The 47,338-nt window shown below is 64.6% G+C and carries 40 protein-coding genes, 2 tRNA genes and 1 pseudogene; 11 read left to right on the top strand and 32 right to left on the bottom strand.

Annotated elements, in window-relative coordinates:
* Window positions 1-184 precede the first annotated feature (184 nt).
* Window positions 185-1,360 carry a Fic family protein gene (locus tag J1C48_RS18035; RefSeq protein ID WP_231081888.1) on the bottom strand — a complete coding sequence of 392 codons (1,176 nt, stop codon included), beginning with the start codon at window positions 1,358-1,360 and terminating at the stop codon, window positions 185-187.
* A 214-nt stretch (window positions 1,361-1,574) separates the two neighbouring features.
* Window positions 1,575-1,651, bottom strand: a tRNA-Arg gene (locus J1C48_RS18030).
* A gap of 600 nt (window positions 1,652-2,251) precedes the next feature.
* On the opposite strand from J1C48_RS18030, the gene J1C48_RS18025 reads away from it, so the two are divergent.
* On the top strand, window positions 2,252-2,842 hold the full coding sequence (locus J1C48_RS18025) for a DUF1499 domain-containing protein (RefSeq protein WP_207259393.1): 591 nt from the start codon (window positions 2,252-2,254) through the stop codon (window positions 2,840-2,842).
* Between the two features lie 202 nt (window positions 2,843-3,044).
* On the opposite strand, the gene ureG is transcribed toward J1C48_RS18025, so the two are convergent.
* The 4 genes from ureG to ureC form a co-directional block, all read right to left on the bottom strand.
* Window positions 3,045-3,677 carry an urease accessory protein UreG gene (ureG, locus tag J1C48_RS18020; protein ID WP_207259392.1) on the bottom strand — a complete coding sequence of 211 codons (633 nt, stop codon included), beginning with the start codon at window positions 3,675-3,677 and terminating at the stop codon, window positions 3,045-3,047.
* Complete coding sequence (locus J1C48_RS18015; protein ID WP_207259391.1) at window positions 3,674-4,333, bottom strand: urease accessory protein UreF; 660 nt, start codon at window positions 4,331-4,333, stop codon at window positions 3,674-3,676. The genes ureG and J1C48_RS18015 overlap by 4 nt, the downstream gene beginning before the upstream one ends.
* A gap of 63 nt (window positions 4,334-4,396) precedes the next feature.
* Window positions 4,397-4,840: an urease accessory protein UreE gene (locus J1C48_RS18010; protein WP_207259390.1), complete on the bottom strand. Its 444-nt coding sequence runs from the start codon at window positions 4,838-4,840 to the stop codon at window positions 4,397-4,399.
* A 335-nt stretch (window positions 4,841-5,175) separates the two neighbouring features.
* A complete protein-coding gene (gene ureC / locus J1C48_RS18005; protein ID WP_207259389.1) occupies window positions 5,176-6,888 on the bottom strand; it encodes an urease subunit alpha in 1,713 nt (570 codons plus the stop codon).
* A gap of 189 nt (window positions 6,889-7,077) precedes the next feature.
* Between ureC and J1C48_RS18000 the strand changes: the two genes are divergently transcribed.
* Window positions 7,078-7,503 (top strand): hypothetical protein, encoded by a 426-nt coding sequence (locus tag J1C48_RS18000; protein ID WP_207259388.1) that lies wholly within the window; start codon window positions 7,078-7,080, stop codon window positions 7,501-7,503.
* Window positions 7,504-7,614: 111 nt separating this feature from the next.
* Complete coding sequence (locus J1C48_RS17995) at window positions 7,615-8,058, top strand: hypothetical protein (protein ID WP_207259387.1); 444 nt, start codon at window positions 7,615-7,617, stop codon at window positions 8,056-8,058.
* Between the two features lie 38 nt (window positions 8,059-8,096).
* On the opposite strand, the gene J1C48_RS17990 is transcribed toward J1C48_RS17995, so the two are convergent.
* Together J1C48_RS17990 and J1C48_RS17985 are read right to left on the bottom strand one after the other, a co-directional pair.
* Entirely contained in the window at window positions 8,097-8,402 is a 306-nt protein-coding gene (locus J1C48_RS17990; RefSeq protein ID WP_207259386.1) for an urease subunit beta, read from the bottom strand.
* Window positions 8,403-8,515: 113 nt separating this feature from the next.
* On the bottom strand, window positions 8,516-9,091 hold the full coding sequence (locus J1C48_RS17985; protein ID WP_207259385.1) for a HupE/UreJ family protein: 576 nt from the start codon (window positions 9,089-9,091) through the stop codon (window positions 8,516-8,518).
* Window positions 9,092-9,427: 336 nt separating this feature from the next.
* Between J1C48_RS17985 and J1C48_RS17980 the strand changes: the two genes are divergently transcribed.
* Window positions 9,428-9,844, top strand: coding sequence for a hypothetical protein (locus J1C48_RS17980; protein WP_207259384.1), 417 nt, complete (start codon window positions 9,428-9,430; stop codon window positions 9,842-9,844).
* Window positions 9,845-10,055: 211 nt separating this feature from the next.
* On the opposite strand, the gene J1C48_RS17975 is transcribed toward J1C48_RS17980, so the two are convergent.
* From J1C48_RS17975 to argH, 4 genes are all read right to left on the bottom strand, one after another.
* Window positions 10,056-12,749, bottom strand: a complete 2,694-nt coding sequence (locus tag J1C48_RS17975; RefSeq protein WP_207259383.1) for a TIGR02302 family protein — start codon at window positions 12,747-12,749, stop codon at window positions 10,056-10,058.
* A 145-nt stretch (window positions 12,750-12,894) separates the two neighbouring features.
* The gene (gene lysA, locus J1C48_RS17970) at window positions 12,895-14,175 is read right to left on the bottom strand and encodes a diaminopimelate decarboxylase (RefSeq protein WP_207259382.1); all 1,281 of its coding nucleotides are present in this window, start codon (window positions 14,173-14,175) and stop codon (window positions 12,895-12,897) included.
* A gap of 208 nt (window positions 14,176-14,383) precedes the next feature.
* Window positions 14,384-14,593 carry a hypothetical protein gene (locus tag J1C48_RS17965; RefSeq protein WP_207259381.1) on the bottom strand — a complete coding sequence of 70 codons (210 nt, stop codon included), beginning with the start codon at window positions 14,591-14,593 and terminating at the stop codon, window positions 14,384-14,386.
* 156 nt (window positions 14,594-14,749) lie between these two features.
* Window positions 14,750-16,153 carry an argininosuccinate lyase gene (argH, locus tag J1C48_RS17960; protein WP_207259380.1) on the bottom strand — a complete coding sequence of 468 codons (1,404 nt, stop codon included), beginning with the start codon at window positions 16,151-16,153 and terminating at the stop codon, window positions 14,750-14,752.
* Window positions 16,154-16,190: 37 nt separating this feature from the next.
* Here argH and tlpA point away from each other — a divergent pair.
* A pseudogene (gene tlpA, locus J1C48_RS17955) lies at window positions 16,191-16,832 on the top strand (thiol:disulfide interchange protein TlpA); the annotation flags it as partial.
* A 148-nt stretch (window positions 16,833-16,980) separates the two neighbouring features.
* Window positions 16,981-17,268 (top strand): AbrB/MazE/SpoVT family DNA-binding domain-containing protein, encoded by a 288-nt coding sequence (locus J1C48_RS17950; RefSeq protein WP_207259378.1) that lies wholly within the window; start codon window positions 16,981-16,983, stop codon window positions 17,266-17,268.
* Window positions 17,269-17,310: 42 nt separating this feature from the next.
* Here J1C48_RS17950 and J1C48_RS17945 read toward each other — a convergent pair whose 3' ends face one another.
* From J1C48_RS17945 to J1C48_RS17920, 6 genes are all read right to left on the bottom strand, one after another.
* A complete protein-coding gene (locus tag J1C48_RS17945; RefSeq protein WP_207259377.1) occupies window positions 17,311-18,192 on the bottom strand; it encodes a 3-hydroxybutyryl-CoA dehydrogenase in 882 nt (293 codons plus the stop codon).
* Between the two features lie 76 nt (window positions 18,193-18,268).
* The gene (locus tag J1C48_RS17940; protein ID WP_207259376.1) at window positions 18,269-19,198 is read right to left on the bottom strand and encodes an electron transfer flavoprotein subunit alpha/FixB family protein; all 930 of its coding nucleotides are present in this window, start codon (window positions 19,196-19,198) and stop codon (window positions 18,269-18,271) included.
* Window positions 19,199-19,319: 121 nt separating this feature from the next.
* Window positions 19,320-20,069 (bottom strand): electron transfer flavoprotein subunit beta/FixA family protein, encoded by a 750-nt coding sequence (locus J1C48_RS17935; RefSeq protein WP_207259375.1) that lies wholly within the window; start codon window positions 20,067-20,069, stop codon window positions 19,320-19,322.
* Between the two features lie 181 nt (window positions 20,070-20,250).
* Window positions 20,251-20,823: a cob(I)yrinic acid a,c-diamide adenosyltransferase gene (locus J1C48_RS17930; RefSeq protein WP_207259374.1), complete on the bottom strand. Its 573-nt coding sequence runs from the start codon at window positions 20,821-20,823 to the stop codon at window positions 20,251-20,253.
* A gap of 55 nt (window positions 20,824-20,878) precedes the next feature.
* Window positions 20,879-21,067 (bottom strand): twin transmembrane helix small protein, encoded by a 189-nt coding sequence (locus tag J1C48_RS17925; RefSeq protein WP_207259373.1) that lies wholly within the window; start codon window positions 21,065-21,067, stop codon window positions 20,879-20,881.
* Window positions 21,068-21,155: 88 nt separating this feature from the next.
* On the bottom strand, window positions 21,156-22,046 hold the full coding sequence (locus tag J1C48_RS17920) for a DMT family transporter (protein WP_231081887.1): 891 nt from the start codon (window positions 22,044-22,046) through the stop codon (window positions 21,156-21,158).
* 375 nt (window positions 22,047-22,421) lie between these two features.
* On the opposite strand from J1C48_RS17920, the gene J1C48_RS17915 reads away from it, so the two are divergent.
* Window positions 22,422-22,931, top strand: a complete 510-nt coding sequence (locus J1C48_RS17915) for a hypothetical protein (protein ID WP_207259372.1) — start codon at window positions 22,422-22,424, stop codon at window positions 22,929-22,931.
* Window positions 22,932-23,017: 86 nt separating this feature from the next.
* On the opposite strand, the gene mfd is transcribed toward J1C48_RS17915, so the two are convergent.
* Together mfd and J1C48_RS17905 are read right to left on the bottom strand one after the other, a co-directional pair.
* Window positions 23,018-26,530, bottom strand: coding sequence for a transcription-repair coupling factor (mfd, locus tag J1C48_RS17910; protein ID WP_207259371.1), 3,513 nt, complete (start codon window positions 26,528-26,530; stop codon window positions 23,018-23,020).
* Window positions 26,527-26,853 (bottom strand): FAD assembly factor SdhE, encoded by a 327-nt coding sequence (locus J1C48_RS17905; protein ID WP_207259370.1) that lies wholly within the window; start codon window positions 26,851-26,853, stop codon window positions 26,527-26,529. The genes mfd and J1C48_RS17905 overlap by 4 nt, the downstream gene beginning before the upstream one ends.
* A 142-nt stretch (window positions 26,854-26,995) precedes the next feature.
* On the opposite strand from J1C48_RS17905, the gene recG reads away from it, so the two are divergent.
* The 3 genes from recG to J1C48_RS17890 all read left to right on the top strand — a co-directional run bounded on the left by recG (window position 26,996) and on the right by J1C48_RS17890 (window position 31,242).
* Window positions 26,996-29,101 (top strand): ATP-dependent DNA helicase RecG, encoded by a 2,106-nt coding sequence (gene recG / locus J1C48_RS17900; protein WP_207259369.1) that lies wholly within the window; start codon window positions 26,996-26,998, stop codon window positions 29,099-29,101.
* Window positions 29,102-29,330: 229 nt separating this feature from the next.
* Window positions 29,331-30,047 (top strand): SDR family NAD(P)-dependent oxidoreductase, encoded by a 717-nt coding sequence (locus tag J1C48_RS17895; RefSeq protein WP_207259368.1) that lies wholly within the window; start codon window positions 29,331-29,333, stop codon window positions 30,045-30,047.
* 241 nt (window positions 30,048-30,288) lie between these two features.
* A complete protein-coding gene (locus tag J1C48_RS17890) occupies window positions 30,289-31,242 on the top strand; it encodes a glutaminase (protein WP_207259367.1) in 954 nt (317 codons plus the stop codon).
* Between the two features lie 7 nt (window positions 31,243-31,249).
* Here the strand turns inward: J1C48_RS17890 and J1C48_RS17885 are convergent, their stop codons facing one another.
* From J1C48_RS17885 to J1C48_RS17845, 9 genes are all read right to left on the bottom strand, one after another.
* Window positions 31,250-31,939, bottom strand: a complete 690-nt coding sequence (locus J1C48_RS17885; protein WP_207259366.1) for a DUF502 domain-containing protein — start codon at window positions 31,937-31,939, stop codon at window positions 31,250-31,252.
* A 134-nt stretch (window positions 31,940-32,073) separates the two neighbouring features.
* Complete coding sequence (gene glmS, locus J1C48_RS17880) at window positions 32,074-33,900, bottom strand: glutamine--fructose-6-phosphate transaminase (isomerizing) (RefSeq protein WP_207259365.1); 1,827 nt, start codon at window positions 33,898-33,900, stop codon at window positions 32,074-32,076.
* Window positions 33,901-34,074: 174 nt separating this feature from the next.
* Window positions 34,075-35,469 (bottom strand): bifunctional UDP-N-acetylglucosamine diphosphorylase/glucosamine-1-phosphate N-acetyltransferase GlmU, encoded by a 1,395-nt coding sequence (glmU, locus tag J1C48_RS17875; RefSeq protein WP_207259364.1) that lies wholly within the window; start codon window positions 35,467-35,469, stop codon window positions 34,075-34,077.
* Window positions 35,470-35,554: 85 nt separating this feature from the next.
* Window positions 35,555-36,310, bottom strand: a complete 756-nt coding sequence (locus J1C48_RS17870; RefSeq protein WP_207259396.1) for a cytochrome c biogenesis CcdA family protein — start codon at window positions 36,308-36,310, stop codon at window positions 35,555-35,557.
* A gap of 173 nt (window positions 36,311-36,483) precedes the next feature.
* The gene (locus J1C48_RS17865; protein ID WP_207259363.1) at window positions 36,484-39,354 is read right to left on the bottom strand and encodes a valine--tRNA ligase; all 2,871 of its coding nucleotides are present in this window, start codon (window positions 39,352-39,354) and stop codon (window positions 36,484-36,486) included.
* A gap of 134 nt (window positions 39,355-39,488) precedes the next feature.
* Window positions 39,489-40,367, bottom strand: a complete 879-nt coding sequence (locus tag J1C48_RS17860; RefSeq protein ID WP_207259362.1) for a PopZ family protein — start codon at window positions 40,365-40,367, stop codon at window positions 39,489-39,491.
* A gap of 258 nt (window positions 40,368-40,625) precedes the next feature.
* Entirely contained in the window at window positions 40,626-42,053 is a 1,428-nt protein-coding gene (locus J1C48_RS17855; protein WP_207259361.1) for a TolC family outer membrane protein, read from the bottom strand.
* Between the two features lie 185 nt (window positions 42,054-42,238).
* On the bottom strand, window positions 42,239-42,892 hold the full coding sequence (locus J1C48_RS17850; protein WP_207259395.1) for a protein-L-isoaspartate O-methyltransferase family protein: 654 nt from the start codon (window positions 42,890-42,892) through the stop codon (window positions 42,239-42,241).
* Window positions 42,893-43,110: 218 nt separating this feature from the next.
* Window positions 43,111-44,226 (bottom strand): anhydro-N-acetylmuramic acid kinase, encoded by a 1,116-nt coding sequence (locus tag J1C48_RS17845; protein WP_207259360.1) that lies wholly within the window; start codon window positions 44,224-44,226, stop codon window positions 43,111-43,113.
* 530 nt (window positions 44,227-44,756) lie between these two features.
* Here J1C48_RS17845 and J1C48_RS17840 point away from each other — a divergent pair.
* Window positions 44,757-44,833: transfer RNA gene (locus tag J1C48_RS17840), tRNA-Arg, on the top strand.
* A gap of 276 nt (window positions 44,834-45,109) precedes the next feature.
* On the opposite strand, the gene J1C48_RS17835 is transcribed toward J1C48_RS17840, so the two are convergent.
* The 3 genes from J1C48_RS17835 to J1C48_RS17825 form a co-directional block, all read right to left on the bottom strand.
* Entirely contained in the window at window positions 45,110-46,195 is a 1,086-nt protein-coding gene (locus J1C48_RS17835) for an IS5 family transposase (protein WP_207259359.1), read from the bottom strand.
* Window positions 46,196-46,391: 196 nt separating this feature from the next.
* Window positions 46,392-46,700: a hypothetical protein gene (locus J1C48_RS17830; RefSeq protein ID WP_207259358.1), complete on the bottom strand. Its 309-nt coding sequence runs from the start codon at window positions 46,698-46,700 to the stop codon at window positions 46,392-46,394.
* A gap of 541 nt (window positions 46,701-47,241) precedes the next feature.
* The coding region (locus J1C48_RS17825; protein WP_207258440.1) for an IS3 family transposase at window positions 47,242-47,338 on the bottom strand (97 nt) is incomplete at its 5' end.

The following is a 47,338-nucleotide window of genomic DNA, read 5'->3' as shown; positions in this document are numbered from 1 at the left end:
GATCAGGCTGTGCAACCCTGACCAGCTCCGCCTGATCGGGCGCTATCCGCCGTGCCCTTCATCATCCCCAAAACCGGGGTCCTTTTTAGATGAAAATAGAGGGTCCCGATTCAGTGGTCATTGACACCCTGTTCGCCTCCATCTCGATATACGTTGCGTTTGGTTTCGATTTCCCCCCGGCGCGTCATGCCGGCAACGGATCCGTGCCGCGATCGAGCAAGGCCAGATAGTCCGAATACGCGTAGATCCGGCCGCGTTGCCGTCCCGTGGTCTCGCGCACGACGTTGATCTTGGCGAGGTTTTCCAGCGCCGTGCTGGCGGTCGGGAAAGAGACGGCGAGTTTCTCGGAGACAGTCTGGATGGTGACGATCGGGCTGGCTTGCATCAATTCGTGGACACGGAGCGCGGATGGGGCCGCGCGGCCGAGGCCGGCGATCTGCTGTCGGTGAGCATCGAACATGGCGATCAGATCGCGCGCCGTCGCGGAGGCTTGTTCAGCGGTCTCCGCGACGCCGGTGAGGAAGAACTCCATCCAGGTCTCCCACGTCCCGGCCTGGCGGACCTCCTGCAAGAGCCGGTAATAGTCGTCGCGCCGCGACTTTAGAAACAGGCTGAGATAGAGGATCGGCTCGCGTAGCACCCCCGCCTCGCACAGGATCAGCGTGATGAGCAGCCGACCCAGGCGCCCGTTGCCGTCGAGAAAAGGGTGGATCGTCTCGAACTGAACGTGGGCGAGGCCCGCTCGGATGAGCGGGGGCAGCGCCGCATCCTCGCTGTGCAGGAAGCGCTCGAGCGCATCGAGGCATTCGTCCAGTCGATTGGGCGGCGGCGGCACGAACAGGGCGTTGCCGGGCCGGGTTCCGCCGATCCAGTTCTGCGAGCGGCGGAACTCGCCCGGTTGCTTCGCGGCGCCTCGTCCCGACTTGAGCAGGATCGCGTGCATTTCGCGGATCAGCCGGAGCGAGAGGGGAAATCCGCCGCGCATCCGGGAGACGCCGTGCTCGATCGCCGCGACGTAGTTCGAGACCTCGGTGACGTCGTCGAGTTCGACCGCCGGCGCCTCGTGATTTTCGAACAGAAGCAGATCGGAAAGCGAGGATTGCGTCCCCTCGATCTGTGAGGACAGCAGGGCTTCCTTGCGGACGTACATGTAGAGGAACAAAGGCGTCGAGGGCAGGATCGTCGTCACGCCGTCGAGGCGCCCGACCGCGGCGATGGCGCGTTCGTAGACCTGCATGAACCGTCCGAGTTCGAGCGGCGGCTTCGGCGGCAGCGGGGCAGGCACATAGGCGCGCACGCGCTCGCCTCCCGCGCTCGTTTCGACATAGGCGCCGAGCCTTTGGTTCTCTCCGTCCGCCACGCGCGATCCTTTAATTAGCCTCATCACTATTAAAGCATAATGCCATATATCTTAATAGCGAGCGCGGCTAATTCAAGGCTGCCGGCATGAGGATGCGTCCGCAGGCGCGGGCGGTTGGAAGCACGACAGGACGAGAAAGTGGGCTGGCTCGACATCTTCGAGCCCTCAGCCAACCTAATCCGACTGGCGCCACAAGGCGCACATCTAGGGAGGTTGGCGCACCCGACACGATTCGAACGTGTGGCCTCCACCTTCGGAGGGTGGCGCTCTATCCAGCTGAGCTACGGGTGCATCTCAATTTCGCCTAGCCCGACCGACCCATGAGGGTCAACGGATTCGGCCTTCACAAACCAGTCCTGCATCGCGGTCGCCGGGCAACTACGCCCCGCTACCCGCTGTTCCGCCCCCGTTCTCCGAAAACTGCTTACGCGGTGCTTACGCGAAAAATCTTCGGGGTTTGGCGGCGCTTGCAAGATCACTCAAGCTACTGTTTTCACGAACCTTTCTTCAGTTACTCACTCACAGAACACCCTTGACATCAGCCTTCGGAGGGCAGCGCTCTATCCAGCTGAGCTACGGGTGCCCGGGGCGGCGCAAGGGGGCCGCCTGATTGGCTGAGCATCCCCCTAACCCATCTGCGGCGGCACGGCAAGACGAAGCGTGTTGCAGCGGGGCGCAAGAGGATGGCATATCCGATCCCAGTTCGCCGTGCGTCCACGAGGCTGCACGGTGCGCTATCTGATTGACGCTAAGCAGCGGTCCGTCGGTCCGGTCTGCCTGCCCTGCCCGGCGTGCTGCGGTTTGTCCGGCGGTGGCACCGTCCTATTGGTCGAAGCCCGCGGGTCGAGGCGCCGGATCCGGGCTGTCATCTCATCGCGATGGGAATAGCCGATGCCGCCCCTTGAACCTGCGCCCCGCCATCGCCGCCTTCGGCAAGTCAGCTTGCTTTTGTGCGGCGGTGTCGTCGTCGCCACGGCCGGCTTCTTCGCCATCGGCCCGGCCAGGGTCTGGCGCTGGGCCGCCGGACCGGCCGATCAAGGCCCGATCGATTTCGCCAGCCTGCAGCGCCGCAGTGCTCCGAACGACGCGCTCGCCTGCTCACCCAACCTCTGCAGCCAGCCCGTCGATATCGTCCTGCCGCTCTTTGCCGTCTCCCCGGCAACGCTGATGGTTCGGCTCGACGCGCTGATCGTGACGATGGGATCGGCCAAAAGGGTCGACCGCCGCTTCGACGCCGCCTATCGCCGCTATGTCTTTCGCTCGGCGATCTTCCGGTTTCCCGATACGCTCGACGCCCGCGCCATGCCGACCCATGACGGCCGCACGGCGCTCGAACTCTATTCTCGCTCGCTGATCGGCCGCGGCGACTTCGGCGTCAACCGCGCCCGCCTGCAAACCATCGCCACCGGATTGAACCGCGCGATCGCCCAGCACCTTATCGACGCCCAAGCGGCCTTGCCGCCCGCCCGCCAGTCCGGCTGACGCACACGCTGCCCACCGCCGCTGAAGCGCCCATCCCTTTCGCCTCGATGCCATCGTCTCGTTCGACCGAATCGGCGCCAAGACCATGGCGTGCTCACGCCGTCGCCACGGCGGGATGGACGCGCTTTCGGCGGCGCGGTCCGCGCAGCGCGTCACCGGCAATGGCGGACCCGATCGCCTTGGCGCAGCGACCGCCGGACGCTCAAGCAGCGGCGTCGATCCGCGGCAAACCGCCCGTGTCGGCGATGAACCGGATGATGTCGCCAACGCCCTGTCCCCGCGAAAGATCGGTAAAGATCGTCGGCAACGCCCCGCGGCCGCGTTCGGCGTCGGCCCGCATGCGTTGCAGATCGGCGCCGACATACGGGGCGAGATCGGTCTTGTTGACGAGGAGGAGATCGGAGCGGGTGATCGCCGGGCCGCCTTTCCGCGGAATGTCATCGCCCTGGCAGACCGAGATCACATAGATCGAGAGATCCACGAGGTCGGGCGAAAAGGTCGCCGCGAGATTGTCGCCGCCGGATTCGACGAGGACCAGATCGAGATCCCCGTATCGCCGGTTGAGTTCACGGATGGCGGCGAGATTGAGCGAGGCGTCCTCGCGGATCGCCGTGTGCGGACAGCCGCCGGTCTCGACGCCGATGATCCGGTCCGCCGCCAGCGCCTGCATCCGGACCAAGGCGTCCGCGTCCTCACGCGTGTAGATGTCGTTGGTGACGACCCCGATCGACCAGCACTCGCGCGCCGCCTTGCACAGCTTCTCCGTCAGCGTGGTCTTGCCGGAGCCGACCGGCCCGCCGATTCCGACCCGCAAAGGGCCATGTCTGAGCGTCATGAGCGAAAGAGCCTCGTGCCGAGCGTTTCGTGCCGCATCGCAGCAATGTCCGAGACTAAAGCGGCCGAGCCCAGATCGTCCAGCGTCGCTTCGGCAGCCCGCGCGCCCGAGGCGGTGATCACCGGGCCGAGATCGCGCAGGATCGGCACCCAGGCGCTCTGGCCGAGCGGCACCAGCCGGACGGCGGCGAACACCAGTGCGCTGACGAAATTATGCGCATGGGCGGTCGCAGCGTCGGTGAGCGGCAAGCCGACAACCGCAGCGACACCACCAACCGCGATCGGCAGCGGCAGCCGATCGTCAAGCAGCAACGGCGCCTCGCTCCAGGGCCGCGCGGCAGCGTGATAGGCCTCGCCCAACCGCAGCGTTTCGTCACGCCGTTCGGCGCTGCCCGCCAAGGCCGTCGCCAGCGCCGCGAGTTCGCCGAGCGCCACGGCGTCGCCAAGCCGGGTTGCCCGATACGCCTGCGCGAAAAGGACAAAATCGTTCCAGCCGCTACCGCGCGAGACCAGTACCGAGATCCAATCGCGGACTGCATCTGCATCGCGCAGCCGCCCATCGGCGACCGCCGCCTCGATCCCGTGGGAATAAGCAAAGCTGCCGATCGGAAAGGCCGCCGAGAACAGGCTGAGCAGCGTGGTGAGACTGCCGTCCACCGCGCCCGCCGTAAGGCCGCCTGCGCTCAGCCTGGCCTGGTCGCCGCCTGTCAACGCGCCGCCTCAGCCGGCATGATGATGGCCGTGATAGGCGCCGCCCTCCGGATCGAAGGCGGCCTCGACCTCCACGATCGTCGCGTCCAACCCGATCAGCATCTCGTGGATCACCGGATCGCGACGAATGAGCAAACGGTCGGCAAAGATCTGAGCCGGCAGATGGCGATTGCCGATCTGCCACGCGAGTACGGCCAGATGCGCGCCTTCGCGGGCACGGATTTCGTAGAGCGGCTCGGGCTTGGCCTTGACGCAGATCAGCTGGCCGTTGTCGAGTTGAATGCCGTCGCCGTCACGCAAGAGCACCGCGTCCGGCAGGTCGAGCAGGAAGGCGATGCCACCGTCGGAGACCATTGCCATACGCCGGCGATGGCGCGCCTGTTCGTCGAGCGTGATGGTATCGGCCGCCTCTGTCCATTCGCCGCGCTGCACGACCGACGTCCCAACGATCATTGACAGTCCTTTCCGGTTCAAATCACCGCCGGCCGCCCGATCCGAACCGGTGGCCGCGCAGACTTCGCGCGCCGGGCGTCCGATAAGACGCACACAGGACGCGCGCTCGGATTGAGTCGACGGCATCGGCAAGGTAGTGCGCCGGTCGCGCCAACGAAAGACGGCCATCGGGTTTTGTTGCAAATGCCAAGGGCGCAGCCGACGGAGCGGCACGGACCGCTGCCGTGCCCGAACGGCCAACCACGCCGCCATTCCCGACAGGGCCGATGGCTCGATCAAGCCGTCATCATGGCCGTCACAGCCATCGATGCCGATCGGGTCGATCACATCGGCCTTCAGAACAAGAAATAGCGCTGGGCCATCGCCAGTTCCTTGGCCGGTTCGCAGGTGAGAAGCTCACCGTCGGCGCGCACCTCGTAGGTTTCGGGATGAACCGTGATGGTCGGCGTTGCGGCGTTGTGGATCATCGCCGCCTTGCCGATGCCGCCGCGGGTATTCTGGACCGCCAGAAAGGTCTTCTCACATCCGAGCGCATCCCGGAGGCCCTTGCCCATCGCCGCCTCGGAGACGAAGGTGACGCCGCTTGCGGCGACCGCCTTGCCGAAAGCGCCGAACATCGGCCGGTAATGCACCGGCTGCGGCGTCGGGATCGAGGCGTTGGGATCACCCATCGGCGCGGCGACGATCGAACCGCCAAGCAGAACCATCATCGGCTTAACGCCGAAAAACGCCGGATCCCACAGGACGAGATCGGCGCGTTTGCCGGGCTCGACCGAGCCGATCTGTGCCGACATGCCGTGGGCGATCGCCGGATTGATGGTGTATTTGGCGACATAGCGCCTGGCGCGGAAATTGTCGTTGTCGCCGGTCTCCTCCGTCAGCCGGCCGCGTTGGCGCTTCATCTTGTCGGCGGTCTGCCAGGTGCGGATGATCACCTCACCGACCCGGCCCATCGCCTGGCTGTCCGAGGCAATGATCGAAAACGCCCCCATGTCGTGGAGAATATCCTCGGCGGCGATCGTCTCCTTGCGGATGCGCGATTCGGCAAAGGCGATGTCCTCCGGGATCGACGCGTCGAGATGATGGCAGACCATCAGCATGTCGAGATGCTCTTCCAGCGTGTTCACCGTATAGGGCCGCGTCGGATTGGTGGAGGACGGCAAAACGTTCGGCAAGCCGCAGACCTTGATGATATCCGGTGCGTGGCCGCCGCCTGCGCCTTCAGTATGGAAGGCGTGGATCGTGCGGCCCTTGAAGGCGTCGACGGTGTTTTCGACGAAGCCGCTCTCGTTCAGCGTATCGGTGTGGATCATCACCTGCACGTCATGATCGTCAGCGACCGACAGGCAGTTGTCGATCGCCGCCGGCGTCGTGCCCCAATCCTCGTGGAGCTTGAGCGCGCAGGCGCCGCCTTCGACCATTTCGACCAGCGGCGCCGGCAGCGAGGCGTTGCCCTTGCCGGAAAAGGCAAGATTCATCGGAAAGGCGTCCGCCGCCTGGATCATTCGGCCAAGATGCCAAGCGCCGGGCGTACAGGTGGTGGCCAGCGTGCCGTGGGCCGGCCCTGTGCCGCCGCCGAGCATAGTGGTGACACCGGAATAGAGCGCCTCGTCGATCTGCTGCGGGCAGATGAAGTGGATATGGCTGTCGAAGCCGCCGGCGGTGACGATCTTGCCCTCGCCGGCGATCGCCTCGGTGCCGGGCCCGACAACGATGTCGACATTCGGCTGGGTGTCCGGATTGCCGGCCTTGCCGATCGCCGCGATGCGGCCGTCGCGAAGGCCGATATCGGCCTTGTAGATGCCGGTGTGATCGAGGATCAGTGCATTGGTGATCACCGTGTCCACGGCTCCGTCGGCGCGCGAATGCTGGGACTGCCCCATGCCGTCGCGGATCACCTTGCCGCCGCCGAACTTCACCTCCTCGCCATAGGTGGTGAGATCCCTTTCAACCTCGATGAACAGCTCGGTGTCGGCGAGCCGGACTTTGTCGCCGGTGGTCGGGCCGAACATGGCGGCGTAGGAAGCGCGGGAAATCTTGGCAGGCATAACGTCTCTCTCGTGAAAGCCGGCGATGGATCGAGAATGGCGCCAGGCAAAACCGCAACGCAACCGGTTCAGCATAAGTCGGTCGCGAAAGCTTGTCTTCACGCGATCAAAGCCTCGCACTAGCTTTCAGGAGATCTGGAGCCAGGCCCGGCCCTGATTTTGACGGCCAGCGCCCCCAGCTCGCCTTTGATGGAGACCGCCATTCGCCGCCTGATCGCCTTTGTCGCCCTGATCGCTCTGCCGTTGCCGGCCGTCGCGCAGCCCTATGATCCCGGCCCCGGCATCAGCGTTCCCGGCTCATCGATGGCGGGACAGCGCATCGGCGGCGCGCCCGTGATCAAGCGGAAGGGTATTCCGAACGCCAAAATCTTCGGCGACACGGTCGAAGAGCGCGCTTATGGCCGCCCCTACGACAACAGCTATCTGCATCCGAAGGTACCGCGCGGTGCGAGCGGTTTTGGCGAGGCCGAGCGCGCCGCGCGTGACGGCGACGCCCGCCTCAGTCCCGATGCCGCCGAGGATTTCGCCCGCGGCGGGCCGAATGCGATCGGCGCCAGCGGCGTTGCTCGCGGGCGGTCGCTCGGCCATCGGTCCCAAACGCCGCCGCACCGGTGATGAAGGACCCGTTCGGCAATGGAACTTCCGCCCTTGTCATTGAATTCTTGAGGTGAACTGACCATTCTGCTTCGATATCGAAGCGGGCATCCCTGCCATGGAGACGATCCGATGCGGGCCATTTTGTTACCGCTCTTCGCCGCAGCCCTGCTTCCGGCCTTCACTGTGATGGGGCCGGCATGGGCGCAAACGACCTCTCCGGTGATCTCGTCCGGGAGCACGACGACCAGCTCCGGCTCTCCGACCGGCAGCGTTGGATCCGGCGACAACGCCTCGCCGTCTTCGACACAGCTGCGCGCCACCGAGGGCTCGGCGACGATCAACAGCTCAAATGTCGACGCCTATTCGCGCTCCGGAAACATCGGTACCAGCGCCACCAACACGCTCGGCATCGCCGGCGACGCGAGCGGGCAGTCCTACGGTTCAGCGCAGCTCGCGCCGGAACCGACCCGAATGCCGCGCCTCCCGACGCCAAAGGTCGGCATCGACCTCAGTGCAATCCGCTCGGGTCTGGAAGCCGCGCCAAGCGCGACACCGGATGCCGCCGGCAATTGACGCCCCAAAGGCGTCGCGACCAGCGGCGGAGGCGGCCGTCAGAGGCCGCCCATCACCTTGGCATTGAAGCCAAAGACTTTTCGAGCCCCGCGCAGCGCGATGAGATTGACCTCACGGGTCTGCCCCGGCTCGAAGCGCACCGCGGTTCCAGCGGCAATGTCGAGGCGCATGCCGTGAGCCGCCTGCCGGTCGAACTGGAGGGCCGGGTTGGTCTCGGCGAAATGGTAGTGGCTGCCGACCTGGATTGGCCGGTCGCCGCTGTTGCTGACGGTGAGGACCAGAGCCTCCTGCCCCGCATTCAGCGTCAGCTCGCCGTCTTCGGTCATGACCTCACCAGGAATCATCCGCGATCTCCTCAATCAGGCGGGCACGGCCCGCAGCGTGGACACGCGCCGCGCCTCGACAGGCATCCCGATCCTGCGCCGACACGCGCCGACGCAAGATCTACCGAAGCCGATCAGGCAGCAAAGAGCAACAGGCCGGTGGCGGCTCCGGCCCAGCCGACGGCGCGAATCGCGATCGGCCGGGCGTGGCGCACGGCCTGCGAGCCGAGCCAGAGCCCTGCCCCATGCAGCGCGGCGGTTGCGGCGGCAAAGCCGCAGGCGAAGGACAGAGCGCCGGCGGCGCCGAGTTCCGAACCGTGGGCATGGCCGTGGAAGACCGCGAAGATCCCGACGATGGCGACGGCGGCAAGGCTCGGCACGCGAACCGCCAGAGCGACCAGCAGGCCGATGGCAACGACGGATGCGAGGATGGTCGGCTCGACGAAGGGCAGCGACACGCCGGCCATCGCCAGCGCGAAACCGGCCAGCATCATCACCAAGAAGGCGGCCGGAATGACCAAGCGGCCGGCGCCCCTGAAGGTCGCGGCCCAGACACCGACGAGCAACATCACGACGATATGATCGAGCCCAGTCAGCGGGTGCGACAAGCCGGCGAGCAGCGATCCATGCTCGGCGGGGTTGAAATGGGCGAAGGCCGGCAGCGGCGTCGCGAGCAGCGCGGCGAAAGCGAGAAGCGTACGTTTCGGCATGGTGTCCCCTGAAAGATGGTCTGACGGGCGCCCCGATTTGGGTCACGCCTGAGCCGTCATGGATTGCGTGAGCCTGAGCACCGTTCTCCCAGAAGGACAGAGAAACAATGCTCTAAGCCGTTGATCGCAAGCATCGAGCCTGACCGGACATCGATTTCGATCGTCCCCCTCGATGCTTGAAACCGGCAGTATCCCGAAGCGGCATGCCGCCGGCTGCAACGGATGATGATGTTGCCCGAGCCCTTGCCTGTCAAAGGCTTTTCGAAACTGCGTGAAATTTATTCACCCTGCGAATGAAAACACCGCCGATCACGACCGCTCCCGTGGGATCGGATCGTGTCAACCTTGATGCTCGCCCATACGAAACCTCTTCCTCACCAATTCGTTCTATTGATATCCGGTCGCCACAGCGACAATTATGACCAAAGGGAAGAAAAGCGCGGCACTCAGATCGAGGCAGCTTTCCGCAACAGGTTGGAGATTGCAATGAGCCGACCCATGCTCTGCGGTCTGGTTGTCGCCGCTGCCATTGCGGCTTTCGCTGCACCCGCGGGGCTCAATCAGCCCCTGATCGTCCGCGTCGTCACTATCGGCGAGAAGACCGGCCCGGCCTTCTATTCGCTGGTCGAACAGGGTTACCGCTTCATCGGTGCGCAGCCGATGCAGGTTCCGATTGCCGAAGCGTTGAAAGAGCCGCACGAGGCCGCCCCCGCCCGTGCGTCGATCATGACCGCCGAAGCCGTAAACAATTAAGATCGCCGTTCCCAATCGGCGGTACTAACCGGTCGCAGCCAGGGCAAAATGTCCTGTCGATCATCGCGCTTACCATGCAAGCTGCCGTTTGATCGCCACCGCCAAGCCGATCGGCTGAAACTGGAAACGCCACGATGCCGCTGCGCTGGGCCGCTGTCTAAAGCATTCGGCCCGAAGATCGGAGTGTGCGTCCTCTCGAATGCGCGGCGCGCTACGGCGTCTTCAATAGTCGTTGAAGATACTCGCGCTCCTGCTGCGGCGAGAGCTGATTGCCGAGCCGCTTGCGGATTTCGTCGAGGATGCGGCGCGCGCGCTGGGTGTCGATCTCGTCGGGAATGCCGACGTCCTCGCCGAAATCCGGACCTTGGGTGTTGCGCTCGCGGCCGAGCGGGTCGCGGTTCGATTGGTTCATCTGCCGCCCGCCGAGCCCTTGGCCGCGCATGCCCGGCTGACCGGGCTGGCCTTGACCGCCCTGCTGCATCGCCTGCTGCATCTGCTGCATCATGTCCTTGGCGCCACGCCGGAGCGCATCCAGCGCCTTGCCCTGATGGCCAAAGGCCTCGCCGTCCTGGCCCTTGCCGAGCGAGCCCTCGGCCCTCCCCATCTGCTTGCCGGCCTCGCCGAAATCGTCGGAAGGCTTCATGCCCATGCCGTTGAGCTGCTGACCCATCCCGTCGAGTTCCTTTTGGAGCTGACCCTGCTGCTTCTGCAGCTGTTTCATCATCTCCTGCATCTGTTCGGCGGTCATCTCACCGCCCGGCTGACTCCGCTCGCCGGGCTGGCGGCCGCTTTGCTGATCTTGCTGCCCCGGCGATTGCTCGCCCTGTTGCGGGTTTTGTCCAAGCTGCTGCTGCTGGCGGAAGATCTGGCGGCCGAGATCGTAAGTCTGGTCGCGAAGCTTCTGCTGGCGCTGCAGAAGGTCGCCCATCTTGTTCATCTGCTCCTGCATCGGATTGGGCTGGCCCTGCCCCTGTTGCTGCTCCTGACGCATGGCCTGCAGATTGTCCATCATCTGCTGCAGTTCCGAGAGAAGCTGCTTTGCGGCCTCCTTTGAGCCGGATTTCGCCAGATCCTCGATCCGATCGAGCATCTTCTCAAGATCCTGCGGACGCAGCTCCTGCATATTCTGGGACTGCATCTGCTCCGGGCTCATTGGCGGCTGATTGCGCATCTGCTCGGCCAGCGTCTGCATATAATCCTGCATCGCCTGGCGCAGATCCTTCATCAGCTTGTCGATTTCCGCGTTCGACGCGTTGTTCTCCAGAGCGTCGGCGAGCCGCTCGCGCGCGTCGCGCAGCTTGCGCTCGGCCAGCGACAGATCGCCGTCTTCGATGCCGAGCGCGATCTCCCACATGAAATCGGCGGCCGAGCGCAGCGTCTCGTCGTTCTTCGCATTGGCAATCCGCGTGCGCACCGCCTTGAGTGCCAGATAGTTCGACGGATTGGGGATGAACTCGTCGCCGCGCAGAGTGATCGCGTCGAGCATATCGACCACCCGATGCGCCTGATTGGCATCGAGTGCGAGGATCCGCCGCTCTTCGACCACCGCCTTGGCCAGCGGATTGACGAAGCGGCGCTCGGGTAAGGTGATCGTCTTCGGCTTCGACTTACCGATCTGCCCGGCATCGTCCTCGGCAATCAGTGTCAATGTAACCTTCGCCCCGGCATAGGGGCTTTCGGTCAAATCAACGCTGGTCTTGGCGTCGGCCTTGCCCGCCTTGTGCCGCGGCAGAGCCAAGCGGATCTCGGGGGCCGGATACAGCGGCCGGCTCTCACTTGCGTTGGCGGTGTCGACGACGATCTCGCCGCGGGCCTTGCGCACGCCGTAGTCATCGGAGACCACATAAGCGAGCTGTAAGGCGCCATTGCGCGCTTCGCTCGGCTCACCCTTGAAAGCGATCTTCGGCGCATGGTCGGGCGTGACGTCAAATTGCCAAGCGCCGAGCGACGAAAAACCCGTCGCGACTGTCGCCGCGCCGCCTTCGCGCAGCGTGTATTCATATTCGCGCGGCCCGTCGGGTGCAGCATCCGCTGACGAAGCGCCGGCGGTCTTCGTCGTGTCGGGCTGGGCTTTGCTGGCCTTCGAGGTGTCGGACGCCGCCGCGGCGTCCTTTGCGGCCGTCACGGCCTCCTTCGACAGGATGTCGACCGGCTTCGCGTCGGCGCCCCTCGGCGCAAAACGCACCGTCACACCGGCGCCATCGCTCACCCGAACCGCGAATTTCGAGCCCTGTGGCACGGTGATCGGCTTGGTGTCGTCAGCGGTCAGGAAAATCGGCGCCCGCCGCGTATAGGCAGGCGGCGTCACCCAAGCGTCCAGCCGCCGCCCGGCCACGGCCACCGGCTCGATGGCTGTGAACGCGTCGCCGATCCGCCCGCCCTCGGGGCCGAAGGAAAAGGCAAAGGCCGTCACCAGCAACAAGGCGACCAGCGCGCGCAGGCCGAAGGGATCGAACCGTTCGCTGCGCGTCGTCGGCCTGCCAGCGGAGAGATTGCGAAGCTCCCTCGCCATCCGATGCTGATGCTCGCGCCACAAAGCGGCGGCGAAAGGATCCTCGGAGCCCGGCTTCTCGCCCTGGGTGCGCAGTGGCTGATGGCGCAGGCGGCTGGTCGTTTCGATCCGCGCGTCCACCTCACCCGGCTTCGGCAGCTTGAGCCGGCGCAGCGGCCAAAAGGCGGCGACCGCGAGGACCGTAAGGACCGTTAGCGCACCCAGACGCAGCACCGACGGCATGTCGCGGAAAAGACCGAACCAGGCGAGGGTGAGGAACAGCGCGCCCGCAATCGACACACCAAGGATGGTCGGCCACAGTCGTTCCAATAGGATCGACGCGTAGGCGGCGCGGCGGATCCATCCCAGACGCTGCATGAGCTGCCCTTTCGATGCCGCGCCCTGATCGGCCATACCCTCTCCTACCTCGCCTCGTCGACCCCCAACCCTACCAGGATTTGCGGCGAAGTGGAGGCATCTGACGGGACTGTGAAGATGCTTTTGCGTCAGACAGTTACGTCAAGGGCCATGGCTTGACGTCAACGGTCGAATGCCGCTCTCAGTCCGCCGGCTCACCACCCAGCCACTCCGGCAGCCGGTCGAGGCCGATCAGTTCGTCGATGGTCTGGCGCGGCCGCACCACGGCAAAGCTGTCGCCCTTGACCAGAACCTCGGCAATCAGCGGCCGGGTGTTGTAGCTGCAGGACTGCACCGCGCCGTAAGCACCTGCGGACGACACAAAGACGAGATCACCGGCTTTCACCTTGCCCATCTCGCGGTTCTTGGCAAAAAAGTCGCCGCTTTCGCAGACCGGCCCGACAACGTCGACGATGAAGCGCTCCATGTCGGGCGTCTCATCGACCGGGGCGATATCGTGCCAGGCCTCATAGAGCGTCGGGCGAATCAGATCGTTCATCGCCGCGTCGAGAATGACGAAGGTCTTGCCCTCGGCCTCCTTCACATAGACGACGCGCGACACCAAGATACCGGCATTGGCGGCAATCAGCCGCCCCGGCTCGAACACCACCTTGCAGCCGAGATCGCGAACATGGCGCTTGACGATTTCGGCATAGGCCAGCGGCTCCGGCGGCGGCTGATTGTCGCGCCGATAGGGCACGCCGAGACCGCCGCCGAGATCGACATGGCTGATTTCGTGGCCCTTGGCGCGCAAATGCTTGACCAGGCTGGCGAGGCGATCGAAAGCCCGGTCGAAGGGCTCCAGCGCCTCGATCTGGCTGCCGATATGCATATCGATACCGCTGACCGCGATACCTGGAAGTGTGCGGGCGCGCTCATAGACCGCTTCGGCGCGATCGAAGGCGATGCCGAACTTGTCGCTCTTCTTGCCGGTGGAAATCTTGGCATGGCCGCCGGCATCGACATCCGGATTGATCCGGAACGACACATGCGCGGTGACGCCCTGCTCGCTCGCCCGAGCGGAGATCGCCTCCAACTCCGGCTCGGACTCGATATTGAAGCAGAAGATCCCCGAGGCGAGGGCGACGTCGATCTCCGCGACGGTCTTGCCGACGCCGGAGAACATGATCTTCTCGGCCGGAATGCCGGCCCTCAACGCCCGGATCAGCTCGCCGCCGGAGACGACGTCAGCCCCCGCGCCAAGCCTGGCCAGCGTGGCGAGAACCGCCTGATTCGAATTGGCCTTGACCGCGTAGCAGACCAGCGCGTCGATGTCGGCGAAGGCATCGGCGAACACCTGATAGTGACGGGCAAAGGTCGCAGTCGAATAGCAATAGAACGGGGTTCCGACCTCGCGCGCGATGGTCTTGATCGGCACGCCCTCGGCATGAAGGCTGCCGTTGCGCAGTTCGAAATGGTTCATGACGGTGGGGGGTCCGAAATTAGAGCGCCAATGATTGTGGCGGGATCAGTGCCGCAAGCTTCGTCGTCGCGCAAGCGGTCGACCGGAAACACGACGCCCGCCATCGGCAGCGAGGCCAGAGGGAACGCCGCGCCTGAATAGACCGTGTGGCTCAGCAACGGACCGATTGAATGGACGCTCTGTCACGCCGGCAGGGCGTTGCCCGTCCTCAGTTCAGCAGCGGATCGAGGAAGAATGGTTTCTTCGGGGCGTCGTTGCGCGACACCTCGGCGGCGCTGATCGACAGGTTCTTGTTCGATGAGGTCAGCTGTTCCGGTCGCAGCGCCGCGGCCGTGCTGCGCGTGCCCTTGCTGGACGTCTCGCCGGTGACGACGGGCGGCACCTTTTTGGTCGTCGGCCCCACCGGCAGATTCTTCACGCCGCATCCGGCCAGAAGCCCGGTTGCGAGAAGGCATGCCGAAACCAGCGTCCTAAATCGCTTTTTCATCTCTGACCGCCCCACGCGTCCCCCGCCCGTTCCTTCACCGCGTTTGGTGATACAAAGTTCCAAGAGCAAAAGCACCTGCCGCGCGGTTCAAATCGCGTCAGAAACCAGCCGCTGTCGCCAGGAGGCCACGTGTTGGCGCACATTATCGGGCGCCGTGCCGCCAAAGCTCTTGCGGCTGCGGACCGAGGCGTCGACACCGAGAACGGCATAGACGCCCTCGCCGATGCGGCCGTCGAGCGACTTCAACACGTCGAGCGGCAGATCTTCGAGGCCGAGGCCGGAGCCCTCGGCGAGCGACACCGCGCGGCCGGTGACGTGATGGGCCTCGCGGAACGGCATGCCGAGCTCGCGCACCAGATAATCGGCAAGATCCGTCGCGGTGGAATAGCCGTGGCCGGCCGCCTTGCGCATCGCCTCTTCATTGACCTTGAGATCGCGGATCATGCCGGTCGCGGCAGCGAGCGCCAGAGCCAGCGAATCGATCGCGTCGAACACCTGCTCCTTATCCTCCTGCATGTCCTTGGAATAGGTCAGCGGCAGGCCCTTCATCACCGTCAAAAGCGAAATCAGCGCGCCGTTGATCCGGCCAGGCTTGGCCCGCACCAGCTCGGCGGCATCCGGATTGCGCTTCTGCGGCATGATCGACGAGCCGGTCGAGAAGGCGTCCGAGAGTTTGACGAAGCCGAATTGCGGCGTCGACCAGATCACGATCTCCTCGGCAAGCCGCGACAGATGCGTCGCGCAGATCGCCGCGACCGACAAAAACTCCAGGGCGAAGTCCCGATCGGAGACCGTGTCGAGGGAATTGCGCGTCGGGGCGGAAAAGCCGAGGGCCTCGGCCGTCGCCTGGCGATCGATGGCAAAGCCGGTGCCGGCCAGCGCCGCCGCGCCAAGCGGGCATTCGTCGAGCCGCTTCAAGGCGTCACGGCAGCGCGAGCGATCGCGTGCGGCCATCTCGACATAAGCGAGGCAATGGTGGCCGAACGTAACCGGCTGAGCGACCTGCAGATGGGTGAAGCCCGGCATCACCGTCTCGGCGTGCGCCTCGGCCTTATCGAGAAGCGCGACGATGAACTCCCCGAGCTTGGCCTGAAGCGCCTCGAAGGCGCCCCTAACATGCATGCGAAAATCGAGTGCGACCTGGTCGTTGCGCGAGCGGGCCGTGTGCAAGCGGCCGGCTGCCGGACCGATCAATTCGGCCAGCCGCGCCTCGACGTTCATGTGGATGTCTTCGAGCTGTCGCGAAAACTTGAACGTTCCGGCCTCGATCTCGGCTTCGATCCGGGCGAGACCGTCGACGATTTTGGCAACGTCCTCGGCGGAGACGATGTTTTGCTTGGCGAGCATTTGCGCATGAGCCTTGGACCCGGCGATGTCCTCGCGGTAAAGGCGTCTGTCGAAATCGATCGAGGCGTTGATCTCCTCCATGATCGCGTCAGGGCCGGAGGCGAAGCGTCCGCCCCACATCTCGTTGCTGGTGTTCTGGCTCATCGGTTCCGTCGGACGAAGATCTGGGAGTAATTAAAACATGACGGCGAAGACATCCGGGCGTTTCGACAAGCGCCTCATCGGCATTGCGGCGCTTGCGCTGGTGCTCGGCATCGCGGTCGGTGTCGGCGTGCTATACGTGACTGAAGGCCGATCTGGCAACGCGGTCGCCTCGAATTGCCCGCTGGACAAGAAATTTGCCGACGCCGTCGATCAGAACGCCAAAGGCGAAGTCGCCGCCGTGCACGCGCTGGCGACACCGTTCGATATGAAGGCCATCGCCTTCAAGGACGCGGACGGCAAGGACACGACGCTGACCGATCTCACCGGCAAGACACTGCTCGTCAATCTCTGGGCCACCTGGTGCGTGCCCTGCCGCGCCGAAATGCCGGCTCTCGACACGCTTCAGGCCGAGGCCGGGGGCCAAGGCTTTTCCGTCATTCCGATCAATGTCGACAATGGCAGCGACGCCAAGCCGAAAAAGTTTTACGCCGAGACCAAGCTGAAAAGCCTGCCCTTCTATCACGACGGCACGCTGGCCGCCTTCGATACGCTGAAGTCCCAGGGCATCGCCTTCGGCCTGCCGGTGTCGCTGCTGGTCGGCCCCGACGGCTGCGCCCGCGCGGCGATCACCGGCCCGGCGGAATGGGCAAGCCCCGACGCCCTGCGGCTGATCAAGGCGGTGATGTCCTCCGTGGGCGACAAGGCCGCGCGCAACAAGGCGGCGCGAAGCCCCGCCGGTGAAACCGGATTTGCGCCACCGTCACGAGGCGCCTGAACTCCGCCCTCGCGAGCGCCGCAAACGTCGACGCCGCTCGGGAGCACCGGCCATGACCATGCCGACAATCGACGACAAGGGCGTCGTGACCCTCGACGACACGCTGCTCGAGCTTCTCGGCGGCCACCGGGGCGAGGAGATCGAGGCGGTGCGGGATGCCGGTGGCGGCGTGGTTCTCAAAGCCAAGACGCTGACCGAAACCGCCCCGACACCTGCGCCGGCGCCAAGCGGCCGGCTCGAGGACGTGTTCAGCAGCCTGAAGCGCTATTACGACGGACCGCCAATCTCGATCGACGAAATCAACGAGATCATCGCCGATGCTTGGGCGGGCAAACGGTGAAGATCGCCTTGCTGCTTTCAGACGCGATCGCGCCGTGAGCGCTTACCGCGTTGGCACCGGCTCCTCGCCGCGATAGTCGTAGAAGCCGCGGCCGGCCTTGCGGCCGAGCCAGCCGGCTTCGACATATTTCACCAGCAGTGGGCATGGGCGATATTTCGAATCCGCCAAGCCGTCATAGAGCACCTGCATGATCGACAGGCAGGTGTCGAGGCCGATGAAATCGGCGAGCTGCAGCGGCCCCATCGGGTGGTTGGCGCCAAGCTTCATTGCCGTGTCGATTGAGGTCACCGATCCGACACCCTCATAGAGCGTGTAGATCGCTTCGTTGATCATCGGCAGCAGGATGCGGTTGACGATGAAGGCCGGAAAATCCTCCGAGACGGTGATCGTCTTGTCGAGCGCGGCGACGAAGACCTTGGCGGCCTCGAAGGTTTCCTCTTCCGTTGCGATGCCCCGGACCAGCTCGACGAGCTTCATCACCGGCACCGGGTTCATGAAATGAATGCCCATGAAACGCTCGGGCCGGTCAGTCGCTGCCGCCAGCCGCGTGATCGAGATCGACGAGGTGTTGGTCGCCAACATCGCGCCGGCCTTCAGATGCGGGCAGACGTCGCGATAGATCTTGCGCTTGACCGCTTCGTCCTCGGTCGCCGCCTCGATGACGAGGTCACGATCGCAAAGCTCGGCGAGATCGGTCGTGCCGCTGATGCGGGCCAGCGCCTCGGCCTTGTCGGCTTCCGTGATCTTTTCGGATGCGAGCTGACGGCCCATCGACTTGTCGATACGCCCCAACCCGGTCGCGATCCGATCCTCGGCGAGGTCGTAGAGCTTGACGTCAAAGCCTGAGAGTGCCGCAACATGGGCGATGCCGGCCCCCATCTGTCCCGCGCCGATCACGCCGACCGTTTTGATCTCACTCGTCATTTCGCGCTCTCCCATCGCGTTTCGCTGCATTGCAGCATAATCGCCGACGAAGCGACGATCAAGCAAAGGCGGGAGCTCAGAGCTTGTCCTTCATCTCCGGCAGCGCCTGGAAGAGATCGGCGACCAGACCGTAATCGGCGACCTGGAAGATCGGGGCGTCCTCGTCCTTGTTGATCGCAACAATCACCTTCGAATCCTTCATTCCGGCAAGATGCTGGATAGCGCCGGAAATGCCGGCGGCGATATAAAGCTCGGGGGCAACCACCTTCCCGGTCTGGCCGACCTGCCAGTCGTTCGGCGCATAGCCGGCATCGACGGCGGCGCGCGACGCACCGACGGCTGCGCCAAGCTTGTCGGCAAGCGGCAGCACGACCTCTTCGAACTTCTCCTTCGAGCCGAGGGCCCGTCCACCGGAGAGGATGACCTTGGCGGCCGTCAGCTCCGGACGGTCGCTCTCGGCGAGCCGCTCCTCGACGAAGCGCGACAAAGCCGGATTGCCGGCGGCGTCGACCGGAGCGATCTCCGCCGAGCCGCCCTCGCCCGACGCCTGGAAGGACGAGGTGCGCACGGTGATGACCTTCTTGGCGTCCTTCGACTTCACCGTCTGAACGGCGTTGCCGGCATAGATCGGCCGCTCGAACGTGTCGGAGGAGACCACGGCGATGATGTCGGAAATCTGCATGACGTCGAGCAGCGCGGCGACCCGCGGCGCAACGTTCTTTCCGGTGGTCGTCGCGGCGAAGACGATAGCCTCATAGTCGCCGGCGAGCTTCACCACGAGATCGGCCAGCGGCTCGGCCAGACCGTGCGCATAGGCCTCGTCATCGACGGTCAGCACCTTCGCGGCGCCATCGAGCTTGGCAGCGGCTTCAACAACCGCGCCAGCGCCCTGGCCGGCAACCAGAACATGGACGTCGCCGCCAAGTTTGGCAGCGGCCGCAAGCGCCTTGCCGGTCTGCTCGTTGAGAGCCGCATTGTCATGCTCGGCGATCAGAAGTGTCGTCATCTCGTTTTCCTCGGGTAGCCCGGCATCCCCATCGTTCGGAGTTCATCGGGCGCATCGACCGGTCGAATCATGGATTTGCCGTTTGACAGGAGAGGGGCGACGGGTGCCGCCCTCGGGAGCCCTAAAGGACGCCGGCCTCGTTCTTCAGCTTGTCGAGAAGCTCGTCGACGCTGGCGACCTTGACGCCGGATCCACGCTTCTTCGGCTCTTCGGTCTTCAGCACTTCCAGACGCGGCGACACGTCGACGCCGAAATCATCCGGGCTCTTTTCCTCGATCGGCTTCTTCTTCGCCTTCATGATGTTCGGCAACGAGGCATAGCGCGGCTCGTTGAGACGCAGATCGGTGGTGACGATCGCCGGCATCGTCAGATCGACGGTCTGCAGGCCGCCATCGACCTCGCGGGTCACCCTGGCCGCGCCGTCCGACAGCTCGACCTGATTGGCGAAGGTGCCCTGGCTCCAGCCGAGCAGGGCCGCCAGCATCTGACCGGTCTGATTGCAGTCGTCGTCGATCGCCTGCTTGCCAAGGATGACGAGATCCGGGCTCTCGGCTTCGACAACGCCCTTCAGGATCTTGGCGACGGCGAGCGGCTCGGTCGGCTGATCGGTCTTCACCAGGATGCCGCGATCGGCCCCCATGGCGAGCGCCGTGCGGATCGTCTCCTGCGACTGCTGCGGGCCGACCGAAACCGCGATGACTTCGCTCGCGGTGCCGGCCTCCTTCAGACGGATCGCCTCCTCGACGGCGATTTCGTCAAAGGGATTCATCGACATTTTGACGTTTGCGAGCTCGACGCCGGAGCCATCGGACTTCACGCGGATCTTGACGTTGTAGTCGACCACCCGCTTGACTGCGACGAGGACTTTCATGGGCGGTTTCTCTCCCTAGACGTGCCGTTCAGAGCGAAAATTTGGTGCGGTTCTCTTGGCGCAAACGAGGGGCGTTTTGCAAGCCATGTGAATGCATGATGTCATGACCGGCCGCGATAGATGGCAAAGCCCAACGGGAAATTTCGTCCTGGCGCCAGCGTCTCCTCGCCGCCGGCGCGGTTCAGCGGCTGCCTCCCGGAACCCACAAGACATCGGCCCGCCCCTCGTCATTGGCAATCCGCGCCGCGACGAACAGGTGATCGGACAAGCGATTCACGTAGCGAATGGCGGTCTCGGCGACCGGCTCGCCGTCCTTGGCCGAAAGCGCGATCATCAAGCGTTCGGCGCGTCTTGCGACGGTGCGGGCGTGGTGGAGATGTGTCGCCGCGGGCGAGCCTGCCGGCAGCACGAAGGATCTGAGCGGCTGAAGGCGCGCATTCATCTTGTCGATTTCGGCTTCCAGGCGATCCACCTGGCCATCGATGATCCGCAGCGGTTCAAATTCCAGCGGTTTGCCGGTGTCCGGGGTCGCGAGCTCGGCGCCTAGATCGAAGAGTTCATTCTGAATCCGCGCGAGCATCGGGTCGAGTGATTCGCTCGCGTGCAGCCGCGCTAGGCCGATCACCGCATTCAGCTCGTCGACCGTGCCATAGGTTTCGACCCGTAAATCGGCCTTGGAGCGACGTTCGCCATTGCCGAGCGAGGTTTCGCCACGATCACCCGTCCGCGTATAGATCTTGTTCAGTCGGACCAAATCCGCCCCCTTACCGCTCTTAATCCGCCGCTCGCAATCCGCCTTGCCGGCAGACTCAGCGCGCCAGCAGCAGGACCCCGACGATCAAGAGGACCGCAAGGCCCTGCAGCATGACGCGGGCGCGCATCAGCTTCTGCGAGGTGTTGCCCGACCCGCCGCGCATCATGTTGACGAGGCCCGCCAGCAACACCCCTGCCGTCGCGATCATCACAAGGAGTGCGATGTAGGTCAGAAAATTGGACATGCGGTCCTTTCGGCTTAAAAAATTGCCCTCATCCACAAGTCAGCATGGCAACTATATCAAAAGTTGTGACCTCAGCGAACCGGCGGGCTTACCGCCGCGCGGGCATAAGAGTGGATAGGCCGCGCCCCATCGCCGCGGCGACACCGAAGCCGGCCAGCGCCAGGCCCAGAAGCTGCACCAGCGTCAAGGTCTCGCCGAACAGGAGATAGGCCATCACGGCGGTGACGCCCGGCGTCAGATACATCAACGACGCGACCTTCGACACCGCGCCCTCGCGAATAAGGATCATCATCAGAAAGATCGCCCCGATCGACAAGACGATGGTGAGCCAGGCGAGCGCGAAAACCACCTCGCCGTTCCATTCGACATGCATCGTCTCGAACAGAGCGGCCAAGGCGACGGTCGGCAGCAGCGCGCCGAGATATTGAAAGAATGTCCCGGTGCGCACGTCGATGCCGGTGGCAAAGCGCTTCTGCCAGATCGTGCCGAGCGAAATCGCCAGGGCCGACAGACACACTGGAGCGATGTTGACGACGTGGTATTCGCCGCCGGTGCCAAGTTTCGGCAGGATCACCAGCGCGACGCCCGCAAGCCCGAGCACCAGGCCGAGTGCATGGCGCCGCCGGATGGTCTCGCCGAGCACGGGGACGGCGATCAAAGCGGTCAGGATCGGCTGCAGGCCGACGATCAGCGCCGCGACGCCGGCATTCAGCCCATGGCGAACGGCAAAGAACACGCCGCCCAGATAGACCCCGTGGATCAGACTGCCGGCAACCATCGAATGCATCACCAGAGCGAAAGGCGGCCAGGTCGCCCGCGTGAGCGCCGCCATCGCGGCCAACAGAAGCAGCGCCAGGCCATAGCGCATCGATAGGAAGGTAAAGGGTTCGGCATAGGGCATCGCGAAGCGCGCGCCGATAAAACCGGTCGACCAGAGGAGCACGAAAACGGCTGGGACGAAGGGAAGGAAACGGCGCACGCTTTGTCAACAAACTCGCGAGGGTGATCACCGGCGGCCGGGTTCGGCAAGGTTCGATCGAATGAGGAGACCAACTCTTAGCCATTCCCTCGTCTTTTTGCCATCGCGCCCATCCGCATTTCCGTCCTCAGCCTTCGCGGCCACCGGCGAACGGGTCGTCACCCCGGTTTTGATCGAAGCGTCCCTCACGGCCACGACCGCCGCCTGTCCGAGGCGCCTGCGTCGACCGCTGAAACCCTTGCAGATCAACAGCTTCGCTTCACAGACGAGAATGGAACCGCGACACCTGTTTGACACGACACAGCGCCCGGCGGTCGAAATGTCGCGAACACCATCTTGGTCGTCCCGCGATCTTGTGACGAACCGCCAACCCGATTGAACGAAGATCAATTGATTAAGATCGCATCGAATGCGGAAGGAGGGTCGCAATCTTTTCAAGACAGAACCAGTCCCAGACTGAAGATCGTGAATTTCTTTTTGAAACTGACGGACACCATGCCAGCCATCTCGAGCGCTTACGCGTATTCGAATTCGCACAGCGAAGTCACCGTTGGTCTTGCCGTCTCGCAGACCGTGTCGGCGCCGCGCGAACGCGCCGGCCCGCCGGACGAGTTGCGCGCCTCCCTCGCTGGTTCGCTGCGTTCGCCGCTGATCAACGAAGCCTATATCGAGAAACTGAAGGCCATGGCCGAGGAGCGCGCCGCCAATGCGCGTACCCTATCCAACCGGGCCAGCCTCGGCGACGCCTCGGCGCGGGCCGCAATGGCGATGGTAACCGCGGCATCGACCGAGCCTGCCGGCGATCTCAACGCCGCGCAGACGACCATCTCGTCCCAAATGGTCGCGGCCCATCAGGCGATCGAGGCCTATCGGGACAACAGCTGAGCCCTCTTTGCGCACGCCTGACGGCACGAGCCCCGACCAAGCCCGGACCGTGGCCTGGGAGCCTGAGCCCGCGCCGACATCGCCGTTCATGCGGCCTGTTTTTGCGCCTCGTCGGCAAAGCGCGCGAGATTGGTGGCGATCGTCGCGGCGCCGTTCAGCCGCTTTTCCGGCGTTGGCCAGTCGCGGATCAAGACGATTGACTGATCGGGTCGGATTTTCGCCGAAGCGCCCTGCTCGCCGATATAGCGCACCAGCGCGGCTGGATTGGCGAAGGTCTTGTCGCGGAACTGAATGACGACACCCTTCGGCCCGGCATCGAGCTTCTCGATATTCGCCTTGCGGCACAGCGCCTTGATGAACACCACCTTGAGCAGATGCTCGACCTCGGTCGGCAACGGCCCGAAGCGATCGATCAGCTCGGCGCCGAAGGCATCGATCTCGCGCGCATCGGCCAAATCCGCCAGCCGGCGATAGAGCGTCATGCGCAGCTGCAGATCCGGGACATAGCCCTCGGGGATCATCACCGCCGTTCCGAGCGTGATCTGCGGCGACCACTGACCGTTGCTCTCCGATTCGACGCCCTTCATCTCGGCGACGGCCTCTTCCAGCATCTGCTGATAGAGTTCGAAGCCGACCTCCTTGATGTGGCCGGACTGCTCGTCGCCGAGAAGATTGCCGGCGCCGCGCTGATCGAGATCATGGCTGGCGAGCTGGAAGCCGGCACCGAGCGTATCCAGCGACTGCAGCACCTTCAGCCTGAGATCGGCGCCCTTGGTCGGGGTCTTGTTCGCCGGCAGCGTGAGCAGCGCATAGGCGCGCTGCTTGGAGCGGCCGACGCGGCCGCGGATCTGATAGAGCTGGGCGAGACCGAACATATCCGCCCGGTGGACGATCAGCGTGTTCGCCGTTGGAATGTCGAGACCGGATTCGACGATCGTCGTCGCCAGAAGAACGTCGTACTGCCCCTCGTAAAAGGCGTTCATGATGTCGTCGAGCTCGCCGGCCGCCATCTGGCCGTGGGCGACCGCGACCTTGAGCTCGGGCACCTGCCCGTCGAGGAACTCCTTGACCGAGGCGAGATCCGAAACGCGGGGACAGACGTAAAAGCTCTGGCCGCCGCGATAGCGCTCGCGCAGCAGCGTTTCGCGCACCACCATCGCATCGAAGGGCGAGACGAAGGTGCGCACCGCCATGCGGTCGACCGGCGGCGTGGTGATCAGCGACAATTCGCGCACGCCCGTCAAGGCGAGCTGCAGCGTGCGCGGGATCGGCGTTGCCGAGAGCGTCAGGACATGGACGTCCGACTTCAGCTCCTTCAGCCGCTCCTTGTGCTTGACGCCGAAATGCTGCTCTTCGTCGATGATCAACAGGCCGAGATTCTTGAAGTTTATCGCCTTGCCGAGCAACGCGTGGGTGCCGACGACGATGTCGAGCGTGCCCTCGGCGATGCCCTTCTTGACGCCGGCAAGTTCCTTCGAGGTCACCAGCCGCGAGGCCTGACCGACCTGGATCGGCAGGCCGCGGAAACGTTCCGCGAAGGTCTTGTAGTGCTGGCGGGCGAGCAGCGTCGTCGGCACCACCACCGCTACCTGCAAACCGTTCATCGCCGCCACGAAGGCCGAGCGCAGCGCCACCTCGGTCTTGCCGAAGCCGACATCGCCGCAGACCAGCCGATCCATTGGCTTGCCGGCGGCCAGATCGTCGACGACCGCCTCGATGGCGTTCATCTGGTCCTCGGTCTCCTCATAGGGGAAGCGGGCGGCGAACTCATCCCACAGCCCGTCCGGCGGCAACAGCTTCGGCGCGCCGCGCATCTCGCGTTCGGCCGCGATCTTGATCAGACCGGCGGCCATGTCGAGCAGCTTCTTCTTCAGCTTGGCCTTGCGCGCCTGCCAGGCGCCGCCGCCGAGCCGATCGAGCGCCGCCTCGGTGCCCTCGCCGCCATAGCGCGACAAAAGCTCGATATTTTCCACCGGCAAAAACAGCCGGTCGTCGCCGTGATAGCGCAGTTCCAGGCAGTCATGGGGCGCGCCTGCCGCCTCGATCGTCTTCAGCCCGACGAAGCGGCCGATGCCGTGATCGACATGGACGACGATGTCGCCCTCGTTCAGGCCCGAAACCTCGGTGATGAAGTCGGCGTTCTTGCGCCGCTTGCGGCCGCGCCGCACCAGGCGGTCGCCGAGAATGTCCTGTTCGGCGACGACCACCAGATCGTCGGTCTCGAACCCCGCCTCGATACCGAGGACGGCGGTGACGACGAAATTCTTCGGCGCCTCGCGCAACTGCTTGAGACTGTCGACGGCCTTGAGATTGCCAAGGCCGTGCTCTTCCAAAACCTGGGTCAACCGCTCGCGCGAGCCCTCGGTCCAACCGGCGACCAGCACCCGGCGACCGCCGGCCCGCAGCTTGGCGATATGGTCAACAGCAGCTTCGAAGACGTTGACGCCCTCGGCGGTGCGCTCGCCGGCGAAATTGCGGCCACGCCCATAGTCGAGATTGAACGCCTGCCGGCCGAGAACGTCGCTGAGACCATAGGCCGACAAGCGCACCGGCTCGACGATCGCCAGCGCGCCGGCGAGTTCGTCTTCGCTGAGGTAAAGCGCGTCAGGCTCGATCGGATGATAGGGCACGCCGCCCTCGCCGACGCTTTCGATCCCGCCGCGCCGACGGGCCTCGAAGTGATCGGTGATCAGCGCCCGCCGCTCGGCCACCGCCTCCATGGTCAGATGGTCGAGGACGAAGGCAAAACCCTGGCAATGGTCGAACAGCGTGTCGAGCCGCTCGTAAAATAGCGGCAGCCAGTGCTCCATGCCGGCAAAGCGCTTGCCCTCGCTGATCGATTCGTAGAGCGCGTCGCCCCGCTGGGCCGCACCGAAGCGCTTGATGTAGTTGGAACGGAAGCGGCTGATCGCCTCCTCACGAAGCGTCACCTCGGACACCGGCGACAGTTCGAAGCGCTTCAGCTGCCTGGTCGTGCGTTGGCTCGCCGGATCGAAGGCCCGCACCGTCTCCAGCGTGTCGCCGAAGAAATCGAGCCGCACCGGCTCTTCGGCGCCGGGCGCAAAGACGTCGAGAATGCCGCCGCGCACGGCATATTCGCCGCGCTCGCGCACCGTCGACACCCGCTCGAAGCCGCCCCGCGTCAGCGCGGTGACGATCCGGTCCATCGGCATCTGACCGCCGGCGCCAACCGAGATCGCCTCTTCAGCGAGAATCTCAGCCGGCGGCATCTTCTGGATCAACGCATTGGCCGTCGTCAGAATCACCGCCCGATGGGGCTCGGCGCGCAAATTGGCGATCGCCGCCATCGCCGCCAGCCGCCTGGCCGCCGCATCCGATGACGGGCCGACACGGTCATAGGGCAGACAGTCCCAGGCCGGCAGGCTGAGCACCGGCAACTCGGGAGCGACGAATTTCAACGCCTCCTCGATCTCGCCGATCCGGTTGCCGTCGCGCATGACGAAGACCAGCGGCCGCTTCTTCGCCCGCGTGCGCGCGATATCGGCGAGCACAAACGCCTCCGCCCCGTCGACGACGCCGCCGATATCCAGCGCGCCCTCGCGCTCCAACGCCTTCCTGAGCGGTTCGGGCAGGCTCACGCTGAAGTCTCCTCTTGCGCTCCTGGCGCCCCTGGCGCCGGCCAGCCGCCGACATGGAACGCGCGAATCTGGCGGAACATCGGCGTGTCGTAATTTTGCGGCGTCTCCGACTCACCGGTCAGCCAGGCAAAGAGATCGCGATCGGGCGCTTCCATCAGGTGCTCGTAATCGGTGAGCTCGTTGTCGCTCATCGTTCCGATCCGGGCATCGGCGAACTGGCCGAGCACGAGATCCATCTCCCGGATCCCGCGATGCCAAGAGCGAAAAAGCGCCTTGCGGCGGCGGACGTCGAGATCGCTCGATGAGCGCTGCATGCCTGTCATAATAAACCTGTCTTCTCGGAAGAACTCCTCATATAGGCAGCGAACCGGCCTGTCAGCAGATCCGGCACAATCGCCGCCAATCGGCACGGCAGGCGGTCGGCCGCCCTTGCCATCGGCGCGCCCCCGGCTAAACCTGCCGCCCATGCGCCCGTCTCTCCTCGATCCCCTGTTCGCCCCTGTCACGACCCTCGAAGGCGTCGGGCCGAAGGTCGCGGGACTGTTACAGACGCTATTGGTGCGGCCGGGCGAGCCGTTGCGCGTCCGCGATATGCTCTTCCACCTGCCGTCCGGCCTGATCGACCGGCGCGAGCGCGCCGAGATCGCGACCGCGCCGGAAGGGGCAATCGTCACCCTCACCGTGCGGATCGACCGGCATCAGGCGCCCGGCCGGGCCAGCCGGTCAGGCCCCTACCGGGTGTTCGCCCAGGACGAGACCGGCGAGATCGCGCTCACCTATTTTCGCGCGCAGGCGGCGTGGCTGGAAAAGCTGCTGCCGATCGGCGAGACGATGATCGTTTCCGGCAAGGTCGAATGGTTCAACGGCCGGCCGTCAATGGTCCATCCGGATTTCGCCGCGCCGCTTGCCGAGGCCGAGACGCTGTCGCTCATCGAGCCGATCTATCCGATGACGGCCGGCCTGTCGGCCAAGGTGCTGCGCCGGTCGATCGCCCAGGCGATCGGGCGTCTGCCCGCTTTGCCCGAGTGGATCGACGCCTCGGTCGTCAAGGCGCAGGGCTTTGCCTCATTCGCCGAGGCGCTGAAACGGCTGCACGATCCTTCGGACGGCACCGACATCGATCCCGAAAGCCCGGCCTGGCGGCGGATCGCCTATGACGAATATCTGGCGAGCCAGCTCGCCCTCGCTCTTTCCCGGCAACGGCAGCGGGCGATTCCCGGCCGGGCGATGCGCGACGCGGCCGGCCGGCTCGCGGCGTTGCGCCGGGCCCTTCCCTTCGCGCTCACCGCCGGCCAGGAACAGGCCTTCGCCGAGATCGCCGCCGACATGGCCGCCCCCGATCGCATGTTGCGGCTGTTGCAGGGCGATGTCGGCGCCGGCAAAACCATCGTCGCGCTGATGGCGATGGCGGTCGCGGCCGGCTCCGGCTGCCAGTCGGCCCTGCTCGCACCGACCGAAATCCTCGCAAGGCAGCATTTCGCCGGCCTGTCGAAACTGACCGAGGCCGCCGGCCTGTCGATGACGCTGCTTACCGGCCGCGACAACGGCAAGGCGCGCGAGCGCAAGCTGGAACAAATCGGCGCCGGTGAAACCGACATCGTCGTCGGCACCCATGCGCTGTTCCAGGACGACGTTGCCTATGGCGATCTCGGCCTCGTCATCGTCGACGAGCAGCATCGTTTCGGCGTCCATCAGCGCCTGTCGCTGACCCGCAAGGGCCGCGGCGCCGATCTCTTGGTGATGACCGCGACGCCGATCCCGCGCACGCTGGTGCTCTCGGCCTTCGGCGACATGGAGGTCTCGCGCCTTGCCGAAAAGCCGAAGGGCCGCAAGCCGATCGCCACCGTCGTGCTGCCGACCGAGCGCTTGAGCGAGATCGTCGAGCGGATCGGCCATGCGCTTGCCGGTGGCCAGCGGGTCTATTGGGTCTGCCCGCTGGTGGAAGAATCGGACAAGAGCGATCTGATGGCCGCCGAGGAGCGCGGCCGACAGCTCGCCGAGGTGTTCGGCGAGGCGACCGTCGGCGTCGTCCACGGCCGGATGAGCGGCGACGAGAAGGACACCGTGATGGGTGCCTTCAAGCGCGGCGAAAAACGCCTGGTGGTGGCCACCACCGTCATCGAAGTCGGCGTCGACGTGCCGGAGGCGACGATCATCGTCATCGAGCATGCCGAGCGCTTCGGCCTGTCGCAGCTGCATCAGCTGCGCGGCCGGGTCGGGCGCGGCGACAAGGCCTCGTCCTGCGTTCTCCTTTACCGCCCGCCGCTCGGCGAGACCGCCGCCGCGCGGCTGAAGGTGATGCGCGAGACCGAAGACGGTTTCCGCATCGCCGAGGAAGACCTGAAACTCAGAGGCGAAGGCGATCTCCTCGGCACCCAGCAATCCGGCATGCCCTTCTTCCGCATCGCCCGCACCGAGCACCACGCCGACCTGATGGAAACCGCCCGCGACGATGCCAGACTGATTTTGGCGAAAGACCCGGACCTCAAAAGCGAGCGCGGCGAAGCCCTGCGCGCATTGCTCTACCTCTTCGGCAAAGACGAGGCCGTGCGGTTGCTCCGGGCGGGGTAATGACGGCAACGGCCACACTCGCACTCCGCGCGCCCACATTTTGCCCACCAGATGCGCGGCCAATCTGGCAAGACGCTGCAAATCGGCCGCACGCTCGCGTGCCGGATCGGCCGTGGGCATCAGCGATGATGGATCGCGATGCAACGATGAACGGCGGCCAGGCCTCTGGCGCAAAGGCCGGGCGGAGCCCTATGCTTGCACTGCGTTTCCGTGTGGAAAGGATTACCTCATGGCCTATGCCTTGACCCCGTCGTCCCGCCCCTCCCTCCTGCTGATCGGCGCCTCGCGCGGCCTTGGCCATGCCATGGCCGCCGAGTTCGTCTCGGCCGGCTGGCGCGTTGTCGGCACGGTGCGCGGTACAGCCCAGACCCCCCTGCACGATCTCGCCGAGGCCCATGGCGACCAGATTGCGATCGAAACCCTCGACATGACCGTCCCCGATCAGATCGCGGCGCTTGGCGGCCGTCTCTCCGGCCAGAGCTTCGACATGCTGTTCGTCAATGCCGGCACGGCCAACAGCGACCCGATGCAGACGATCGGCACGGTCTCAACCGACGAATTCATTCGCGTGATGGTGACGAACGCGCTCGGCCCGCTACGCGTCATTGAGGGCCTCGACAGCCTGGTTGCGCCGACCGGGCTGATCGGCATCATGTCGTCCGGCCAGGGCAGCGTCAGCAACAACGAGACCGGCCAGCGCGAAGTCTATCGCGGCTCGAAAGCCGCGCTGAACCAATATATGCGCTGCTACGCGGCGCGCGACGCGAATAAGCTCCGCCCGATGGCGCTGATGGCCCCCGGCTGGGTCAAGACCGAGCTCGGCGGCCCGGACGCCAAACTGACAATCGAAGAGAGCATCCCCAGCCTCGTCGCCGTCCTTTTTGAAAAGCGCAATCGTCCCGGCCTGGAATATCTCGACTATCGCGGTCAGACCGTGCCGTGGTGACCGCGCGCCCCGCAAAGCGACGCCGGACGGCCATGCGAACAGATTGATTGGCGCCGGCGTTGGGCATTGACGGCGCCAGAGGATAACGCCCGTCAGGGACAGCGGCGCATGCTCGCCGGCAAAGGGCAGGCGGAAATGGAAGGGCGAGCGCCGGGGATCCGGTGGCGAGCGGTCATGACGGATCCATTGCCGCCCTCTTGTTCCCTCGATATGAGGTCGCGCGATAAAGAGGGACAAGGCCATGCCCGCCGCCAATTTGCAGGATGTCGTCGCCGAGATCGCGGCGGAGATGAAGGCGCGGGACGATCGCGGCGATGTCGCGACTTACATTCCGGAACTTGGGCGGGTCGATCTGCAGCAATTTGCCATCGCGGTGATCGAAAAGGACGGCACGCTGACCGAGGGCGGCGACTGCGACAGCTTCTTTTCGATCCAGAGCGTCTCGAAGGTCTTTACCCTCACTTTAGCGCTCGGGCTTGCCGGTGACCGGGTGTGGAACCGGGTCGGGCGCGAGCCGTCGGGCAGCCGGTTCAACTCGATCGTCCAGCTCGAATACGAGAAGGGGATTCCGCGCAATCCCTTCATCAATGCCGGGGCGATCGCCGTCACCGATCTGATCCTATCCGGCCATCAGCCGCGCGAGGCGCTGGGCGAGATCTTGCGCTTCATGCAGTTTTTATCGGGCGAAGACAGCGTCTATATCGACAAGGCCGTCGCCGCCTCGGAAGAGCGCACCGGCTTCAACAACCGGGCGCTGGCGAATTTCATGAAGGGTTTCGGCGTCATCGACAATCCGGTGGAATACGTGCTCGGCGTCTATTTCCACCACTGCGCCATCGCCATGACCTGCCGGCAGCTGGCAAAAGCCGGCAGCTTCCTCGCCCATCTCGGCCAGAACCCGGCAACCGGCCATTCGGTGGTGACGCCCGAGCGCGCAAGGCGGATCAACGCCCTCATGCTGACCTGCGGCCACTACGACGGTTCGGGGGAATTCGCCTATCGCGTCGGCCTGCCGGGCAAAAGCGGCGTCGGCGGCGGCATTCTCGCCATTGTTCCGGGCAAGGCCTCGGTCGCCGTCTGGTCGCCGGGGCTCGACGCTTCGGGCAATTCCCATCTGGGGCGCATCGCCCTGGAAAAACTCACCGCCCGCATGGGATGGTCGATCTTCGGCTCGCCGCTTTCCGCGAGCCGTTGAGAGCGGCTCAGGCGGCGGCTTCGGTGTCCCGGCTCTGGCGCACTTTGACCGACTCTGCCGCCGCCTCGATCGAGATCTTGGCATTCGCATCGTCCGGCGCGACGAGGCCGGAGGAAACGACGAGCTTCAGCGCATTCTCGATGCTCATGTCGAGAATGCGCAGATCCTTCTTCGGCACGTACAAGAGAAAGCCGGAGGTCGGGTTCGGCGTCGGCGGCAAAAACACCGCCGTCATCTCACCGTCCTGATCGGCGAGCACCCGCGCCACCTCGCCGCGCGCATCGGTCGCGACCAGCACCACGCACCACACGCCTTTGCGCGGATATTCCATCAAAGCAGCGGTCTTGAATGAGGTCGAGCGGTCGGCGAGCACCGTCTCGAAGATCTGCTTCAGCGCCATATAGACGGTGCGCACCAGCGGCGTGCGCGACAGGATGCGCTCGCCCCACCCGATCACCGTGCGGCCGATGATGTTGGCCGTCAGGAAACCGATCAGGGTGATCAGGATCAAAGCGACGATCAGGCCGAAGCCGGGAATGGCGAACGGCAGATAGGAATCCGGCCAGTAGCGCGGCGGGATATAGGGCTGAACCCAGCTATCCACCCAGCCCATGAACGACCAGGTGATCCAGGCCGTAATCGCCAGCGGGGCACAGACGATGAAGCCCGTCAGGAAGTAGTTTCTGAGCCGCATCATGATCGAAGGTCACCTCTCGGCCGGCCGCCACGTCGCGCATTCACAGATCAATTCTCCGGAACGACCATCGTTCCGGCGTGAGCCGAACGCAAGACATCATTCGCAGCTGCAGCATAAACCGGCGTCGATGACGATCACTCGACGGTCACCGACTTTGCGAGATTGCGCGGCTGGTCGACGTCCGTACCCATCTGGATCGCCGTATGATAGGCGAGCAGCTGCATCGGAATGGCATAGACGATCGGGGTCAGGATCTCCGGCATGTCCGGCAGAATGACGACCTCGGCGAGATCGACGATGCCGCTCTGAGCCCCCTTGCCGTCGGTGAAGAGAATGATCTCGCCGCCGCGTGCCGCGACCTCCTGAACGTTGGAGGCGGTCTTTTCGAAGCTGCGGTCGTGGGGCGCGACGACGACCACCGGCATGGTCTCGTCGATCAGCGCGATCGGTCCGTGCTTCAGTTCGCCCGCGGCATAGCCTTCGGCATGGATGTAGCTGATTTCCTTAAGCTTCAGCGCGCCTTCCATGGCCAGCGGATAGGAGAAGCCGCGCCCGAGGAAGAGCGCATGATGCTTAGTCGCCATCTTGCGGGCGAGCGCCTCGATCGTCGCTTCGAGCCGGATCGCCTCATTGGCGAGCCGCGGCGCCTCGGAGAGGATGCGGGTGAATTCGGCCTCGCGCTCCGTGTCGATTACCCCGCGATCGACGCCGGCACGGATTGCCAGGGCGGCCAACGCCATCAGTTGACAGGTAAACGCCTTGGTCGAAGCGACGCCGATTTCCGGCCCGGCCAATGTCGGGAAGACCAGGTCGGCCTCACGGGCGATGGTCGATTCCTCGACATTGACGATCGCCGCCGTCTTCAGTCCCTCGCCCTTGGCATAGCGCAGCGAGGCCAGCGTATCCGCGGTTTCGCCCGACTGGGAAACGAAGAGCGCCAGATCGACGTCCGACAGCGGGCTTTCGCGGTAGCGAAATTCCGAGGCGACGTCGAGATCGCACGGGATCCGCGCGTAGCGCTCGAAATAGTAGCGCCCGACAAGCGCCGCGTAAAAGCCGGTGCCGCAAGCCGCCAAGGCAATCCGTCTGACGGTCGAAAAGTCGATCGCCTGGCCCTTCGGCAGCCGGGTCGCGCCGCTGGTCATGTCGATGAAGGAGGAAAGCGTGTGGGAGAGAACCTCCGGCTGCTCGTAGATCTCCTTCTGCATGAAGTGGCGGTAGTTGCCCTTGTCGACGTAGAAGGCCTTGCCGGCAGAGCGCTTCACCGGCCGCGTCACCTCGGCGCCATGCTCATTGAAGATGGTGATCCGGCCATGTTCGAGAACGGCGAGGTCGCCCTCCTCTAGGTAGCGGATCGTGTCGGTGAAGGGGGACAGGGCGATGCCGTCGGAGCCGAGGAACATCTCGCCCTCACCCTCGCCGACCGCGAGCGGACTGCCCCGCCGTGCACCGATCAACAATTCGCTCTCGCCCTCGAACAGGAAGGCCAGCGAGAACGCCCCCTCCAGACGCGTGAGGGCCTCCTGCACCGCTTCGCGGGGCTCGGCGCCCTTGGCGAGTTCGCGGGTGACCAGATGCGCCACGGTTTCGGTGTCGGTCTGGCTTTCGAACACCGCGCCGTCGGCTTCGAGCTCGGCCCGCAGCTCCCGGTAGTTCTCGATGATCCCATTATGGACGAGCGCCAGAGCGCCGGTCGCGTGCGGATGAGCATTGGCGACGCTCGGCACGCCATGGGTCGCCCAGCGGGTGTGGCCGATGCCGATCGTACCCGCGAGTGGCTTGTCCTCGACCAGCGCGGCGAGATTGGACAGCTTGCCTTCGGCCCGCCGGCGGGTCAGGTGACCGCCTTCCAGTGTCGCGACACCCGCCGAATCATAGCCGCGATATTCCAATCTCTTCAAGGCGTCGATCAGACGATCGGCAACCGGCTTTCGGCTGATGATTCCAACGATACCGCACATAGGCTCATCCCGCTCGCTCGACCGGCGCGTCCGGTCCCCCAAAATGACATCACCGGCCGGCCAAACGGGGGTCCGATGTCTCATCGAACCCTGGCCGACACCGCGTCGCACGTCCTTAACGGCTGATCTAACGCGCCGGCCGCCGATCGTAGAATAACGATTGGTGACGCATCGTTATGATTTTCGCCGGCGGCGCGGTGGGCTCTTCGGCGTCGCCGCCTTGGCCTCTTTGGCCGCCTGGTTCCGCTCGATGATCTGGCGGCCACGGTCGGGCTTCGTCACCTGTCGCTCGCGAGCGATCGCCAGGGCGCCGGCCGGCACGTCGTCGGTGATCACGCTGCCGGTCCCGACATAGGCCCCATCGCCGATACTGACCGGCGCGATCAGCGAGGTGTCCGAACCGATAAAGGCGCCCGCGCCGATGACCGTGCGGTGTTTGAGCGCGCTGTCGTAATTGCAGGTGATGGTGCCGGCGCCGATATTGGTGTTCGCGCCGATCTCTGCGTCGCCGATATAACTGAGATGATTGACCTTGGCGCCGGTGCCGAGCTTGGCATTCTTGGTCTCGCAGAAATTGCCGACCTTGGCGCCGGCCGCAAGCTCGGTGCCCTCGCGCAGCCGCGCGAACGGGCCGACCGAGACGCCCGCCGCGATCGTCGCTCCGACAATATGGGAAAAGGCGTGGATCACCGCGCCCTCGCCGACCGTGACGCCAGCGCCGAAGACGACATGCGGCTCGATCGTCACATCGCGGCCGAGCACCGTATCATGGGCAAAGGTGACCGAGGTTGGATCGATCAGCGTCACGCCTTCCTCAATCATTGCACGGCGGCGGCGCAGCGTCTGAAAGGTCTTCTCAACCGCCGCCAGTTCCGCCCGGTTGTTGACGCCCGCGACCTCGAACGCCTCGGCCTCGATCGCCCGGACCTTGAGGCCCTGTTTACGGGCGATCTCGACCGCGTCGGTCAAATAGTATTCGCCCTTGGCATTGGCGTTGCCGATTGCGTCCAAAATGCCAAGCGCCGTCGCCCCTGACAGGGCCATGGCGCCGGCATTGCAAAAATCGATCGCCCTTTCCGCGTCGCTGGCGTCCTTCTCCTCGCGGATCGCCAACAGCTCGCCGCCGCTTTCGAGCAGGCGGCCGTAGCCGGTCGGATTTTCAGGGCGAAAGCCGATGACACAGATGTCCGAGCCGGCGATCAGCGAGGCGCGGGCGCGCGACAGCGTTTCGGGCCGGATCAGCGGCGTATCGGCGAAGAGGACGAGGATATCGTCGACACCGGCCTCGATTGCGTCGCGCGCGGCGAGCACCGCATGGGCGGTCCCGAGACGCTCGGCCTGAACGAAATGCTCGGCGTCCCTACGATCTTCACGCACCGACTCGACGACGGTTTCACTGTCGCGCCCGGAGACGACGGCGATCTTGTCGGACCCGGCTGCGCCCGCCGCCACCACCACGTGGCGCACCATCGCCAGCCCGGCCACCTCGTGCAGCACCTTGGAGCGGGCGGATTTCATTCGCGTGCCCTCGCCGGCGGCGAGAATGATCGACAGGCACGTTCTTGCCATGAAAAGCCTCTGAACACGTCTTCAAACTTGACGCGCCGCTTAGCACGGTTTCTCGTAAAAATGCGAGGCGGTGCCGCTACTTCGTTCAGCCGATCGTTTGCAGCACCGGAAAGGTTTCGAGCAGCCAGAAGGAAATCTGCTGCATGCCGCCGGTCAAGAAGAGAATGCCGGTGACGATGAGAAGCCCGCCCATCGCCTTCTCGACGGTACCGAGATGCCGGCGAAAGCCGATCATCCAGCGGAAGAAGGTGCCGGAAAACACCGCCGCGAGGATGAACGGGATGCCGAGGCCGGCGGAATAGAAGGCGAGCATCACCGCGCCTTCTTCCACCGTGCCCTTGGCGCCGGCCAATCCCAGGATTGCCCCGAGCACCGGTCCGATACAGGGTGTCCATCCGAAGGCGAAAGCGAGCCCCATCAGATAGGCGCCGATCAGGCTCTTCGGCCGATCCGGCGCCTGAAAGCGGGCTTCCTGCGACAGAAGGGCGAGACGGAACACCCCGAGAAAGTTCAGCCCCATGACGATAATCGCGATGCCGGCGACGATGCCGAGCCAGTCGAGGTTTTGCCGAAGCACCTGGCCGATCGAGCTTGCCCCCGCGCCAAGCGCCACAAAGACGGTGGAAAAACCGAGGACGAAGATCACCGCCGAGCCGAAGAGCCGTGCAAAGCCCGCCGAATTGACCGCCTGACCGGTCTTCAGATCGTCGGCCGAGACCCCCGCCATATAACAAAGATAAGGCGGCACCAGCGGCAAGACGCAGGGCGAGAGAAACGACAGCGCGCCGCCCAGAACCGCGGTTGGATAGGATAGATCTGCGACCACCGTCACGCCCCTCATTGTCGTTGCCGCGCCCGCAAGGCCCCAGCGTCCTTCGAACTTTTGTCCCGCAGACATCCGGAAAACCGTTTCAAACGGGCGTCCCCAACCCATTCGCGCTTGAGGCCGCCACGGTTACGGCACGCCGGACCTTTGGGGCAAAAGCCCCGACAGCCGAGCGCGCCTGACCCTGCTCAGCCGAGGCTGGCGAGCGCCGTCGTCAGCTTTTCGACCTCCAGCCGGTAGCCCTCGCGTTTCTCGCGCTCCTGCTCGACGATCTCGTCCGGCGCATTGGCGACGAAGCGCTCGTTGGAGAGCTTCTTGTCGATCCGGGCAATCTCGTCCTCGGCCTTCTTCTTGGCCTTAGCGAGGCGCGTGCGCTCGGCATCGACGTCAATCATGCCGGCCAGCGGCAGCGCGAAAGTGGCCCCGGCGACGACGATCTGCGCGGCTTGGGCCGGCGCGGCCTCCGCGACACTCACCGCGCCGAGACGCGCCAACCGGCGCAGCTGCAGATCGTGGCGCTTCAGCCGATCCGCGGTTTCGGCATCGGGCGCGACGGCAACCAGCGCCGCCTCGGCGCCCGGCGGCACATTCATCTCAGCCCGCACCGACCGGATCTCAGAGACGAGTTCGATCAGCCAGTTGATATCGCTCGCAGATTCGGCGTCGGAAAAATCGATCTGCGGCCAGGCGGCGTGGCAGAGCAGCGTGTCGCGCGTCGCCTCGCCCACCGTCACCTGCCACAGCTCTTCGGTGATGAAGGGCATGAACGGATGCAGCAGCGTGAACACGGTGTCGAGGACAAAGCCGGCGACATGGCGGACTTCCTCCGCGGCCACCGCGTCGTCCCCGGACAGCGTCGGCTTCGACAGCTCCAGATACCAGTCGCAGAAGAGGTTCCAAACGAAGCGGTAGAGCGTGCTCGCGGCATCGTTGAAGCGATAGCCGGCCAGCGCCTCGTCGGTCTCGGCGATGGTGCGCGATAGCTCGGTGAGGATCCAGCGATTGAGCGGCTGCGTCAGGCTTTCGGGCGACAGCGGCGCGCCATGCTTCGCTCCGTTCATCTCGGCAAAACGAGTGGCGTTCCACAGCTTGGTACCGAAGTTGCGATAGCCGGCGATGCGCTGCGGATCGAGCTTCACGTCGCGGCCCTGGGCGGCCATGATCGCCAGGGTGAACCGCAGCGCATCGGCGCCGAACTCCTCGATCAGATCGAGCGGATCGATGACGTTGCCCTTCGACTTCGACATCTTGGCGCCGTTCTTGTCGCGGACCAGCGCGTGGACGTAAACCGTCTCGAACGGCTCCTCACGCATGAATTCCAGGCCCATCATCATCATCCGGGCGACCCAGAAGAAGATGATGTCGAAGCCGGTGACCAGCGCCGAGGTCGGGTAATAGGCCTTCAGTTCCTTGGTCTCGTCCGGCCAGCCGAGCGTCGAGAACGGCCACAGCGCCGAGGAGAACCAAGTGTCGAGCACGTCCTCGTCGCGCTTCAAGAAGCCCTCGCGCTTTTGCGGGTCGACAGCCATGGCGCGGGCGTCTTCGTCGGTGATCGTCTCGTTGGTGACGTAGTGGGCGAGCGCCGCGGCAACTGCTGCCTCTTCGCTCTTTTCGACGAAGATCGTCCCGTCCGGGCCGTACCAGGCCGGGATGCGATGGCCCCACCAGAGCTGGCGCGAGATGCACCAGGGCTCGATGTTTTCCATCCACTGGTAATAGGTCTTCGACCAGTTCTCGGGGACGAACTTCGTGCGGCCCTCGCGCACGGCCGCGATCGCCGGCTCGGCCAGCGTCTTGGCGTCGGCAAACCATTGGTCGGTCAGCATCGGCTCGACGACGACGCCGGAGCGATCGCCGAAGGGCTGCATGATCTTTTTGTCCTCGACCGTGATCATCAGGCCTTCGGCGTCGATCTCGGCGATGACCTTTTCGCGCGCGGCGAAGCGGTCGAGGCCACGATAGCCGTCGGGCACGAGATTGATTTCGTCGACCGTCACAGCGCTCGGCGTCTCACCCGCCTCAACAATCGCGTTGGCCCGGCCGGCAGCAACCGAATACGGCTCGCCGTCGGTCCGCATCGCCGCCCGCTCGTCCATCAGGCGATAGCAGGGAATGCTGTTGCGCCGCGCCACCTGATAGTCGTTGAAATCATGCGCGCCGGTGATCTTTACCGCGCCGGAGCCGAAACTCGGGTCGGGATAGTCGTCGGTGATGATCGGGATCAGCCGGCGATGCTCTTTCGGTCCGACCGGGATCTCGCACAGCTTGCCGACAATCGGCTTGTAGCGCTCGTCATCCGGGTGAACGGCGACCGCGCCGTCGCCGAGCATCGTCTCCGGGCGCGTCGTGGCGATCGAGATATAGTTGCGGGTCTCGCGCAGCGTAACGTTTCCGTCTGCGTCCTTCTCAACGTATTCGTAGGTCTCGCCGCCGGCCAGCGGATATTTGAAATGCCACATATGGCCGTCGACCTCGCGATTTTCGACCTCGAGGTCGGAGATCGCGGTCTCAAATTTCGGATCCCAGTTGACGAGCCGCTTGTCCTTGTAAATCAGGCCCTTGCGGTAGAGCTCGACGAAGACGTGGAGAACCGCCTTCGACAGGCCCTCGTCCATGGTGAAGCGCTCGCGCGACCAGTCGCAGGAGGCGCCGAGGCGGCGAAGCTGGCCGAGGATCGTACCGCCGGATTCGCCCTTCCAGGTCCACACCCGCTCGATGAAAGCCTCACGGCCGAGCTCGCGCCGGGTGAGGTTTTCGCGGCTCGCCGCCATCTGACGCTCGACGACCATCTGGGTGGCGATGCCGGCGTGATCGAGCCCCGGCTGCCATAGCACGTTCTTGCCGCGCATCCTTTGGGTGCGGATCAGGATGTCCTGCAGCGTGTTGTTGAGCGCATGCCCCATATGGAGCGAGCCGGTGACGTTGGGCGGTGGGATGACGATCGAGTAGGAGTCGGCCCCGTCCTTGGCGCCGGCCCCGGCCTTGAAGGCGTCGGCCTTTTCCCATCGGGCAGCGATCCGCGGCTCTATGGCGGCCGCGTCGTAGGTCTTCTCGATCATGGAATGTCCAGAAAGCGTTATTCGCACTGCCTTCCGGTTAGCCACTTGCTCTCATGCCTGTCAACGCGAAGCGGGGCGCCCGCCCTGCAGCGCCCGCCCCGCTTGACCCATTTTCCTCGCCACAGCGACCGTGCTCAGCGCGTGCTGCCCCGGGCGATGCGCTCGATTTCCTCACGCACCAAGAGTTCCACGACACGGGGCAGATTTTCGTCCAGCCACTCCTGCAACATCGGACGCAGCATTTCGCGCACGACGACGTCGACGTCGCGCAGATGCTCGTCCCGAATGGCCGAGGCGAGATCCGAGAAGGACGCAGCCACACGCTCGCCGGCTTCCTGGGAAATCAGCGCCCGAGCGACATCAAAACTCGCATCCTCGGAATAAGCGGCCGGCGAACGCTCGGCGACATCAAAGCTCGCGCCGACATTCATCCGGTACGGCGCGTCTTCCGGATCGGCCATGTCGTTGTCGTCGGTGGCCGCGATCTCCGGCTCTTCTTCGCCGACGGCGCCACGCATCAACTCTTCGGCAAAACCGGCCTCATCGAATTCGTCGACGAACATTTCGGCAGCGATTTCGCCGTAGCGGTCATTGGCAGCGACGGCCTGCGGCCATTCCGCCATCGCCTCGGCGGCTGCAGGCGCGGCGCGGCGGATGCTGCGCGGCGCATTGGCGGAAATCCTGGAGGCCTCGCCGACGGGGCTGGAATCAGGCCGCGCCAGCTCGACCGGGCTCGCCGCCTCGACCGCCGGCGCGCTCGACAGATGGTCGGCCCGGGCCTCAGCGATCTCGTCGGCCTGAGGGGCCATCGCCGGCATCGCCTCGATCACCGCCATCGGGCGGCTCATCGGCGCCGGCTCTGCCGCGGCCGGCTGTTCGGCCACCGGCGAGGCGACGGCGCGAACGGCCACCGTGTTGCGGGCCAGACGCTCGTCTCCGGTTTCGATGATCCGTCGGATCGAGGCCAGGATTTCGTCCATCGACTGATCTCGGGCCGGCAGCGCGTTGCTCATGGATGGGCTCCAGCATGGTATAGCGACGAGTAACTCGTACCCCCCGAATCATGCCCGAAGCCTATGCCGAATGAGCGCATAGGTGAATCCCGGCCAGCCGCGAAACGCTTTTTTCACCAGATTCCTGACGCAAATTCGCGAAGCATCAGCCGAATCACACAGAACCATTGACGTCAAAAAAAGCCCCCGACGGGCCGACAGCACCGACGGAGGCTCGCTTGACGTCGCCCAAACGGCCAGGATCGCGCCGACCGCGGCTCAGCGGCCGTCCGGCGTGCGCAAGCCGAACCACTTGTCCTCGACCTGAATGTAATGCTCCTTCGGGTCGTATTTACGCGCCGCCAGATGCAGCGAACTGGCGGTCAGCTTGCCGACGGAGGAGAGCAGCGAATAGCCGGCCACCACCTCGTCGCGCTGGGAGCCGACGAGCAGGATCTGCGCCGAGATCAGGTCGGCCTGGGCGTTGAGCACATCAAGGGTGGTGCGCTGGCCGACATTGCGCTCTTCGATGACGCCGTCGAGGGCGAGCCGCGCCGCGCGCACCTGCGCCTGATAGCCGGTGATGTTGGCCTTGGCGGCTTCGAGCTGGGCCCAGGAGGTGGCAACGGCCGCGCGCACCTGGTCGCGGGTTCCGTCGACCTCGATCCGCCGCTGGCCGAGTGTCTCCTTATATTGCCGGACCTGCGAACTCGCCAAGCCGCCCTGATAGATCGGGATCGTCACCTGCGCGCCGATCGTCGCCGACACCTCGTTCTGGGTGGTGGTGGAGATACCAAGCGCCGCGAGAGAACTCGACTGCGGCTCGGTGTGATCCATGGCATATGTGTCGGAGACCTCACCGGTCAGGCTGACCTGCGGCAGAAACGCGCCTTCCGCGGACTTCACCTGAAACGAGGCGGCGTCGACGGCCGCCAACGTCGCAAGGATTGCCGGATGCTGACGCTGAGACACGGCAAAGGCCGAGGAAACGGAACGCGGCAGCTGCAGCGACGGCAGGCTGGCCGGCGCAAGATTTCTCGGCGCGTCGCCGACAACCTGGAAGTAACTGGCCTCGCTGGAGGCGACCTGCGAGAGGGCGCTGTTGAGCAGCGCCGTTGCCAACGCCTGCTGCGATTCCGCCTGGGCGACGTCGGTGCGGGTTCCCTCGCCGACGTCGAAGCGTGCCCGCGAGGCCCGCACCTGCTCGTTCAAGAATTTGAGATTCTGGCGCCGCAGATTGGCGATCTTGCGATCGCGCACGACGTTCATATAGGCCGTCGCCGCGTCGAGCAGGGTGTTCTGCTCGGTGTTGATCAGATTGAACTGCGCGGCCTTCACCTGCGCTTTGGCGGCACGGATGTTGTTCGGTGTCTGAAAGCCGTCAAAGATTGTCTGATTGATCTTGATGCCGACACTTGACGAATAGGTATGCGAGCGAGACGATGGCAGGCCGTCGCCGAAAGTGGTGCCGTTCTTGACCGCGTTCAGCGAGCCGACGCCGCTGACAGTCGGCCGCAGCCTGGCCTTGGCCTGGGGGACCGATTCGTCCGTCGCCCGCAATTGAGCCCGCGCCGCATTGAGATCCTGATTGTTGGAATAGGCCTTGGCGAGCGCTCCCGACAGGGTTTCCGCGGCGACCGGCAGAGCGGCTCCGAGCGTGACGGAGACCGACAGGAGGGCAAGGAGTGTGAGCTTCTTCAGCACCAATCTGTACTCCGGGCTGCAATGGCAATCCGGCTTCGTCCAGGGCTGCCCAAAAGGCAACAGGCCGGATTCGAGCCGTGTCCCGGAAACTCATAGCTTATTAAATAGACGTAACGGTTTAATTTCCGTCGGCCCCGGATGGTTTTCGCGGCAACCGGGGCAAATCTGCAACGCAGATTGACGATGAATCAGAAGACGAACCCAACCTTGCGCCGAAAGCTTGGCAGCGGCTTGAGCGCACAATTGAAGGCAAAGCGCTCAGAGACGATTCCCTCCTCGTCCTTCACGTAAAGCGTGGCTTCCGCCGCATTGCCGATGCCGCGCACGGCGACCATGCGCCCCCCCGTCTTCATCTGGTCGTAGAAGGTCTGCGGCAGCGTCTCGATCGCCCCCTGGAACAGGATGACGTCGAACGGCGCCTCCGCCTTGCAACCCTCGACCAGCGCGTTCTCGACGACGGCGCAGGTCAGATAGTCGAGGCGGGCGAGATTGTCGGCCGCAGCCGCGGCCAGCGCCGGATCCTCTTCCAGCGCAACGACCGAATTCGCCAGATGCGACAAGATCGCCGAGGAATAGCCGGTGTTGCAGCCGACATCGAGCACCACGTCGTTCTTGTCGATCCCGGCGAGTTGCAAGAGCTTCGCCAGCGGCGATGGCTCGACCACGAAGCGACCGTCCCCAAGGGCGATGTCGTCGTCGACATAGGCGAGCGCCTTGCGCGAGGCCGGCAGGAATTCTTCGCGCGGCACCTGCAGGAAGGCCCGCAAGATCTGGTGATCGGTCACGTCGGTCGTCCTGATCTGGTTGTCGACCATCTTGACGCGGGCGGCCTCGAAATCCATCGTCGACATTGTGTTCTCGTCCATCTCGTGGGTCCGGGCAGCCTTGCCTCGCCGCGCGGGCGGCAGACAGGACCCGGGTGATACCGAATCGACACACCATCACAGCCGGCCGATCAGCCGGACTGTGAATGCTGCAGAGCGCCATCGTTCCATAGTCGCGAGACCTTGAAGGCGCAAGCGCGGCCCGTGAGCTGCGGCTTATCTCGCCAACGCCCGACTTAAGGCCGGTTGACAACGCCGCCCGCCAGAGGCTGCGGCGCGCCGGTGGTCAGCGGAAAGCTGATCGGCAGGCCGGCCAGCGTTCGCATCGCCAGAAAGGCGAAACACTCCGCCTCGACCGCATCGCCGCGCAGGCCGCAATCGTCGGCATTGACCGCGGTCACCCCCGCCCGAGCCGCAAGCGCCGCCATGATCGCCGGATTGTGCCGCCCGCCGCCGCACACGACCAGCCGGTCCGGCCGGTGCGGCAGAAGGTCGAGCGCCTTGCCGACCGCCCCGCAGGTAAAAGCCGTCAGCGTCGCGGCGCCGTCTTCCAGCGACAGCCCGTCCGCCATCGTCATCACAAAGCTGAAACGATCGAGGGATTTCGGGAAGGCGCGGGTGAGGTAAGGATGCGTCAGCAGGCGCGACAGCCGCGCTTCATCGACGCGGCCGGCCAGCGCCAAATGGCCATCGCGATCCATTTCGCCGGCACCATGGGCCTTGATCCAATCGTTGATCGGTGCGTTGGCCGGACCGGTGTCGAAGGCGATCAGCCGGGCGCCGTCGAAGGCGGTCAGATTGGCGACGCCGCCGAGATTGAGGATCGCCGTTTCGGGCCCTGCCCCAAGCCTGTCCAGCAGCGCCCGGTGATAGACCGGCGCCAGCGGCGCGCCCTGCCCGCCGGCGGCGACATCGGCCGAGCGGAAATCGTGCACCACCGTCACGCCGAGCCGGGCCGCCATCAAGGCGCCGTCGCCGAGCTGCCGAGTGCGGCCGGCAAGGCCCGCCTCAGCGGGGCGATGCAACACGGTCTGGCCATGAAAGCCGACCGCCGACAATGCTTCGAGCGGCAGACCGTGGCGGGCGCAAAAGCCGCGCACGGCCTCGCTCTGCGCGTCCGTGAGCCGCTTTTCCGCAACGGCGAAGCTTGCCGGCTCGTCGCCGGCGAACTGCCAGGCGCGCGCATCGGCGACCGCCCGCTCGATCAGCGGCGTGACGTCGGCGTCATAGGCGACCAGCTCATAGGGCCCGAACTCGGTGATGGTCTCGCCATCGGTGCGAATCGCCGCGACGTCGATCTGTCCGTCGAGCACGGTTCCCGTCATCAGGCCGATCGCCCAGCCAGCCGCCATATCCTGTCTCCACCTTTCGCCCGCCGCCTCCCATCGCCGGCAGGACCGGGCATGCGAGACGAGGGCCAGCGCTTGCCTGCGCCCGCTCCCAACGCCTGCAAAGGCGACGCCGATTGTCCGGCCAACGCACGGAGCAGCCGATGCTCCGCGCCGCCAGCACAAGCCATCGCGCGGGCCGAGCCCTGCCCCTCATCGCGCGGCCTTTGCGGGCCCGAGCGGGAATCCGCCGCAAGACCGCGACCGTGTCGCACCACAGGCGGATGCCAATCTCGACGCCATTATCGCCCGCGCCGCAGCGGATCAACACACGATAACAAGCCCCGTCCTGCTCGTCACCGGCTCAACGCCAGCGCCACCGCCACTCCCCGGCCCGCCGATCTGGTTCCCGCAAACCGGCCCTGCCGATCTTGCCGGCGCGATTCGGCGAAAGATTGCAGATCGATGACGAAAGGGTGCTTGCATTCGACGCCATGAGCGGCTACCTAGCGCGCCAACGGGGACGGTGACACGCTTCGCCCCTCGCTTTACGGGCGCCCGTAGCTCAGCTGGATAGAGCACCAGACTACGAATCTGGGGGTCAGAGGTTCGAATCCTTTCGGGCGCGCCATTTTGCCGGACACGATTCGAACCGCCGGCAGTCGGAGACCCAGTCCCTGCACACACCGAGACAGCGGCACACGACTGCGCAGCTATCCTGTTGATGGCGGCGTAGCGATCTGCCGCTACTCGCCGTACTGCGCGTCGAACCGTTTGAACAACGAGGACACCTCCGGAAACTCGCTGATTTTCGGTTGAATCTCAAATTCGGGTCGATTTTGGCCGAGGTCGTTGGCGTCGACGCCGGTCTGGCTTTTGAAAGCGGTGCTTTACCGGCGTTCTTGGCTCATGCGGACGCAGTTCGACTGTTGAGCCATCGCCATCGGTTCATGTTGTCGGCCATGTTTGCAAGGGTGATCGTCGCCTTTGCCCTTGCCATGCCGATCGTTCGGATCGCCATGCCTATCGGCCCGTTCTGCCGGGCGAAGACGTGCTCGACGCATGATCGCACCACCGATTTCGCCGCTTTCGCCTTGCGCGTTCTCGCCGGTATGGGTTTGCCTTTCGGCTTGCGCCGATGGATGCGGCTGGTCTTGCCGGCCTTTTCCAGAAAGCGTTCGTTCTCAGCCGAGCGATAGGCGCTGTCGGCCCACACATCGGAAGCGGTGTTGTCCGGGTCGATCAGGCCTTCGCGCAAGCGCGCTCCGTCATGGGCGGCAGCGTCGGTGACGAGAGGCGTGCGGATGACGCCATGCCGGCGGTCGATCGAGATGTGGTTCTTATAGCCGAAGGTCGGGATTGCGATGTCGATCTGCTGCTTCTGGTCGTCTTCGGCCGGTTTGGCCTTCGAGAACTTCACCGTCCAGCGCGCGTCAGTATCCTTCTGGCGCGCCTTGAACGGCTCGTCTGTCCAGATCTCCTGGGCGCTCTCGCCAGCCTTGATCTTTGCCTTCTCGTCGTCGGTGTTCCTCTGGCGCGGTGCGGAAACAAGCGTTGCGTCGATGATCTGCCCGGACATCGGAAGATAGCTGGCTTCGGTGATTGCCCGGTCGAGGCGGGCGAAGAGAGCCTCAAGCGCGTCGGCGGCGATCAGAGCCTCGCGGAAATCCCACAGCGTGTTGGCGTCGGGAACGTTGTCGCCCGGTCCGAGACCGCAGAACCGCATCCAGCTCAGCCGGTCTTTCACCAGGAACTCGGTCTGTTCGAGCGAAAGCCCGTTCAGCGCCTGCAGTACCAGCATCTTGAACTTCAAAACCGGATCGAACGGCGGTCTGCCGCCTTTGCTGCGAATGCCGGGCCGAACAGCCTTGAAAAGCTCGGCGCGGAACATCTCGAAATCGACCGTCGCCGCGAGCTTCTCCAACGGATCGCCTTGCTCGGAGAGTTGCGAGAGCCGATCCTGAACGCCCCAAAATCCGATCTGGCCCGACATTCGATCTCTCCAAACGAATTCGGCGTCAGTGAATCAGATCGGACAGCAATCCACCAGTTTCCGGAGGCGTCCAGTCTCCAACGCGATCGAGGAAGTTCAACGGCTTGGCGGGAGGTGCGAGACTCAGCGCTGACGCCTTGCTCCTGGAATTTCGATGTGCAGACAGGGATATGCAGTGATCAGCGAGATACTGCTTTTATCTTTCTTTGCCGTCGGGCCACAGTATCGACGTTACCCTTTTTGTCTCCAATTCGAGCATCTTCCTGAGATCCCTAGCTTCGAGGCGCATAGAGGCCCACGAAGAGCTCTTCATGGCGCGCAGATGCTCTTCCCTTACGTTGTCCACATCAACAACGTCATTCGGAATGGCCTTTAGACCTGCCGCTAGGTGACGAATTGCATCCCTCTGCTCAATCGAAAGCCTCGCTCCGGGCAATCTGAGGATGGCGTTGGCTCCGTCACCTACATCCTCTCGAAGTTCCCATGCGACGTTGAAGTATCCCATGATTTCACATTGCCTCTCTGCATCTTCTGAGAGAATTTCAAGAGCCTTGATGAAGTAGAATACGTGTTTTCGTAATCATCATCGGCATCTTTGTTTGCATCACTCGGCATGACGCAGGGATCCGTCTTTCTCTCGAAAAAATACTCGGTGATCGACCAATGGAGGTGGGTCGTTCATCTACCTTGTTGGATTCTACAAAATCCACGGGAAGAATTCTAGAGCGGAATGCGATAAACTGGAATCGCCATTCCGCTCTAAGCCATTGTTTTGCCGCATGATGTGACCCGAAAAGTCATGCAACTTTTCGGCACCATGCTCTAGCATCGGGAACTCTGGAATTTCCGGCACATCAGGAGCAACTGGCTCTCCCGGAATTGGCATCTCGGTTGGCGGATGAGCCTCCGGTGCGACGGGTTTTGTCCCAGGCGGTGTTGTTGGTCGGCCCGGGTGCGCCTCTTCGGGAGTTATCGGCCTGCCACTAAGATCGTAGCGTTGCCAATCAGGGTCGGTTTGAGCTGCTGCCGGTTTTTCGGACACGCAGTTAAGCTAACATAGCTTTCTCCTCGAACTCGACGGGGCTCATATAGCCCAATGTCGAGTGCCGTCGCTGGGGATTGTAGAAGCGCTCGATGTAATCG

The sequence above is a fragment of the Jiella flava genome (assembly GCF_017349315.1).
In the GTDB taxonomy this organism is placed as follows: Bacteria; Pseudomonadota; Alphaproteobacteria; order Rhizobiales; family Rhizobiaceae; genus Jiella; species Jiella flava.
This window is presented reverse-complemented; position numbering and strand designations above follow the sequence as displayed.

Excerpts from the sequence above, each read along its gene's own strand:
- J1C48_RS17975 (WP_207259383.1), bottom strand. The coding sequence starts at position 12,749 with ATGGCCGATCAGGGCGCGGCATCGAAAGGGCAGCTCATGCAGCGTCTG.
- J1C48_RS17895 (WP_207259368.1), top strand. The coding sequence starts at position 29,331 with ATGGCCTATGCCTTGACCCCGTCGTCCCGCCCCTCCCTCCTGCTGATC.
- J1C48_RS18025 (WP_207259393.1), top strand. The coding sequence starts at position 2,252 with ATGCCGCCCCTTGAACCTGCGCCCCGCCATCGCCGCCTTCGGCAAGTC.
- J1C48_RS17845 (WP_207259360.1), bottom strand. The coding sequence starts at position 44,226 with ATGGCGGCTGGCTGGGCGATCGGCCTGATGACGGGAACCGTGCTCGAC.
- J1C48_RS18010 (WP_207259390.1), bottom strand. The coding sequence starts at position 4,840 with ATGATCGTTGGGACGTCGGTCGTGCAGCGCGGCGAATGGACAGAGGCG.
- lysA (WP_207259382.1), bottom strand. The coding sequence starts at position 14,175 with ATGAACCATTTCGAACTGCGCAACGGCAGCCTTCATGCCGAGGGCGTG.
- J1C48_RS17940 (WP_207259376.1), bottom strand. The coding sequence starts at position 19,198 with ATGACGACACTTCTGATCGCCGAGCATGACAATGCGGCTCTCAACGAG.
- J1C48_RS17850 (WP_207259395.1), bottom strand. The coding sequence starts at position 42,892 with ATGGATTTCGAGGCCGCCCGCGTCAAGATGGTCGACAACCAGATCAGG.
- J1C48_RS17925 (WP_207259373.1), bottom strand. The coding sequence starts at position 21,067 with ATGTCCAATTTTCTGACCTACATCGCACTCCTTGTGATGATCGCGACG.
- J1C48_RS17865 (WP_207259363.1), bottom strand. The coding sequence starts at position 39,354 with ATGATCGAGAAGACCTACGACGCGGCCGCCATAGAGCCGCGGATCGCT.
- argH (WP_207259380.1), bottom strand. The coding sequence starts at position 16,153 with ATGAGCCAGAACACCAGCAACGAGATGTGGGGCGGACGCTTCGCCTCC.
- J1C48_RS17835 (WP_207259359.1), bottom strand. The coding sequence starts at position 46,195 with ATGTCGGGCCAGATCGGATTTTGGGGCGTTCAGGATCGGCTCTCGCAA.
- J1C48_RS17950 (WP_207259378.1), top strand. The coding sequence starts at position 16,981 with ATGACCATGCCGACAATCGACGACAAGGGCGTCGTGACCCTCGACGAC.
- J1C48_RS17990 (WP_207259386.1), bottom strand. The coding sequence starts at position 8,402 with ATGATTCCTGGTGAGGTCATGACCGAAGACGGCGAGCTGACGCTGAAT.
- J1C48_RS17995 (WP_207259387.1), top strand. The coding sequence starts at position 7,615 with ATGCGGGCCATTTTGTTACCGCTCTTCGCCGCAGCCCTGCTTCCGGCC.
- J1C48_RS17860 (WP_207259362.1), bottom strand. The coding sequence starts at position 40,367 with ATGAGCAACGCGCTGCCGGCCCGAGATCAGTCGATGGACGAAATCCTG.
- recG (WP_207259369.1), top strand. The coding sequence starts at position 26,996 with ATGCGCCCGTCTCTCCTCGATCCCCTGTTCGCCCCTGTCACGACCCTC.
- ureG (WP_207259392.1), bottom strand. The coding sequence starts at position 3,677 with ATGACGCTCAGACATGGCCCTTTGCGGGTCGGAATCGGCGGGCCGGTC.
- J1C48_RS17830 (WP_207259358.1), bottom strand. The coding sequence starts at position 46,700 with ATGGGATACTTCAACGTCGCATGGGAACTTCGAGAGGATGTAGGTGAC.
- J1C48_RS17870 (WP_207259396.1), bottom strand. The coding sequence starts at position 36,310 with ATGAGGGGCGTGACGGTGGTCGCAGATCTATCCTATCCAACCGCGGTT.
- J1C48_RS18000 (WP_207259388.1), top strand. The coding sequence starts at position 7,078 with ATGGAGACCGCCATTCGCCGCCTGATCGCCTTTGTCGCCCTGATCGCT.
- J1C48_RS17985 (WP_207259385.1), bottom strand. The coding sequence starts at position 9,091 with ATGCCGAAACGTACGCTTCTCGCTTTCGCCGCGCTGCTCGCGACGCCG.
- J1C48_RS17905 (WP_207259370.1), bottom strand. The coding sequence starts at position 26,853 with ATGACAGGCATGCAGCGCTCATCGAGCGATCTCGACGTCCGCCGCCGC.
- glmS (WP_207259365.1), bottom strand. The coding sequence starts at position 33,900 with ATGTGCGGTATCGTTGGAATCATCAGCCGAAAGCCGGTTGCCGATCGT.
- J1C48_RS17885 (WP_207259366.1), bottom strand. The coding sequence starts at position 31,939 with ATGATGCGGCTCAGAAACTACTTCCTGACGGGCTTCATCGTCTGTGCC.
- J1C48_RS17935 (WP_207259375.1), bottom strand. The coding sequence starts at position 20,069 with ATGAAAGTCCTCGTCGCAGTCAAGCGGGTGGTCGACTACAACGTCAAG.
- glmU (WP_207259364.1), bottom strand. The coding sequence starts at position 35,469 with ATGGCAAGAACGTGCCTGTCGATCATTCTCGCCGCCGGCGAGGGCACG.
- J1C48_RS17945 (WP_207259377.1), bottom strand. The coding sequence starts at position 18,192 with ATGACGAGTGAGATCAAAACGGTCGGCGTGATCGGCGCGGGACAGATG.
- J1C48_RS17890 (WP_207259367.1), top strand. The coding sequence starts at position 30,289 with ATGCCCGCCGCCAATTTGCAGGATGTCGTCGCCGAGATCGCGGCGGAG.
- ureC (WP_207259389.1), bottom strand. The coding sequence starts at position 6,888 with ATGCCTGCCAAGATTTCCCGCGCTTCCTACGCCGCCATGTTCGGCCCG.